General features: G+C 63.9%; 56 protein-coding genes (2 of these 56 running past the window's edge). 41 read left to right on the top strand and 15 right to left on the bottom strand.

Features of this window, described 5'->3' with window-relative positions:
• The 4 genes in view from ACIPY2_RS15725 to ACIPY2_RS15710 are tightly spaced (at most 29 nt apart) and all read right to left on the bottom strand, a layout consistent with a single transcriptional unit that may run on beyond the window.
• Positions 1–552 carry the 5' end (the start) of a Gfo/Idh/MocA family protein gene (locus ACIPY2_RS15725; protein ID WP_400267319.1) on the bottom strand. 693 nt of this gene lie to the left of the window's left edge, so the window shows 552 of its 1245 coding nt (coding positions 1–552); its start codon is at positions 550–552; the stop codon falls past the left edge of the window.
• Between the two features lie 29 nt (positions 553–581).
• Complete coding sequence (locus ACIPY2_RS15720; RefSeq protein WP_400267318.1) at positions 582–1487, bottom strand: carbohydrate ABC transporter permease; 906 nt, start codon at positions 1485–1487, stop codon at positions 582–584.
• 1 nt (position 1488) lies between these two features.
• Entirely contained in the window at positions 1489–2418 is a 930-nt protein-coding gene (locus ACIPY2_RS15715) for a carbohydrate ABC transporter permease (protein ID WP_400267317.1), read from the bottom strand.
• Positions 2415–3743, bottom strand: a complete 1329-nt coding sequence (locus ACIPY2_RS15710; protein ID WP_400267316.1) for an extracellular solute-binding protein — start codon at positions 3741–3743, stop codon at positions 2415–2417. Before ACIPY2_RS15710 ends, ACIPY2_RS15715 begins: the two co-directional genes overlap by 4 nt.
• A 233-nt stretch (positions 3744–3976) precedes the next feature.
• Between ACIPY2_RS15710 and ACIPY2_RS15705 the strand changes: the two genes are divergently transcribed.
• The 3 genes from ACIPY2_RS15705 to ACIPY2_RS15695 all read left to right on the top strand — a co-directional run bounded on the left by ACIPY2_RS15705 (position 3977) and on the right by ACIPY2_RS15695 (position 6939).
• Positions 3977–5014: a LacI family DNA-binding transcriptional regulator gene (locus ACIPY2_RS15705; RefSeq protein WP_400267315.1), complete on the top strand. Its 1038-nt coding sequence runs from the start codon at positions 3977–3979 to the stop codon at positions 5012–5014.
• A 185-nt stretch (positions 5015–5199) separates the two neighbouring features.
• The gene (locus tag ACIPY2_RS15700) at positions 5200–5535 is read left to right on the top strand and encodes a hypothetical protein (protein WP_400267314.1); all 336 of its coding nucleotides are present in this window, start codon (positions 5200–5202) and stop codon (positions 5533–5535) included.
• Between the two features lie 75 nt (positions 5536–5610).
• Positions 5611–6939 carry a hypothetical protein gene (locus tag ACIPY2_RS15695; RefSeq protein ID WP_400267313.1) on the top strand — a complete coding sequence of 443 codons (1329 nt, stop codon included), beginning with the start codon at positions 5611–5613 and terminating at the stop codon, positions 6937–6939.
• A 13-nt stretch (positions 6940–6952) separates the two neighbouring features.
• On the opposite strand, the gene ACIPY2_RS15690 is transcribed toward ACIPY2_RS15695, so the two are convergent.
• On the bottom strand, positions 6953–8404 hold the full coding sequence (locus ACIPY2_RS15690) for a lipase maturation factor family protein (protein WP_400267312.1): 1452 nt from the start codon (positions 8402–8404) through the stop codon (positions 6953–6955).
• Positions 8405–8505: 101 nt separating this feature from the next.
• On the opposite strand from ACIPY2_RS15690, the gene dxr reads away from it, so the two are divergent.
• The 6 genes from dxr (at position 8506) to ACIPY2_RS15660 (ending at position 14301) form a co-directional block, all read left to right on the top strand.
• The gene (dxr, locus tag ACIPY2_RS15685; RefSeq protein ID WP_400267311.1) at positions 8506–9690 is read left to right on the top strand and encodes a 1-deoxy-D-xylulose-5-phosphate reductoisomerase; all 1185 of its coding nucleotides are present in this window, start codon (positions 8506–8508) and stop codon (positions 9688–9690) included.
• Positions 9691–9728: 38 nt separating this feature from the next.
• Positions 9729–11060 (top strand): M50 family metallopeptidase, encoded by a 1332-nt coding sequence (locus ACIPY2_RS15680; protein WP_400267310.1) that lies wholly within the window; start codon positions 9729–9731, stop codon positions 11058–11060.
• A gap of 73 nt (positions 11061–11133) precedes the next feature.
• Positions 11134–11427, top strand: coding sequence for a YciI family protein (locus ACIPY2_RS15675; protein WP_400267309.1), 294 nt, complete (start codon positions 11134–11136; stop codon positions 11425–11427).
• Between the two features lie 44 nt (positions 11428–11471).
• Positions 11472–12638 (top strand): flavodoxin-dependent (E)-4-hydroxy-3-methylbut-2-enyl-diphosphate synthase, encoded by a 1167-nt coding sequence (gene ispG / locus ACIPY2_RS15670; protein WP_387433889.1) that lies wholly within the window; start codon positions 11472–11474, stop codon positions 12636–12638.
• Positions 12601–13479, top strand: coding sequence for a GNAT family N-acetyltransferase (locus ACIPY2_RS15665; RefSeq protein ID WP_400267441.1), 879 nt, complete (start codon positions 12601–12603; stop codon positions 13477–13479). The genes ispG and ACIPY2_RS15665 overlap by 38 nt, the downstream gene beginning before the upstream one ends.
• An 87-nt stretch (positions 13480–13566) precedes the next feature.
• A complete protein-coding gene (locus ACIPY2_RS15660) occupies positions 13567–14301 on the top strand; it encodes a hypothetical protein (RefSeq protein WP_400267308.1) in 735 nt (244 codons plus the stop codon).
• 74 nt (positions 14302–14375) lie between these two features.
• On the opposite strand, the gene ACIPY2_RS15655 is transcribed toward ACIPY2_RS15660, so the two are convergent.
• Genes ACIPY2_RS15655 through ACIPY2_RS15645 form a run of 3 tightly spaced genes read right to left on the bottom strand, consistent with a single transcriptional unit; the run spans position 14376 to position 16527 of the window.
• The gene (locus ACIPY2_RS15655) at positions 14376–14987 is read right to left on the bottom strand and encodes a TetR family transcriptional regulator (RefSeq protein WP_400267307.1); all 612 of its coding nucleotides are present in this window, start codon (positions 14985–14987) and stop codon (positions 14376–14378) included.
• Complete coding sequence (locus ACIPY2_RS15650) at positions 14984–15727, bottom strand: ABC transporter permease (RefSeq protein WP_400267440.1); 744 nt, start codon at positions 15725–15727, stop codon at positions 14984–14986. Before ACIPY2_RS15650 ends, ACIPY2_RS15655 begins: the two co-directional genes overlap by 4 nt.
• 8 nt (positions 15728–15735) lie before the next feature.
• Complete coding sequence (locus ACIPY2_RS15645; protein ID WP_400267439.1) at positions 15736–16527, bottom strand: ABC transporter ATP-binding protein; 792 nt, start codon at positions 16525–16527, stop codon at positions 15736–15738.
• A 473-nt stretch (positions 16528–17000) separates the two neighbouring features.
• Here ACIPY2_RS15645 and ACIPY2_RS15640 point away from each other — a divergent pair, with 473 nt between their 5' ends.
• Both ACIPY2_RS15640 and ACIPY2_RS15635 read left to right on the top strand, forming a co-directional pair.
• Positions 17001–18812, top strand: coding sequence for a proline--tRNA ligase (locus ACIPY2_RS15640; protein ID WP_400267306.1), 1812 nt, complete (start codon positions 17001–17003; stop codon positions 18810–18812).
• Entirely contained in the window at positions 18809–19603 is a 795-nt protein-coding gene (locus ACIPY2_RS15635; RefSeq protein WP_400267305.1) for a sulfite exporter TauE/SafE family protein, read from the top strand. Before ACIPY2_RS15640 ends, ACIPY2_RS15635 begins: the two co-directional genes overlap by 4 nt.
• 4 nt (positions 19604–19607) lie before the next feature.
• On the opposite strand, the gene ACIPY2_RS15630 is transcribed toward ACIPY2_RS15635, so the two are convergent.
• Genes ACIPY2_RS15630 through ACIPY2_RS15620 form a run of 3 tightly spaced genes read right to left on the bottom strand, consistent with a single transcriptional unit; the run spans position 19608 to position 22452 of the window.
• Positions 19608–20615 (bottom strand): aminoglycoside phosphotransferase family protein, encoded by a 1008-nt coding sequence (locus ACIPY2_RS15630; protein WP_400267304.1) that lies wholly within the window; start codon positions 20613–20615, stop codon positions 19608–19610.
• A 34-nt stretch (positions 20616–20649) separates the two neighbouring features.
• Positions 20650–21378 carry a VIT family protein gene (locus tag ACIPY2_RS15625; RefSeq protein WP_400267303.1) on the bottom strand — a complete coding sequence of 243 codons (729 nt, stop codon included), beginning with the start codon at positions 21376–21378 and terminating at the stop codon, positions 20650–20652.
• Between the two features lie 51 nt (positions 21379–21429).
• The gene (locus ACIPY2_RS15620; protein WP_400267302.1) at positions 21430–22452 is read right to left on the bottom strand and encodes a ferritin-like domain-containing protein; all 1023 of its coding nucleotides are present in this window, start codon (positions 22450–22452) and stop codon (positions 21430–21432) included.
• A gap of 156 nt (positions 22453–22608) precedes the next feature.
• Here ACIPY2_RS15620 and rimP point away from each other — a divergent pair, with 156 nt between their 5' ends.
• The 6 genes from rimP (at position 22609) to ACIPY2_RS15590 (ending at position 28782) form a co-directional block, all read left to right on the top strand.
• Entirely contained in the window at positions 22609–23220 is a 612-nt protein-coding gene (gene rimP / locus ACIPY2_RS15615) for a ribosome maturation factor RimP (RefSeq protein ID WP_400267301.1), read from the top strand.
• On the top strand, positions 23220–24200 hold the full coding sequence (nusA, locus tag ACIPY2_RS15610) for a transcription termination factor NusA (protein WP_400267300.1): 981 nt from the start codon (positions 23220–23222) through the stop codon (positions 24198–24200). The genes rimP and nusA overlap by 1 nt, the downstream gene beginning before the upstream one ends.
• Positions 24201–24331: 131 nt before the next feature.
• On the top strand, positions 24332–24685 hold the full coding sequence (locus ACIPY2_RS15605) for a YlxR family protein (protein ID WP_400267299.1): 354 nt from the start codon (positions 24332–24334) through the stop codon (positions 24683–24685).
• 152 nt (positions 24686–24837) lie between these two features.
• Positions 24838–27693 carry a translation initiation factor IF-2 gene (gene infB, locus ACIPY2_RS15600; RefSeq protein WP_400267298.1) on the top strand — a complete coding sequence of 952 codons (2856 nt, stop codon included), beginning with the start codon at positions 24838–24840 and terminating at the stop codon, positions 27691–27693.
• Positions 27694–27770: 77 nt separating this feature from the next.
• A complete protein-coding gene (rbfA, locus tag ACIPY2_RS15595; RefSeq protein WP_400267297.1) occupies positions 27771–28274 on the top strand; it encodes a 30S ribosome-binding factor RbfA in 504 nt (167 codons plus the stop codon).
• A gap of 25 nt (positions 28275–28299) precedes the next feature.
• On the top strand, positions 28300–28782 hold the full coding sequence (locus ACIPY2_RS15590; RefSeq protein ID WP_400267296.1) for a nucleoside deaminase: 483 nt from the start codon (positions 28300–28302) through the stop codon (positions 28780–28782).
• Positions 28783–28822: 40 nt separating this feature from the next.
• Here the strand turns inward: ACIPY2_RS15590 and ACIPY2_RS15585 are convergent, their stop codons facing one another.
• Positions 28823–29977: a pyridoxal phosphate-dependent aminotransferase gene (locus tag ACIPY2_RS15585; RefSeq protein WP_400267295.1), complete on the bottom strand. Its 1155-nt coding sequence runs from the start codon at positions 29975–29977 to the stop codon at positions 28823–28825.
• A 34-nt stretch (positions 29978–30011) separates the two neighbouring features.
• On the opposite strand from ACIPY2_RS15585, the gene truB reads away from it, so the two are divergent.
• From truB to ACIPY2_RS15545, 8 genes are all read left to right on the top strand, one after another.
• Entirely contained in the window at positions 30012–30971 is a 960-nt protein-coding gene (gene truB / locus ACIPY2_RS15580; protein WP_400267294.1) for a tRNA pseudouridine(55) synthase TruB, read from the top strand.
• A gap of 2 nt (positions 30972–30973) precedes the next feature.
• Positions 30974–31327 (top strand): hypothetical protein, encoded by a 354-nt coding sequence (locus ACIPY2_RS15575; RefSeq protein WP_400267293.1) that lies wholly within the window; start codon positions 30974–30976, stop codon positions 31325–31327.
• 1 nt (position 31328) lies between these two features.
• Positions 31329–31775 carry a hypothetical protein gene (locus ACIPY2_RS15570; protein WP_400267292.1) on the top strand — a complete coding sequence of 149 codons (447 nt, stop codon included), beginning with the start codon at positions 31329–31331 and terminating at the stop codon, positions 31773–31775.
• 105 nt (positions 31776–31880) lie between these two features.
• A complete protein-coding gene (locus ACIPY2_RS15565; RefSeq protein WP_400267291.1) occupies positions 31881–32864 on the top strand; it encodes a bifunctional riboflavin kinase/FAD synthetase in 984 nt (327 codons plus the stop codon).
• A 158-nt stretch (positions 32865–33022) separates the two neighbouring features.
• On the top strand, positions 33023–33292 hold the full coding sequence (gene rpsO, locus ACIPY2_RS15560) for a 30S ribosomal protein S15 (protein WP_144663024.1): 270 nt from the start codon (positions 33023–33025) through the stop codon (positions 33290–33292).
• A 240-nt stretch (positions 33293–33532) separates the two neighbouring features.
• Positions 33533–35782, top strand: coding sequence for a polyribonucleotide nucleotidyltransferase (locus tag ACIPY2_RS15555; RefSeq protein WP_400267290.1), 2250 nt, complete (start codon positions 33533–33535; stop codon positions 35780–35782).
• Positions 35783–35857: 75 nt separating this feature from the next.
• Complete coding sequence (locus ACIPY2_RS15550) at positions 35858–37207, top strand: M16 family metallopeptidase (RefSeq protein ID WP_400267289.1); 1350 nt, start codon at positions 35858–35860, stop codon at positions 37205–37207.
• Positions 37208–37295: 88 nt separating this feature from the next.
• Positions 37296–37757, top strand: a complete 462-nt coding sequence (locus tag ACIPY2_RS15545) for a DUF1579 domain-containing protein (RefSeq protein WP_400267288.1) — start codon at positions 37296–37298, stop codon at positions 37755–37757.
• 3 nt (positions 37758–37760) lie between these two features.
• Here the strand turns inward: ACIPY2_RS15545 and ACIPY2_RS15540 are convergent, their stop codons facing one another.
• Positions 37761–38027 carry a MoaD/ThiS family protein gene (locus ACIPY2_RS15540; protein WP_400267287.1) on the bottom strand — a complete coding sequence of 89 codons (267 nt, stop codon included), beginning with the start codon at positions 38025–38027 and terminating at the stop codon, positions 37761–37763.
• A gap of 4 nt (positions 38028–38031) precedes the next feature.
• Positions 38032–39159, bottom strand: coding sequence for a GTP 3',8-cyclase MoaA (gene moaA, locus ACIPY2_RS15535; protein WP_400267286.1), 1128 nt, complete (start codon positions 39157–39159; stop codon positions 38032–38034).
• 104 nt (positions 39160–39263) lie between these two features.
• Here moaA and ACIPY2_RS15530 point away from each other — a divergent pair, with 104 nt between their 5' ends.
• From ACIPY2_RS15530 to ACIPY2_RS15490, 9 genes are all read left to right on the top strand, one after another.
• Positions 39264–40061: a response regulator transcription factor gene (locus tag ACIPY2_RS15530; RefSeq protein ID WP_400267285.1), complete on the top strand. Its 798-nt coding sequence runs from the start codon at positions 39264–39266 to the stop codon at positions 40059–40061.
• On the top strand, positions 40048–41238 hold the full coding sequence (locus ACIPY2_RS15525; protein ID WP_400267284.1) for a sensor histidine kinase: 1191 nt from the start codon (positions 40048–40050) through the stop codon (positions 41236–41238). The genes ACIPY2_RS15530 and ACIPY2_RS15525 overlap by 14 nt, the downstream gene beginning before the upstream one ends.
• Entirely contained in the window at positions 41235–42797 is a 1563-nt protein-coding gene (locus tag ACIPY2_RS15520; RefSeq protein WP_400267283.1) for a molybdopterin-dependent oxidoreductase, read from the top strand. Before ACIPY2_RS15525 ends, ACIPY2_RS15520 begins: the two co-directional genes overlap by 4 nt.
• 65 nt (positions 42798–42862) lie before the next feature.
• Complete coding sequence (gene glp / locus ACIPY2_RS15515) at positions 42863–44089, top strand: gephyrin-like molybdotransferase Glp (RefSeq protein ID WP_400267282.1); 1227 nt, start codon at positions 42863–42865, stop codon at positions 44087–44089.
• Positions 44077–44613, top strand: a complete 537-nt coding sequence (gene moaC / locus ACIPY2_RS15510; protein ID WP_400267281.1) for a cyclic pyranopterin monophosphate synthase MoaC — start codon at positions 44077–44079, stop codon at positions 44611–44613. Before glp ends, moaC begins: the two co-directional genes overlap by 13 nt.
• The gene (locus ACIPY2_RS15505; RefSeq protein WP_400267280.1) at positions 44610–45110 is read left to right on the top strand and encodes a MogA/MoaB family molybdenum cofactor biosynthesis protein; all 501 of its coding nucleotides are present in this window, start codon (positions 44610–44612) and stop codon (positions 45108–45110) included. Before moaC ends, ACIPY2_RS15505 begins: the two co-directional genes overlap by 4 nt.
• Entirely contained in the window at positions 45100–45555 is a 456-nt protein-coding gene (locus tag ACIPY2_RS15500; RefSeq protein WP_400267279.1) for a molybdenum cofactor biosynthesis protein MoaE, read from the top strand. The genes ACIPY2_RS15505 and ACIPY2_RS15500 overlap by 11 nt, the downstream gene beginning before the upstream one ends.
• A 41-nt stretch (positions 45556–45596) precedes the next feature.
• Positions 45597–46355 carry a 4-hydroxy-tetrahydrodipicolinate reductase gene (dapB, locus tag ACIPY2_RS15495; RefSeq protein ID WP_400267278.1) on the top strand — a complete coding sequence of 253 codons (759 nt, stop codon included), beginning with the start codon at positions 45597–45599 and terminating at the stop codon, positions 46353–46355.
• Between the two features lie 4 nt (positions 46356–46359).
• Positions 46360–46848 (top strand): hypothetical protein, encoded by a 489-nt coding sequence (locus ACIPY2_RS15490; RefSeq protein ID WP_400267277.1) that lies wholly within the window; start codon positions 46360–46362, stop codon positions 46846–46848.
• Here ACIPY2_RS15490 and ACIPY2_RS15485 read toward each other — a convergent pair.
• Positions 46824–48059 (bottom strand): heparan-alpha-glucosaminide N-acetyltransferase domain-containing protein, encoded by a 1236-nt coding sequence (locus ACIPY2_RS15485; protein ID WP_400267276.1) that lies wholly within the window; start codon positions 48057–48059, stop codon positions 46824–46826. The two genes, ACIPY2_RS15490 and ACIPY2_RS15485, sit on opposite strands and share 25 nt — an antisense overlap.
• 99 nt (positions 48060–48158) lie before the next feature.
• Here ACIPY2_RS15485 and ACIPY2_RS15480 point away from each other — a divergent pair, with 99 nt between their 5' ends.
• The 7 genes from ACIPY2_RS15480 to ACIPY2_RS15450 all read left to right on the top strand — a co-directional run.
• Positions 48159–48503, top strand: coding sequence for a hypothetical protein (locus ACIPY2_RS15480; protein WP_400267275.1), 345 nt, complete (start codon positions 48159–48161; stop codon positions 48501–48503).
• A gap of 58 nt (positions 48504–48561) precedes the next feature.
• On the top strand, positions 48562–49473 hold the full coding sequence (gene dapA, locus ACIPY2_RS15475) for a 4-hydroxy-tetrahydrodipicolinate synthase (RefSeq protein ID WP_400267274.1): 912 nt from the start codon (positions 48562–48564) through the stop codon (positions 49471–49473).
• Between the two features lie 27 nt (positions 49474–49500).
• On the top strand, positions 49501–51192 hold the full coding sequence (locus ACIPY2_RS15470; RefSeq protein ID WP_400267273.1) for a ribonuclease J: 1692 nt from the start codon (positions 49501–49503) through the stop codon (positions 51190–51192).
• A gap of 75 nt (positions 51193–51267) precedes the next feature.
• A complete protein-coding gene (locus ACIPY2_RS15465; RefSeq protein WP_400267272.1) occupies positions 51268–54117 on the top strand; it encodes a DNA translocase FtsK in 2850 nt (949 codons plus the stop codon).
• A gap of 23 nt (positions 54118–54140) precedes the next feature.
• Entirely contained in the window at positions 54141–54743 is a 603-nt protein-coding gene (gene pgsA, locus ACIPY2_RS15460; protein ID WP_400267271.1) for a CDP-diacylglycerol--glycerol-3-phosphate 3-phosphatidyltransferase, read from the top strand.
• Positions 54740–55252, top strand: coding sequence for a CinA family protein (locus tag ACIPY2_RS15455; RefSeq protein WP_400267270.1), 513 nt, complete (start codon positions 54740–54742; stop codon positions 55250–55252). Before pgsA ends, ACIPY2_RS15455 begins: the two co-directional genes overlap by 4 nt.
• Before the next feature lie 136 nt (positions 55253–55388).
• Positions 55389–55812, top strand: the 5' portion of a protein-coding gene (locus tag ACIPY2_RS15450) for a helix-turn-helix domain-containing protein (protein WP_021472656.1). The gene runs 11 nt beyond the window's last position; the window shows 424 of its 435 coding nt (coding positions 1–424); its start codon is at positions 55389–55391; its stop codon lies off the right edge, out of view.

Raw genomic sequence — 55812 nt, 5'->3', positions numbered from 1 at the left:
TTTGTCCAGGCGCCAGGTCAGGGGTGCATCGGCGTCCGACAACCAATCCTGGAGGTACTGGGCACGGACATGCCGGATCTCGCCCAAACGCCCCTCATCAACCATCCGTTTCGCCAAGGCCAGGGCAGGGGTGCGCCGATAGCTGAAGCCGCACATCGAAAGCACTCCGCGCTCTGCGGCCGCCTGGGCCACGGCTGTCATTTTTTCGGCTTCTTCCACGGAATTGGCCAGCGGCTTCTCGCACAGGACATGCTTCCCGGCCTCAAGGGCAGCAATGGCAATTTCCGCGTGGGTGTTGCCCGGTGTGCAGATGTCGATGAGGTCGATGTCATCGCGTTCAACCAGTGCGCGCCAGTCCGTTTCCACGGACTCCCAGCCGTATTTCGCGGCGGCGGCACGGACGCCCTCTTCGTTTCGGCCAGCAACCGCCGTCAGTTCCGGCTGGAGGGGCAAATCGAAGAAGCGTGGTGCGGTCCGCCAGGCGTGGGAGTGGGCGGCGCCCATGAAGGCGTAGCCCACCATACCCACGCGGAGGGGTTTCTGCTCCGTCATGAACAGGTCCTTTCTACTGCGGTAAGCAGTTACTTGCTAAAGCCGGCCGTCAAGCCGCTGAGCAGTTGTCGGCGTCCGACGACGTACAGCACCAGGATGGGCAGGGTGCTCAGCACAACCGAGGCCAGCACTGCAGGGATGTTGACGCTAAATTCGCCTTGGAACGTCCACAGTCCCAACGGCAGAACGCGCAGGTCCGGACTTTGGGTAAGTACCAGCGGCAGCAGGAAGCCGTTCCATACGTGCAGGCCGTTGTAGATGGAAACCGTGACGATCGCGGGCCTTGTCAGCGGCAATGCCAACCGCCACATCGTTTGCCATTCGCTGCAGCCGTCCAGCCGCATCGACTCGAAGAGTTCGTTCGGCACGTCCCTGATGAAGTTGGACAGGATCAGGACGGTCAGGGGGATGGCGAAGGCGATTGAGGGCAACATGATGGCAAGCAGGCTGTCATAGAGGTTCAACCGGATGATCATCAGGTAGATCGGGATGATGGTTGCCTGCAGGGGAATGGCCAAGCCCATCAGGAACATGCCGTTGACGAACTTCAGGAACCTGCCCCGGCCACGAACAATCGCGAAAGCGGCCATGAAGGAAATCAAGACAGTCGGAATTACCGCACCGAGGGTGACCATCACGCTGTTCATGAAGTACTTGGCGAAATCGGATTGGAGGACCAGTTGGTAGTTCTCCAACGTCGGCGAGAGCGGCGGGGCCAGCGGGTTCTGGCCGAAGTATCCTTCAGAGGTCTTCAGGCTGGTGATAACGATGTAGTACACCGGAATGATGATGACGGCCAGCCACATCCAGCCTCCAAGGCCGCCCGGAATATTGAGCCTCCTGATTCGGCTCCACAGACTCTGGCGGTTCACCGGGGCCTTGGCAGGAGAACCGGCCGCGGACGATTGCTGCTGTGGTGTAAGAACTGTGCTCACGCTACATACCTTCCAATTGGCTGCCCTGTTTGTCCTTGCCGCCGAGGCGCTGGAGGAACAAGGCAAGGGCAAGGCCGATGGCAACCAGGATCACAGCGATCACACTTGCGGGGCCCATGAGGTTGGCCCGGAATCCCCGCAGGTACATGTCCAGGGCCAGGATCCTCGTGGAGTTGCCCGGACCGCCGCCTGTCAGCACGAAGATCAGGTCGAAGTAGGTCAACGATCCCACCACCATGAGTGTGGAGGAAGTGATGATCGTGTACTTGAGCTGGGGGAGCGTGATGTGGAAGAACTGCTTGATGGTTCCCGCGCCATCGATCTGCGCCGCCTCGTACAAGGACTTGGGAATTTGGCGGACGCCGCCTTGGTAGATCAGGGTGTGGAAAGGAACGAATTGCCAGGCGATGACGAAGATGACCAAGCCCAGTGCGAGTTGCGGGACGCCGAGCCAGTCCTGCGCCAGGAACGGCAGTCCCAGCCCCATGGCCAAGCCGAAGTTCGGGTCCAGCAGCGCCTTGAAGGCAATTGCGACGGCGGCTGATGAGAGCAGGAGCGGCAGGAAGTAGAGGACGGCCAAAGCCGCCCGATACTTCTGGCTTCCCGCGGTGAAGACTCCCAGCAGCAGGCTGATGGGCGTTTGGACGAGCCACGAAACAATCATGATGAGGAACGTCAGCCCGAGCGCGTTGTACAGGCCGGGATCAGTCAGGACCGACGTCCAGTTCTCCATACCCGCGGCTCCGATGGCTCCGATGCCGTCCCAGTTGGCGAAGCTCAGGAGGAGCACTCCAACAAGGGGTACCACCGCGAAGACAACGAAGAAAAGCAGCGCCGGCAGCGTCAACCACGCGAGGGCTGAGTTCCTTTGCCCCTTGGATTTATCGACAGGTCGGCGGGCCGCCGCCCTGGTTGCTGTTGAGGTGCTCATTTGCCCAGGGTTGCGTTCATGTTCTCGGCGAACTGCTGCGGGGTGATCGACTTCAGGAAGAGCTGGTCGATGTTGTTCAGGAGGGCCTCTGCGGCTGTGGGGCTGAGCGCTTGGTCCCAGGACTGCTGGAAGTTGGGTGCGTTCTTTGCGAGGTCGTACACGAAGTTAAGGAAGTCCTTGTCCGGGGAGGAGGCCAACTTGTCTTCGATGCCGTTCACAATCGGTACCGACCCGGAGTTGATGTAGGCCTCGATGACGGTGTCGGTCATGATGCCTTCCTTGAAGAACTTCTTGGCAGTTTCCTTTTCCTTGTCGGAGGCCTTGGCAGAGATGGACATGTACTGGGCCGGATTTCCGACGCCGCTCTTGGGGTCACCCTTGCCACCGGGAACAGTGGGGAAATGGACGAAGCCGAGCTTGCCGTCCTGGACGAAGTTCTGACCTTCCTTCTTCATTGCGCCATAGGTCCAGGAGCCCTGGAGCATCATGGCTGCCTTGCCGGTGTACAGCAACGCTTGGTCCGCCTTTGAATCGGCGGTGATGGAGGAGAAGCCCTTGATGAAGCCATCTGCCGAGACAAGCTCCTGGATCTTGGTGCCGGTCTCGATGACCGCAGGGTGCTTCCAAGAGTCGGGCTTGCCTTCGAAGATCGCGTTGAAGACCTCGGAACCGCCGATGCGGTCCAACAAGTACTCCAGCCACATCATGGAGGTCCAGCGCGACTGGCCGCCCAGCGAAAACGGCGCCACACCCATGTCGTTGAAGGTCTTCACCAAGGACATGACATCGTCCCAGGTCTTGGGCGGCTGCACGCCTGCCTTGTTGAAGAGTTCCTTGTTGTAGAAGAGCACGATCGGAGCGACGTACTGGTTGGGCAATGCGTAGATCTTGCCGTTGACGGTCGCTGCGCCGAAGGAGGAAGGGAAGAACTTCTTCTTGAGGTCCGGGTTGGCATCGAACCAGGCCGTCAGGTCTTCCACCTGGTTGGCTTCGGCATAGGTCTTCAAGCCGCCGCCACCCCAGCCGTAGACAATGGTGGGGGCCTGGCCTGCGCCGATGGCGGTCTTGATCTTTGTCTTGTAGGCATCGTTCTGGAAGTACGTGACCGCGATCTTGTTGTCCGGGTTGGCTGCACCGAAGGCGTCCACGGCTTTCTGCATGGTGGTCTGGTTCGGCTCACCTGTCAGGAACCACATACTGGCCCCACCGCCTCCGCCGGATCCGCCGGGACCGGATGTGCCGCAAGCAGTGGTTGCCGCGGCCGCGAAGGGAACCAGGGCAGCCAGGGCCAGGAACGAACGGCGGGAGGACTGGAATTGCTTCATTGCTTCTCCATGTGTTGTGCATGTTTGGACAGTATGTGCGGGTGCTTGGACAAGGTAAGGTTCCGAAATAACTCGAAATATTTCGCAACCATGATTTAGATCACGGTCTAAACTAAAGGGCATTCGCGAGTCCGTCAAGACCTGATTCTTGCTTCCATGTGAGGAGATATTGCTCTTTCGGGCGAAACCGATGCATGATCGAACAGGCCGAAATTATTTCGAAAGCAGGAGACATGGATAGCAGTCAGCCGTCGAAGCTGACCTTGGCCGCCGTCGCTGAGGAGGCCGGCGTATCGACGCCCACGGTTTCCAAGGTGATTAACGGGCGGGCCGATGTCGCAGAGGGAACCAGGCTTCGCGTCCTCGCCGCCTTGGAGCGCACAGGGTACAAATCGCCGCTCCAACGCAGGAGCGTTCCGGCCCGGCGAACGGTGGAGGCCGTGTTCGACTCACTCAACTCGGCCTACGCGGTGGAAGTGCTCAACGGCGTCCTGGCGCAGGCTGCGGCTTCCGATATGGAGGTGGTCCTCTCGGTAACGAGCCGCCAGGAGGCTTCCCCATTGAGCCCGGAGGAACGGGCCCAGCGCATGATCGACGAACGGCGCAGCGGCATGATCGTGGTGACTTCGGCGTTCGATTCGGCTCAGTTGCACGCCTTCCAACGGCGGAGCATACCGATCGTGGTGGTTGATCCCCTCAACCCCCCGCCTGCGGAAGTCTTCAGTGTCGGCGCCAGCAACTGGGCCGGGGGCAAGGCGGCCGCCACGCACCTGCTGGAGCTGGGACACCGGAAGATTGCCTACATCGGCGGTCCGGAGTCGGCGGAGTGCAGCCAGGCAAGGCTCCACGGATATATGGCGGCGCTGATGGCCGAGGGCATCAGCGTCCAGCATGAGTATGTTTCCGCAGGCGCGTTCCGGCCAGCCAACGGCGTGCGGGCAATGAGGTCCCTGCTCGCCCTGGAAGATCCGCCCACGGCCATCTTTGCAGCCAGCGACAGCATTGCGTTGGGGGTGTTGGCGGAGGCCAGGCGCCAGGACGTCCGTATTCCCGACGAGATGAGCCTGGTGGGCTTCGACGGAACCCATCAGGCCGAGGAGTCCGTACCGCCGCTGACATCCGTCTCACAACCCCTGCAGGACATGGGGCGCTCCGCCTTGAACTTCATCCTGAGGCAGATGCGCGGGGAGGACATCGACTCCCGTCGTGTGGAACTTGCCACCCACCTGGTGGTTCGGGAATCCACGGCACAGCCGCGAAGCGGCGGCTAGGGCAAGTGCTGCCCGTGCCGGGGCAAGGACCGGGCGCGAAAGACTGGCGAGGTCGCCGTCACGATTACCGCTTTCGAGCCACTTCCGGTTTGTAAGCGGTGCATTCCAGGCCAGGTTCCGGCCTCAGGCGGGTCCATTCCGGGCCTCCTTGCGTGCACGCGTGAACGCCAGAGAAGGAGAACCACGTGCCCGAATCCCGGAATCAGGGCCCCGCGAAGCAGCCACCACACCGGTACCGCCTCAATGTTCCCAATGCGGACGAGGCCGTTGCGGCTTGGATGGAGATGCAGGATAACCAATCCCTCTCAATCCGCATGCTGATCCGCGAGAGCATCGAGCGCCACGGCTACGTGGACATCGTCAATAGGCCCGTAGTGCAAATTCCCGATGGAGGACGGGTACCGGCACCTGCTGCCGAACCCGAAACCAGCGCTGTTCCGGCCCCGGCACGCCAACAAGCGGAGCAATCACCAAACATGCCCGTCGACGTCAACGACCTTTTTGCGCAACTGCGGCGCTGAACCGCAGACGTGGCAACGCGCCGGGCCGATAACTCCGGCATCCCACTTACCAACTTTGACTGAAGGGACTTTCCCGTGACCATTTCAACAAACCTCACCGGCGGCATCGACGTTGGCAACGGATACGTCAAAGGACTCATCAGAGGACCTCACAGTTCCGGGGCGTCGGACGCCGATGTGATCGACCTTCCCAGCGGGGTGGCCCTGATCACCCGGTCCAATGCGCTGCCTGCGCCGGACAGGGAAGCGCCGGCCAAGATGGAAGGCGACTTCTACAACGAGTTGGATGTGAGCTTTTCCTCTCCCCTCATAGGCGACCAATACCGGCGACTGTTCGGGGTGCGGGCCTTGAGCGCACAGGGTGCGTTCGAGGAGTTCGACGTAATCGGCCACCGCAGCAAGGCGCAGCAGGAACTCAGCAAGATCCTGGTCCTGGGCGCCTTTGCCGCCAAGGCCGTCCGCGACCATGTGCGCGTCAACGGCACCCTCCCGCCCGCTGAAGAAGTGTTGAGTGTGCGCGCCCGCGTTGCCCTGGCGTTGCCCATCAACGTATACCTCTCGCATCGCACCAGTTACGCGGCGGAGTTCATGAGTGGGATCCATACCGTCACGGTGCACAACTTCGAGACCCCGGTAACCGTCAAGCTGCGCTTCATGGACGTGCGAGTCATACCGGAAGGCGCTTCCGCCCAGTACGCCATTACCGCCAAGGGTGAGCCTTTGATGGAGGCCATGCTTTCGGACGTGCGTCGCCGCGGCCTTCCACTGGAGGGCATTACTCCGGCGGACGTCCTCGCAGCCCAGCACACCATCGGCATCGACATCGGAGAAGGTACGGTCAACTTCCCGGTGTTCACTGCCGGTCAGTTCAACGCTGACGCATCCATGACGTTCAAGAAAGGCTACGGATCCGTTCTCACGGACGCCATGAAGGCAATGCGGGACCGCGGCTTCCAGACCGGGTTCACTTCCCGCAAGCAACTTTCCGAGTACCTGCATGCCGGTCCCTCGCCGCTGAAACTGAACTTCTACGACCGCGTGAAGGGGTACGTCGACGAAGAAACCATGTTCTTTGCCAAGGAAGTGGCCGAGCAATTCGGCAGGGTGCTCGCCGTGGTCGGCGCCACCACCGAGGTTGCCTACGTTTACGGCGGCGGAGCCGGGGCCGGGGCCGTGAAGGAGTACCTCTACGGCGCGCTACTTGCCAAGGCTGCGGAGATGAACAGTGAGGACTCGTTTCCCACGCTCTACCTCGATTCGAGCTACTCCCGGCACCTGAACCGCGAAGGCCTGTACATTGCGGCGGAAACGGTGGAACACAAGGCGGTGGCCCAACCCGCCACCAAGCGCAGCAAGCGTGCCCTGACCGAGGAAAGCCAGGGGTTGGCCGACGCCGCTGTCTAGCCGACGCCGCTGTCTAGCCGTGGCCCGGCGGCAGGGACATCGGAGGAACAGCCTCATACAGCGGCGTCCGGACCCAGCGCTCGCCTGTCCGGCGGAACTCCTCCCGCGTGCTGAACCTGTAAAGGCAGGTGCGGACGCGCACCCAGCGCGGCCGTCCGCCGTCGAACGGGTCTTCACGCAACAGCCGAAGCGTGGGTTGGTCCGCCTCCAACAGTTTGGTGAGGAACGCGAGGAACCAGTCCTCGTAGATTGTCCTGAGCGGCAGGAACCACATCAGCCAGTCCAAGCGGAGGTGGTAGGGCGCCCACTGCCGCGGGAGCCTCCTGACGTCGCCGGGCTTTCCCTTGAACCCATACTCAAGCCAGTGCTCGTCCGCCGAGTCGGGGGCCTCCTGGCTTGTCCCTTCCACCACCACTTCGATCCGTTGCTTGGTGACCGTACCGAACGCTCCGTACGCGTTTACCAGCCGCCACCGGTTGAAACTCGCGTTCATGAGCTGCTGCCTGGAGAACAGGTTCAGGAGCGGCCGGTAGCTGAGCACCAGCAGCAGCAACGTCACGGCGAGTACGACGACGAGCCACCAGACCGGTGTCTCAGCGCCACGGTGCCACTCAAGCGGGATGAAGGGAAACACGGCATGGGCCACCGGATCGCTGACGGCGGCGAAGGCCAGGATGATCGCAGCCCAGTTGAGCCAGGCGAAATTGCCGCTGGCCACGAGCCACAACTGGGTTGCCACGATGATCCCGGCAGCGATGCCCGCCAGCGGCTGGGGAGCGAACAGGAAGAACGGAACCACCAGTTGGGCGAAGTGGTTGCCCACCACCTCCGCCTTGTGCAGCGGGCGGGGGAGAAGGTGGGCTTGCCGGCTCAGCGGCCCGGGCATCGGCTGGGTTTCGTGATGGTAGAACATCGCCGTCATGTCCCTCCACTCCCGGCCGCCGCGGATCTTGATCATGCCGGCGCCAAACTCAAGCCTGAAGACCAGCCACACGATCATCACCAGGATGGTCACAGGCGGGGGAGTCTGGTCGGAGCCAAGGAAGGCAACGGTGAATCCGGCCTCAAGCAACAGGATCTCCCAGCCGAAGCCATAAAACGTCTGCCCGATATTCACGATCGACATATAGAGGAACCAGAGGCCGAGGAAAGCCAGCATCGGCAGCCATGGCGGACCTGCCTGGGGCACCCCAAGCACCAGCAAGGCGGATACGGCCAGACCGATCCAGCAAACCCCGCGCAGGAGCTTGTCCGAGTAACGCCGGCGGAAGAGCGTGGGGCGGCGCATCCTGCGGGCCATGTCCAGGATGGCCGGGGCGGGAAGAAGCCCGCGTTCCCCCAGGAGCGCCGGGAACTGGTTGAGCGTGGAAAGGAAGGCAACCAGGTACAGCGCGGCGACTCCCCGCTGCAGGACTTGCCGCGCGAACTCGTAGTCCCACGCATCAACCCAGGAGAACCACTCCATGCGTCCTACGCTACGCGTGGGACCCTTCGGCCCAACAGCGCTTTCCCACATACGCAGCCAAGGGTTTCGCCCGTCCCCGCGGCGGCTGGGATACTAGAGTCATGCAGCCGCGCAAGATCGTCATCCTCGGGTCCACCGGTTCAATCGGCACGCAGGCAATAGAGGTGATCGACGCCGCTCCCCACCTCTTCGAGGTGGTGGCCCTGAGTGCCGGAGGCGGAAATCCGAAGCTGATTGCGCAGCAGGCAGTGCACACGCAGGCGCAGGCCGTGGGTGTCGCCAAAGGCGAGGCCGCAAAACTACGGGAACTTATCGACCACCAAGCCGCAAAGTCCGGACTCGCCGGCTACTCGCCGGAGATCTTCGTTGGCCCCAACGCCTCAACCCACATTGCTGCCATCGCCGCCGATGTCGTCCTCAATGGCATCACGGGTTCCATCGGCCTCGCGCCCACCCTTGCCGCCTTGGCCTCGGGGGCCACACTGGCGCTCGCGAACAAAGAGTCGCTCATTGTGGGGGGAGCCCTGGTCAAGGCCGCTGCCCGACCGGGCCAGATCGTACCGGTGGACTCAGAACACTCGGCCATTGCGCAGTGCCTTCGTTCGGGTTCGGCCCAGGAAGTCGAGAAGCTGATCCTTACGGCTTCCGGCGGACCTTTCCGCGGGCGTTCCAGGGAGCAGCTCCGGGACGTGACACCCCAGGAGGCGCTGGCCCACCCCACATGGGACATGGGCCTGATGGTCACCACCAACTCGGCCAGCCTTGTGAACAAGGGGCTGGAAGTGATCGAGGCGCACTTGCTCTTCGATGTACCCCTGGACAGGATCGACGTCGTAGTCCACCCCCAGTCCGTGGTGCACTCCATGGTGCAGTTCGTGGACGGCTCCATCATCGCCCAGGCCTCCCCGCCGGATATGCGGCTGCCCATCGCCCTGGGCCTCGGCTGGCCGGACAGGGTGCCCCGCGCCGCCCAGGCTTGCGATTGGACACGAGCCGCCAGTTGGACTTTTGAACCGTTGGATTCCATTGCCTTCCCTGCCGTGGAACTCGCGAAGGACGCAGCCAAGCAGGCGAGCACCTTCCCCGCCGTTTTCAATGCGGCCAATGAGGAAGCGGTGGAGGCTTTCCACGCCGGACGCATCCGTTTCACGGACATCGTGGATACTGTGGAGTCCGTCCTCAGTGAACATTCAGGATCCTCAGAGCTAACGGTTGACTCAGTGTTGGAAGCTGAAGTGTGGGCACGAGCCCGAACCCACGATCGTTTAGCTACCAGCACCTCCTAGCCACACCACCCAGCCATCATGGAAGCAGCCTTTCCCGCATGAGCCCAGTCCTTCTCTTTATCCTCGGAGTCGTCTTCGTCGCACTCGGCGTCGCGGTCTCCATTGCCCTCCACGAGGTAGGCCATCTGGTCCCGGCGAAGCTTTTCAAGGTGCGGGTGACCAAATACATGATCGGGTTCGGTCCCACTCTCTGGTCGCGGAAAAAGGGCGAGACCGAGTACGGCTTCAAGGCCCTCCCGCTGGGTGGTTATGTGGCCATGATCGGCATGTATCCGCCCAACAAAGAAGACGGCGGTGTCCGTCCTTCCAGCACCGGCATGTTCCAGACACTGGCCTCCGAGGCCAGGTCCGTTGCCCACGAGGAAGTCGGGCCCGGCGACGAGAACAGGGTCTTCTACAAACTTCCGGTCTGGAAAAAAATCATCATCATGCTGGGCGGTCCGGCGATGAACCTCCTCATCGGTTTGGTGCTCACCGCGGTCCTGCTGATGGGATTCGGCACGGCACAAGCCACCACCACCATCGCCGACGTCTCAAAATGCCAGGTGGCGGCGGGCCAGACAGTGGATCCGGATTCGGCAGACTGCAAGCTGACGCCGGCGGCGGCAGCAGGCCTCCAACCCAACGACACCGTCAAGTCCTTCGACGGCAAGACTGTGACGAGCTGGGACGAGCTGACCGGCTGGATCCGTGCTTCGGCTGGCAAGGAGGTGCCCATCACCGTTGAGCGCAACGGCTCCGTCCTCTCCACCACCGTCACGCCCGTGCTGTCCTCCAGGCCCGTCATCGGAACCGATGGACGCCAGGAACAGGATTCCGGAGGCGCCTTGAAATACCAGGACGTCGGATTCCTCGGCATTGGCGCCAAGAGCGCCCTGGTGCCGCAACCGGCGTCGAGCGTCCTGCCCATGGCGGGGGAGAACATCAAGCAGATTTCCGGTGTGATCTTCAACCTTCCCGCCAGGGTCGTGGGGGTCGCAAAGGCTGCCTTCAGCGAGGAGCCGCGCGATCCTAACGGTCCCGTCAGCGTGGTGGGCGTCGGTCGGGTGGCAGGCGAAGTTGCGGCCATGGAACAGGTTCCGCTGCAGGCCCGGGTGGGCACCTTGATCGGGTTGCTGGCAGGGCTGAACTTTGCCCTCGCAATCTTCAACCTTGTCCCCTTGCTTCCCCTCGACGGCGGCCATGTGGCCGGCGCGCTGTACGAAGGCGTTCGACGCCGGGTGGCCAGGCTCCGCGGTAAACCGGATCCGGGTGCCTTCGACATCGCCAAGCTCCTGCCGGCAACCTACGTAGTGGCCGCCTTGCTGATGGCCATGAGCGCACTCCTGATCTACGCGGACATCGTGAAACCGGTCAACATCTTTGGCTGAGTGGATGCACTGCGCTGCGTCCGGCGCAGTCCGCGATGGCGGAACTCGGAACACGGCGGGATAGGCTAACTCCATGACTGTTTTCGCTGTTGAGTATGTGTTCGCCGCCGAGTCCGGCGCAATCCGCGATGAAACCCGTCCCGCACACCGCGCCTGGCTGGGAGGCCTGGCAGATGAAGGCAAGCTGCTTGCCAGCGGTCCGTACACCGATGGAGCGGGTGCGCTGCTGATCTTCAAGTCTGAGCACGAGGGCGAACTCAATGATCTCCTCAAGCAGGATCCCTACGCGGATGCCGGGGCAATTGCCGGGATCCGCACCACGGAATGGTCGCCCGTTATCGGCGTCCTTTCCAGCCACGCCTCCTGATTCAGGCGCCAACCACCAGATACACCCCAACCCAAGGAGTCCACGTGACCTCGGTCAGCCTGGGAATGCCAGCCGCACCACCACCCGTCCTTGCCCCCCGCCGCAAGACCCGGCAGATCAAGGTCGGCTCCGTAGGCGTCGGTTCTGATTACCCCATCAGCGTGCAATCCATGACCACCACTCCAACTACGGACATTAACGCCACGCTGCAGCAGATCGCCGAACTGACGGCGTCCGGCTGCGATATTGTCCGGGTTGCCTGCCCCTCCGCCGACGACGCGGAGGCGCTGCCGATCATTGCGCGGAAGTCACAGATCCCGGTCATTGCCGATATCCACTTCCAGCCGAAGTATGTTTTCGCTGCGATCGAGGCCGGCTGTGCTGCCGTCCGAGTCAACCCCGGCAACATCCGCAAGTTCGATGACCAGGTCAAGGAAATCGCAGCTGCTGCCAAGGACCACGGCACCTCCATCCGGATCGGAGTCAACGCCGGCTCGCTGGAACCGGGCATCCTCAAGAAGTACGGCAAGGCCACGCCCGAGGCATTGGTTGAATCGGCTGTGTGGGAAGCCTCGTTGTTCGAAGAGCACGGCTTCCACGATTTCAAGATCTCCGTCAAGCACAATGACCCGGTGGTCATGGTTGCCGCCTACGAAATGCTGGCCGAAAAGGGAGACTGGCCGTTGCACCTCGGCGTGACCGAGGCCGGTCCTGCCTTCCAGGGCACCATCAAATCGGCTACCGCCTTTGGCGCCCTGCTATCCAGGGGCATCGGAGACACCATCCGTGTTTCCCTCTCTGCCCCGCCGGTAGAGGAAATCAAGGTAGGCAACCAGATCCTCCAGTCGCTGAACCTGCGGCCGCGAAAGCTGGAGATCGTTTCCTGCCCCTCCTGCGGTCGTGCCCAGGTGGACGTCTACACCCTGGCCGAGCAGGTGACCGCCGGTCTTGAAGGCATGGAAATTCCGCTGCGCGTAGCCGTCATGGGCTGCGTCGTGAATGGACCCGGTGAAGCCCGCGAAGCTGACTTGGGCGTGGCATCCGGCAATGGCAAGGGCCAGATCTTCGTGAAGGGCGAAGTCATCAAGACCGTGCCCGAAAGCCAGATTGTTGAGACACTGATCGAAGAGGCGATGCGCATCGCCGAAGAGATGGGGGAGGCCGATGGCGAAGATGCTGTCAAGGGTAGCCCCGTGGTTAGCGTCTCGTAACGGGACTGGCCTGGGCGTCAGGGTGCTCGGCAGTGCCGACACCCTGGCCCTTCGCGCGCTTGCGAACGAAGACCCCGTAGCGAACGTCTTCATCCTGTCGCACCTGGACAGCGTGGGGACGGCTGCCCCGACCAGCGGGGGAGCAAGCATTTTTGGCGTGTTCGACGACGACATTCTTCTCGGAGCCTGTTGGGCAGGGGCAAACCTTGTGCCCGTGCAACTCCACCCGGAGCTCGTGGACAGCGTTGCCGCAGCGGCACACCAGGCCGGACGCCGCTACGCCTCGATCTTTGGTCCGGCCGACACGGTGCTGGCGCTGTACGCGCGGTTTGAACAACTTGGACACTTCGCCCACGAGGTCCGTCCACGCCAACCCCTGCTCAGCATCTCCGGAGGGCCCGACATCCCAGCGAACCCCTCACTGACCTTCGGCACCATGGCAGACTTTGACCGGATACTCCCGGCGTGTGCGGCCATGTTCGAAGAAGAAGTGGGGTATTCGCCGTTCCTGGGCGGACAGGATTTCTACAGCAGGCGTGTTGCCGGCTTGATCCGGCAGGGGCACTCATTGGTGCACATCGACGCTGAGGGCACCGTTGTCTTCAAAGCTGAACTGGGCGCAGTCACGGGCGATGCCACCCAGGTTCAAGGCGTCTGGATGAATCCGGACCTGCGGGGGCGCGGCCAAAGCGCCGGGTACATGGCCGCCGTCGTCAACCTCTCCAGGACTTTCGCTCCCGTGACGAGCCTCTACGTCAACGATTACAACGCCAAAGCCCGCGCAACATACGAGCGGGTGGGCTTCAAGCAAGTCGGCACCTTTGCGACCGTCCTTTTCTAGTGCGGTTCCCGGTGCGGCCGCACCAACTTGTAGTCTTGTCTCGGCTGACGCTTGTCAGCTCATCACTCGACTTCCTTTGGGGAACAAATGTATAAAAATGCTCTGCGCGGATTTGCCGCGGCGGGTCTGTTGGTTATGGGCCTTTCGGGCTGTGGCGGCGCCGGTTCATCCACTGACGCGGCGTCCACGCCAGCCAGTGAAACGCCGACGCCGACGGCCACCGCTACGCCGGCGAAGGCTTACACGCTTGAGGAACTCACCGCCATCCTCGGCCAAATCAAGGACAAGCAGGGTGCAAAGCTGAACGTGATGTCCAGCGCCGACATGTCCGGCGCGATGGAACAGTCCAAGGCGCTCATGGCCCAGATGGACGTTCAGCCCGCGGTATGCGAAGACATGGCCATGGGTTCGTTGGCGCAGCCCCTTGATGGCGTCAAGGCAGCCTTCGGCGTCAGCCAGGACGCCGCCACCGGCAGCGTCAGCACCATATCTCTTGGCACTGGTCTGGGCGATCAGATCGCAGCCAAGGCACAGGAGGGCAAGAACCAGATCGCCCAGTGCAGCACCATGACGATGTCCGGACCCACGGGCAGCAGCACCATCACCGTTACCGATTTGGGCGAGAAAAAGCCGGCAAACGCGTTGTTCGCCTACCGCTTGGATACCGAACTTTCAAGCGGTGGCAAGGGCTCGGTCATCATGTCCCAGGCAGTCGACCAGAACGTGCTGATCTCCGTCATTGGCATGGGCGGGAAGACGGAAGAAGCGGCGTTGGCCAGCGTCACGACGTTGCTCGACCAGGCCACCGAGCTCATCAAATAGCTCCACGGCGACCGGGAGCCCGTGGTTGTTTCCAACGCAGGCTCCAACCACGGCTCCCGGTTACTGTTCAGCGCCTACTCTTCAGCGTCCAGGTTCCCTGTGAGGTATCGCTGGATAGTCGGAGCAACGATCCGGACGACGTCCTCCCTGTCGGCAGAGGCCAGTGGCTCCAGCCGGATCACGTAACGGGCCAGCATGAGCCCAACTATCTGGGACGCCACGAGGTTGCCGCGCAGGCGGATTTCCTGTTCGGCGCCGGGAAGGCCTGCGGTGATACGGGCGAGGATGGTCCTGGACACCATTTCACGGAGCAGCGCCGTCTTGGCCTTCGACCCGATGGTGCCGCGTGCGAACGCCACCAAGCCGTGGTGGGCAGGGCCTTCCCACAGCAGGAGCACCGCCCTGACAAGCGCCTCAGGCCTGGCGGCAGGTTCCAACGACTCCACGCCCGCGAGCACCTCCGCCGGATCGGCGGGCAGTTCCACAATGGCTGAGAACAACTCGTCCTTGCCCTTGAAGAAGTGGTGCACCATTGCCGGGTCCACCGCTGCTTCGCGTGCCACCTGACGCAGGCTTGTGCCGTCGAATCCCTGTTCCGAGAAGAGTCTCCGGGCGACTGCCAGGATAGCTTCCCGGGAGTGGTCCCCGGCACTGCGCCGACCCCGGCGCAGGGGCTGCAAGCTCATGAAGTTTGCCTCCGCAGCGTCAGTGAGGCGAGGACGAGCACCCCCACCACGATTCCGGCCATGACCAGAGTGTCCTGCCAGAGTACCTGCGTGGCTTCGGAATTGTTGGCGATTTCCTGCAGGGCGTCCACGGAGAACGTCAGGGGGAGGACTCCTGCCACGGCGTCAAGGACCTCGTTCATGTGATCACGGGCGACGAAAAGCCCGCACAGCAATATTTGGGGTACCACCACGACCGGCATGAACTGGACGGCCTGGAATTCGGTCCGTGCAAAGGCGGAACAAAACAGCCCCAGGGCCACCCCCAGGACGGCATTGATCACGGCGATCATCACCACGTATCCGGGGCTTCCCTTGATGTCCAGGTTGAAGATCCAGTAGGCCACTGCTGTTGCCACCAAGGACTGCAGTGCGGCCATGATCGAGAAAGCGAGTGCGTATCCGAAGAGCAGGTCCGCCTTGTGGATGGGTGTTGTCAGGAGCCGTTCCAGGGTCCCGGACGTACGCTCACGCAGCATGGTGATCGAGGTAACGAGGAACATCACCACAAAGGGGAAAATGGCCAGCATTATCAGCCCCACGCGGTCGAAGGTCCGCGGAAATCCCGGTGGGAGCGTTTCGTTCTCGAAGAGGTAGTAAACGGCCGTGAGGAGCAGGGCCGGCACCACCAGGATCAGCGCGATACTGCGGTGGTCGTGCCGCAACTGGTCCAGTACGCGGGCAGTGGTCGCCAGCGTCATCCGGGGATTCATGGCGCAACCGTCCTTTCCGTGGGAAAGCCTAGAGTGTTCCGTTGGCTTTCGCTTGCTTTGATCATGGTCAGGAAGGCCCGCTCCAGATCGTTGCTGTGACCGCGTTCGGACAACTCGTCGGGCGTCAGTTGCGCCAGGAGCAGGCCGTCCCTCAAGAGCAGCAGGGAAGCGCAGTGCGAGGCTTCCTCCATGACGTGGCTGGATACCAGGAGTGTGGTCCCGCCGTCGGCCATCGCCGCGAACCGCTCCCACAGCTCGGCGCGGAGCACCGGGTCCAGACCCACCGTGGGCTCGTCGAGGACCAGCAGCTTTGGCCTTGCCACCAAGGCACAGGCCAATGACACCCGGCTGAACTGTCCACCGGACAGGTCCGCAGCCTTCTGCCGCGCAAACGGCTGGAGTCCGACGGCGGCAATCGCTTCGGTGACGTCCGCCGCCGTCGCGCCGTGCATGGCTCCGAAGTATCTGACATTGGCTTCGACGCTGAGGTCGCCGTAGACGCTGGCGCCCTGGGTGACGTACCCGACGTCGTGCCTGAGTGACGCACTGCCAGCGGGGCGGCCGAGGACGTTGATGGAACCGCGGGTGATTCGCTGGACTCCTACGATTCCGCGCATCAGCGTGGTTTTGCCGCTGCCTGAGGGCCCCAGCAGCCCTGTGATCCGTCCTTGTTCCACCCGGAAGTCGAGACCCCGGAGGATCCGTGTGCGGCCCCGTGAGACGTGAAGGCCGGAAGCCTCGATTGCCGGCTGCGCGGCATGGTCCGGTTGGTGGGCAACATGGGACATCGTGGCCTCCGGTGATGAGTAATTCATCAAGTGATGAAATAACGGTAGGTGCGACGGCATTGCAGGTCAAGGGTGGGCGGCAGTAAAGGAATCCTTGAAAAGGTGTCCCCAATCACATACATTTTTCCCTAGCCGTGTCGTTGGGGCGCGGGTGGTGAGGGGGAATCATGACAATGACCTTTTCCGCTGTGATAAGCAGTGTCGCCATTCGTGAGCTCGGCAGTGACCAATGCTTCCCAGTCGCAGGCGATCCCGTTCCGCTGGAGGGAACGGGGGACTAGTCCCCGGACAGTGTCTGCGGCCGGCCGGCCGTTGAGCCACGCCATTGCAGGATGACCAGCCGACTTTCGGCCAGGGGCTTCCGGACGCGAAGGCGTGGCTCATCTGTGTTCCGGTTCCGGAAGCCCTCCCGCCAGCCGGTAGATTAGTAGACAGTTCTTTTTGCCTGTCTGCACAGAAACGGATACGTACCCGTGGTCCTTCGCCTTTCCCAGTTGTTCCTGCGCACCTTGCGCGAAGATCCCGTCGACGCCGAGGTCGCCAGCCACAAGCTCCTGGTCCGCGCCGGCTATATCCGCCGTGCAGCCCCCGGTATCTACACCTGGCTGCCGTTGGGATTGAGCGTTCTGCGCAAGGTTGAGGAGATCATTCGCCAGGAGATGGCCGCGATCGGCGCCCAGGAAGTCCACTTCCCGGCGCTGCTGCCCCGCGAACCCTACGAGGCCACCAACCGCTGGACCGAGTACGGCGAAGGCCTCTTCCGCCTCCAGGACCGCAAGGGCGCCGACTACCTCCTGGCACCCACGCACGAGGAAATGTTCACGCTGCTGGTCAAGGACCTGTACTCCTCGTACAAAGACCTCCCTTTGAGCCTGTACCAGATCCAGAACAAGTACCGCGACGAGGCACGCCCCCGCGCCGGCCTCCTCCGCGGGCGCGAGTTCATCATGAAGGACTCCTACTCGTTCGACGTCGATGACGCGGGCCTGGACGCCAGCTATGCCGCCCACCGCGCTGCATACCTGAAGATTTTTGAGCGGTTGGGCCTTGAAGTCGTGCCTGTTGCGGCCACCGCCGGTGCCATGGGCGGGTCCAAGAGCGAGGAATTCCTGTTCCCCACCGAGATCGGCGAGGACACCTTTGTGCGCTCGGCGGGAGGATACGCAGCCAACGTCGAAGCCGTCACCACGGTCGTCCCCGCGGAGATCGACTTCAGCAATGCTCCTGCAGCCGAGGTGCTGGATACGCCGAACACGCCGACTATCGAGACCTTGGTGGACGCCGCCAACCAGCTCGCGCCCCGCAGCGAGTCCGACGGCGGTCCCTGGACTGCCGCCGACACGCTCAAGAACGTTGTCCTTGCCGTCACGCTGCCCACCGGTGAGCGCCAGATCGTGGTCATTGGCGTGCCTGGCGACCGCGCCGTGGACCTCAAGCGTGTTGAGGCGAACCTCGGCGCCTTCCTGCCGATCGGTGGAGAAATCGGTCTCGAAGCGGCAAACGAAGAAGACCTCAAAAAACTGCCTTGGCTCGTGAAGGGCTACATCGGTCCGGGGCTCAGCCTGGACGAGCCCGTTTTGGGGCTGGAGGGTTCCTCGAAGATCCTGTTCCTCGTGGATCCCCGGGTAGTCTCCGGCACCGCGTGGGTAACCGGCGCCAACCAGGAAGGCAAGCACGTGTTCGGCCTCGTTGCAGGGCGCGACTTCGGTTGGGATGGCGTCATCGAATGCACGGAGGTCCGTGCCGGAGACCCCGCACCGGACGGCTCCGGCCCCCTGGAGACCGCACGCGGAATCGAAATGGGACATATTTTCCAGCTAGGCCGGAAGTACGCCGAAGCCCTCGACCTGAAGGTCTTGGACCAGAACGGCAAACAGGTCGTGGTGACCATGGGCTCCTACGGTGTGGGCGTGACGCGTGCCGTTGCCGCACTGGCTGAAGCGAACCACGACGACCGCGGTCTGGTGTGGCCTCGTACAGTTGCCCCTGCCGATGTCCATGTTGTGGCAGTCGGCCGAGGCGACGAAATCTTCGAAGCTGCAGAGAAACTCTCCGCAGAGCTCCAAGACGCAGGGCTCGACGTTATCTTCGATGATCGGCCCAAGGTCTCTCCCGGCGTAAAGTTCGGCGATGCGGAACTCCTCGGTGTTCCCACGATCCTGGCCGTGGGCCGTGGACTGGTTGACGGAGTAGTCGAGATCAAGGACCGCCGCAGCGGCGAAGCCGAGAACATCTCGGTGGACAAGGCCGTGGACTACGTGGTCAACGCCGTCCGCAGCCGTTGATTTCCGGCTTCGAGTCGGTCCAGCTCACCACGCTCATCCTGATCGTGGTGGCTGGATTCGCGGCCGGGTGGGTCGACGCCGTGGTGGGAGGCGGGGGACTGATCCAGCTCCCCGCCCTCCTCCTGGTGCCGGGCATTACGCCTGTCCAGGCCCTGGCAACCAACAAAATGGGTTCCATCTTTGGGACCACCACAAGTGCCGTGACCTTCTACCGGCGCGTGGGACCCGATCTGAAGACAGCCATACCCATGGCCGTGATCGCTTTGGCCGGCAGCTTTGCCGGCGCCATACTCGCAGCGTCGCTGCCGGCGAGTGTCTTCAAGCCCATCATCGTGGTGGCCCTGATCGCCGTCGCCGTTTTCACAGCACTGCGCCCCAACGCGGGCGAGTTGACAGCGCTGCGGCACGACGGGCACAAGCATTACATCGTGGCCTGCCTGATCGGGGCGGTCATCGGCTTCTACGATGGCCTGATCGGACCCGGGACGGGCTCGTTCTTGGTCATTGCGCTGGTTTCCGCCATGGGTTACGCCTTCCTCGAAGCCAGCGCCAAGGCGAAGATCGTCAACATGGCAACGAATGCCGGGGCCCTGATCTTCTTCCTCCCGCATGGCTCACTGCTCTGGGGCCTGGGCCTGGTCCTGGGATTCTCCAACATGGCCGGTGGTTACCTCGGTGCCCGGACGGCCGTGGCGCGGGGGAGCCGCTTTGTCCGCGTGGTTTTCCTGATTGTGGTGGCCGCGCTGATCATCAAGCTGGGAGTCGACGTATGGAACGACAACTTCGCGTGAACTGCTAGCTGACGGCTTCGCCGGGGCCGGGGAGGTCGTGGGCCTTCGGGAGGCCGTCGAGTACGTTTCCGGCCAGGGTGGAGGCAACCCACAGGGATCTGGCGAGGTCTCCGCCGTGGCCGGGTTTCTCCGCGTACCTTAGCGCGTTCTCCACCTCCCTGGCGATGCTCCACTGCCGGGCTGCCTCCGGATCGAGTCCGGCGGCCAGGCTGAACTGCAAGCAGCGCTCACGAAGCCCGCCCTCCGGGTCCCGTAGCGGCAGTTCCCCGATGCGGTTCCACAGGATCGGCGCGACGGCGAACTCGGCTTCGCCGATCCGGGGCTGCGGATCGATGGCGAGGTATTCGGTACCATCCGCGGAGCCGAGTACGTTCATGAAGTGCAGGTCGGTGTGCACCAGTACGTCCTTGGCTGACCGCCGACCCACGGCTCCGCGCGTCTGGCACACCTCCAAAGCGGCTTCGAGGAGCCAGCGCGGGAAGGGACGGCCCAGCCGCTCCCAGTCCTGTGGCAGTTCGTCACTCCAGCGCTCAGCCGTGGCGGCTATGTGTTCAAACGCGAGCCAGTCGGCTCTGGCGTCGGGAGTGATGCACAGGCGTTTCAAAATGCCGCCCCAAATGTCGGGCGCCTCGGCAAGCGAAACATGCTCCAGCCAGTTGCTGGCGTCCAGGCGTTCAAGGAGCAGGGAACAGCTGTCCGCGTCGGCTTCGAGGAGCCGCACGGCACCGTCGCCGTTCCAGAGCGCCAGCGCGTGCCGTTCCACGAGTGCTTCCTCGTGCGGGTAGGCGATTTTGAGTGCGGCCAGCCCGCCGTCCCGGCGTACGGGTATCACCAGCGCACCATGCCCGTTCCAAGGCTGGGCGCCGGGCTCCAGGTCGGGCTCCAAATTCCATCGCTCCATGGACTCCCGGATCAGGCCCGGGAGGCTGGCCAGCCAGTCCCTGCCCGCCGAGTCACGGTTGTACCGGGCGTGCAGGTCTGCCGGAATGGGAATCATGGCGTGCAGGGTCACGCGATCAGCCTAGCGCCGTGGGGCCGCCCCGCCGTCAGAAAACGCCGCTGGCCCCCAAGAGGCTCCCGATGGAGAAGGTTGCAGCCAGGGCCAAGGCTCCGCCGAGGACCACGCGCGCGGCCGCCCTAAGCCTGGAGGCTCCGCCGATCCATGCACCTACAGCGCCCGTGATGGCCAGTGCAATCAACACCGCGGCGAAGGTAAGTGGGACCCTGAGGCCGGCAGGCGGCAGCAGGATGGCCAACATCGGCAGCACGGCGCCCAGCGTAAAGGCCACCGCTGATGCGATAGCTGCGTTCCATGGGCTCACGATGTCGTCTTCGTGGATATTTAGCTCGGCGGACAGATGCGCGGCCAGGGCGTCGTGCTCGGTCAGCTCCTCGGCTACCTTGCGTGCGGTTTCCGGGCTAAGGCCCTTGGCCTGGTAGATGGCTGTGAGTTCCTCAAGTTCTTCCTCGGGTTCCTCGGCCAACTCCCTGCGTTCTTTTTCGATGAGGGCCTTTTGGGTGTCACTCTGGCTGCTGACTGACACGTACTCGCCGAGGGCCATCGAAATGGCACCGCCCACCAGGCCCGCTGCGCCGGCGGCGAGGATGTTGCCGGTGTTGGTGGTGGCGCCGGCAACACCAACCACGATCGCGGCGACCGAAACGATGCCGTCATTTGCGCCCAGGACTCCTGCCCGAAGCCAGTTGAGGCGGTGGGCGAGGTCGTCGCGGTGCGGTTCGTTCTCGTGCATGGTGGCGGTTTCTGCTGAGGCCATGATCCCAGCCAAGCACCGCAGGGGCGTCTTCGCCAGCATGGCTAGGCTCGCCTATCCCCGGCCGGCAGGGGAGGCAGGCAGTGGCGGCAACCCGCCGGCGTCGAGCTTCAGGCCGGGAAGGGCCGGCAGGGAAGCGCCCCAGCCCAGGCCGCGTCGGGCAGCAGCAAGCAGGCTGTCGATGGCCCACTGCCGGGTCTGTCCGTCGGACAGCGCGACCAGGTCGCCGAAAACCGGGAGCGCACCCGTCTCCAGGGCGCCGAGGTGTGCAGGGGGATCCTGCGGGAACCCGGGGGCCAGGCGATACCCGGCTTCCCTGGCGGGTACGTCTCCGCAGTTGAGGCGGGTCAGCGATTCTGCCTGTTGCAGCAGGAGCTCATGCGCTGCGAGGCCCTTGGCTGCAGTGACGGCTGCGGTCGCATCGAGTCGCTTCAAGGCCACCTGGTACGCGTATACGGCCTCCTGTTCGGAACGAACGCCCGCTGCCAGCGCCGTGTCAGTGGTGGCGTCCGTCGGCCGCGGCGTGGGGCTCGCTGAGGGGCACTGCGCGGTGCTCCGCGTCTGGTCCCCGGCCGTTTTCGTGGCGGAGGCTTTGTCCGCCGGTTCACGGGACGGCAACTGTACTTTGAAGAGGCCGGCCAGCCGTTCCGCCTCCAGTAACTGGGAAGTCCCGACGGCCGCCAGCAGGCGGGCGATGCCGCCGTCGGCCTCCCCGGCATCGCTGAGCCGCTGCCGTCCGCTGGCGGCGATGGCCTCGACGACGTCCCCGGCCGAGGTTGGTTTCCGGGTATCACGGTCGCCGATGGTCGGGGAATCCGACGTGGACGGATCGGGCCCCAGGAGGGCTTGTGCGTGCGTTGTCAGCAATGTCACAGCATCGGCAAGTTCCGTCGAGGCCGTCCCGGAATCCGGCGAGCCGCCAAGCGAAGCCGCGGAGTCGCGCAGCGCAAGGGCGTCGCCGTAAGCGGCCAAGCGGGCGTTCTCAGAGAATGGAACTGCCTCCGGTTCCGCGGAATTCCGCGGAACAAGCACGATTCCGGTGCCGGCAACCAGCAGGGCAACGATTGCAACGAGCACTGGCCGCAGCATGTCCCGCCGCGGCTTTTTTCCACTTGTTTGCCCGTTCACAACACACCATGGTGTCACGTGGGCGGCGAACTCCGTGCACCATGTTGTTCCGAAAATCGTTAGGCTAGTAGTCACAACAACATCTATCGGGAGGCGGCGGGCATCGTGAGTGACTCGGAAGCCACGACTTCAACAGACCGTACTGACATCAACTCGACGGCCACCATCCGCAACCCGGAAGAGAGCAGGCTCAGGGCACTGTTGGAGCCGGCAGTCCAGGCCAGCCGACTGTACCTGGAGGATGTTGCCATCCACGTCGCGGGTTCGCACCGGACCGTCCATGTGGTCGTGGATCTCCCGCAGGAGGAGACCGGCGGAGTCAGCCTGGACGCGATCGCCGACGTATCCCGCGGCCTGTCCGACATCCTGGACAACGATCCCCACGACGACGGCCGCCCTTACGACCTCGAAGTTTCCTCCCCGGGCGTGGGACGCCCCCTCACGGAGCCCCGGCATTGGCACCGGGCCCGCGGCCGCATGGTCAAAGTCAACGTCATTCAGGGCGAGAACGTCCTGGGCCGCATTGCCTCAGTACAGGATGACGCAGTGACGCTCATCCCCGAGCATGAGGTCAAGAAGGGCATGAAGCCCAAGCAGGGCGACCCCATCACTATTCCTTTCGACAGGATCCGCCAAGGAAAAGTCGAGATTGAATTCAGCCACCTTGACGAGGCCGGGCTGGCAGACGGACACAATGGACCTTCCGAGGAGGCCTAATGGATATTGACATGAGCGCACTGAGGCTCCTGGAGCGTGAGCGTGAAATCCCGCTGGACCTCTTGATCCCCACCATCGAGCAGGCCCTGCTGGTGGCCTACCACAAGACGCCGGGCGCCTTTGAGCGCGCCCGCGCCGAGCTTGATCGCAAGAGCGGCCATGTAACCATCTGGGCGACCGAAATCGACGACGACGGCGAGGCCGTCGGTGAGTTCGAGGACACCCCCGCCGGCTTCGGCCGAATCGCCGCGAGCACTGCGCGCCAGATCATCCTGCAGCGGCTCCGCGATGTGGAGGACGACAACGTCCTGGGCGAGTTCAAGGGCCGCGAGGGCGAGTTGGTGGCCGGCATGATCCAGCAGGGCAACAACCCGCACATGATCCAGGTAAACCTCGGCACGGTGGAGGCACTGCTGCCGCCACCCGAGCAGGTTCCGGGGGAGAAGTACCTTCACGGAAGCCGCCTGCGCGCGTTCGTGGTGGACGTCCACCGCGGCGCCAAGGGCCCCTCCATCACTTTGTCGCGTTCGCACCCCGGCCTTGTCCGCAAGCTGTTCGAAATGGAAGTTCCGGAGATCGCCGACCGTTCCGTCGAGATCGTGGCCCTTGCCCGCGAGGCGGGCCACCGCACCAAGATCGCCGTCAAGGCCAACGCGGCGGGCGTCAACGCCAAAGGTGCCTGCATTGGCGAAATGGGATCGCGTGTCCGGGCCGTCATGACCGAGCTCAACGACGAAAAGATCGACATCGTCGACTTCAGTGACGATCCCGCGACGTTTATAGCCAACTCGCTCTCGCCTTCGAGGGTGACTTCGGTCACCATCACGGATGAGTCCACGCGGTCCGCCCGGGTGGTGGTTCCGGACTACCAGCTCTCCCTGGCCATCGGCAAGGAGGGCCAGAACGCACGTCTGGCAGCCAAGCTGACCGGCTGGCGGATCGATATCGTCTCCGACGCCGCACCCGCCAAGGCGGAATAGCGGCCCCGACGGGCGGCGCGCAGGAAATCGCCCCGGTTTCGGCAGTCCGGGGCGGGGGGCTAGAATAGATGGAACCGGGCTTATGTCCGGTATCCGTTCGTTGAGGCGCGTAAGGCAGGTTGGGACACATCGTGGCTGAACTGCCTGAGCACGGTCATGACCCCCAGACTGGTCCTGTCCGCACCTGCATCGGATGCCGGAAGCAAGGCTCCCGGTACCAGCTTGTCCGGCTGGTCACCCAAGGCAAGGGTTCGCCCGTCGTCCTGGTGGATGAACGACGCCGGATGGCCGGCAGGGGTGCTTGGCTGCACCCCAGCGAAAAGTGCCTGGCATTGGCGATCAAGCGGCGCGCTTTCGGAAGGGCCCTCCCGGGCGCTGCCGAGACAACCGCCGTCGAGCGTTATTTCATGCCGGTCACGCCACCTGTGGAGGCCCCGGCCGCCACAGGAAAACCGTCCAAACCTGAAAGCGGGTCAGAAATCTGATGGAAACCCGATGAGTTCCCAGCGATGAGTGCGTAACGATGACAACTTTGTTGCGCTCTGCAATGGGCCTTTCCGCCGTGGAAGCGGCAAGGGCCCGCAGTAAGAAGTAGACGGTTCGTGCCTGGCTCGGTGCGGACCGAGACAGGAGAAATGTGGCCAAGGTCCGCGTACATGAGCTCGCAAAAGAGCTCGGTATTACTTCCAAAGATGCAGTAACCAAACTGCAGGAATTGGGCGAATTCGTTCGCTCCGCCTCTTCCACCATTGAGGCCCCCGTCGTGAAGAAACTTCGCGACGCCTACCCGGGTGCAGGAGCCGCAAAGTCGGCAGCACCCGCCGCCCCTGCTGCAAACCGCCCCGCAGCACCGGCCCCGTCCCGTCCGGCTGCCCCGGCTCCGGGCCCGGCAACCCCCAAGGCTCCGGCCGCTTCCGCTCCGGCTACGCCGGCTGCCCCTGCGGCTCCCGCTCCATCGGCGCCTGCAACTCCGGCCGCTCCGGCGGCTTCCACTCCGGTTTCGGCAAAGCCGGGAGCCCGCCCTGCCCCCAAGGCAGAGGCTCCGGCTTCCGGTCGCCAAGGTGGCCAGGGCCCGCGCCCCGGTGGTCCGCGTCCCGGCAACAACCCCTTCGCTACCTCCCAGGGCATGCCCCGGGGCCGTGGTGGCGACGGCGAACGTCCGCCGCGTCCGGGCAACAACCCGTTTGCTACTTCGCAGGGCATGCCGCGTCCCGGCGGCCGCAGTGAAGGTGAGCGCCCCGGCGGTCCGCGTCCCGCGGCCGGCGCAGGCGGTCCCCGTCCGGCAGCCGGTTCGGGCGGTCCCCGTCCGGGCGCTCCGCGTCCCGGTGCTCCCCGTCCGGGAGCCCCGCGTCCCGGTGGAGGTCCCGGTGGCAACCGTCCCACCCCGGGCATGATGCCCAACCGCACTGAGCGTCCGGCTCCCACCGGGGGTCGTCCCGGCGGTCCGGGTCGTCCGGGTGGTCCGGGTCGTCCGGGTGGCGCACCAGGCAGTGGCACCGGCGGCGGAGCACCCGCCGGCGGTGGCTTCGGCAAGGGTGGCCGCGGTCGCGGTGGTACCCAGGGTGCGTTTGGCAAGGGCGGCGCAGGCCGCGGCAAGCAGCGCAAGTCGAAGCGTGCAAAGCGCCAGGAACTCGAGCAGATGAGCGCTCCGTCGCTGGGTGGCGTAACCGTACCCCGCGGCGACGGCGAGACGATCATCCGTTTGCGCCGTGGTTCTTCCATCACGGACTTCGCCGAGAAGATCGATGCAAACCCGGCTTCGTTGGTCACCGTGCTGTTCCACCTTGGTGAAATGGCGACGGCAACGCAGTCCCTGGACGAGGACACCTTCGCACTGCTTGGCGCCGAGCTCGGCTACAAGCTGCAGGTTGTTTCGCCCGAGGACGAAGAGCGCGAGCTGCTTGACTCGTTCGACATCGACCTCCAGGGTGAACTGGATGCCGAAGGCGACGACGTCCTGGAAGCCCGTCCGCCGGTAGTGACCGTCATGGGCCACGTCGACCACGGTAAGACCCGCTTGCTGGACGCCATCCGCAACTCGAACGTTGTGGCCGGCGAGCACGGTGGCATCACCCAGCACATCGGTGCCTACCAGATCAGCCACATCCACGAGGGCACCCCGCGCGACATCACCTTCATTGACACCCCGGGCCACGAGGCGTTCACCGCCATGCGTGCCCGTGGTGCCAAGGTCACCGACATCGCGATCCTGGTTGTCGCAGCCGACGACGGCGTCATGCCGCAGACGGTTGAAGCGCTCAACCACGCCCAGGCGGCTAACGTGCCGATCGTCGTCGCGGTCAACAAGATCGACAAGGAAGGCGCCAACCCTGACAAGGTCAAGGGCCAGCTGACCGAGTACGGCCTGGTTCCCGAGGAATACGGTGGCGACACCATGTTCGTCGAGGTTTCCGCACGACAGAACCTGAACATCGACGAATTGATCGAAGCTGTCCTGCTGACCGCAGACGCAGCCCTGGACCTGCGCGCCAACCCGGACAAGGACGCTCGAGGCATTGCCATCGAAGCCAACCTGGACAAGGGCCGCGGTTCCGTGGCCACCGTCCTGGTGCAGTCCGGTACCCTGGCCGTCGGTGACACGATCGTGGCAGGTACTGCCCACGGCCGTGTGCGTGCCATGTTCGACGAGAACGGCGAAGCACTCGATGTGGCGCTTCCGTCCCGTCCGGTCCAGGTCCTCGGCCTGTCCAACGTCCCGCGTGCGGGTGACACCTTCCTGGTGACCCCGGACGAGCGTACGGCCCGCCAGATCGCCGAGAAGCGTGAAGCTGCCGACCGCAACGCCGCCCTGGCGAAGCGCCGCAAGCGCATCAGCCTGGAAGACTTCGACCAGGCCGTTGCTGAAGGCAAGATCGACACCCTCAACCTCATCCTCAAGGGTGACGTCTCCGGTGCCGTTGAAGCCCTCGAAGATGCCTTGCTCAAGATCGACGTCGGAGACGACGACGTTCAGCTCCGGGTCATCCACCGCGGTGTGGGTGCCATCACGCAGAACGACGTCAACCTGGCAACGGTGGACAACGCCATCATCATCGGCTTCAACGTCAAGCCCGCCGAGCGCGTGGCCGAACTGGCCGACCGCGAAGGCGTGGACATGCGCTTCTACTCCGTCATCTACGCAGCAATCGATGACATTGAGATGGCCCTCAAGGGCATGCTCAAGCCGGAGTACGAGGAAGTCCAGCTTGGTACCGCCGAGGTCCGCGAAGTCTTCCGCTCTTCCAAGTTCGGAAACATCGCAGGTTCGATCGTCCGTTCCGGCATCATCCGCCGTAACACCAAGGCACGTGTCAGCCGCGACGGCAAGGTCATCGGTGACAACCTCACCGTCGAAACCCTCAAGCGGTTCAAGGACGACGCCACCGAAGTCCGTACCGACTTCGAGTGTGGTATCGGCCTGGGCTCGTACAACGACATCGCCGAAGGCGACATCATCGAGACCTTCGAAATGCGCGAAAAGCCGCGCGTCTAGGTTCCGCAGGGAGCGGGTCCGCCGGGTGATCCCGGCGGGCCCGTTCCGTTCCCGTTTCTACTTTCCAGGAGGAAGTCATGGCTGATCCGGCACGCGCTGCCAAATTGGCTCAGCGGATCAAAGTGGTGGTTGCCGAGGCCCTCGGACGCCGCGTCAAGGACCCGCGCGTCGAGTCCATCACCGTTACCGATGCCCGCGTCACCAACGATCTCCAGCACGCCACCGTCTACTACACGGTGTTCGGCGACGACGTTGCCCACGCGGATGCGGCTAAGGCTTTGGAAAAGGCCAAGGGCGTGCTGCGGCAGGAGGTCGGCCGCAACATTACCGTGCGGCTGACCCCCACCCTTGAGTTCGTGGCGGACCAGATCCCGGTCAACGCCTCGAACCTCGAAGAGCTGCTCCGCGAAGCGAAGCGGCGCGATGCCGAGGTGGCCGCGTTGGCTGCCGGAGCAAAGCACGCAGGGGAAGCCGATCCGTACAAGAGTGATTCGGCCCACGACATCGACGAAGACGACTTCGACGAAGAGGACATCGACCTCTCCGACGACGACGATCTCGACGAGGACGCGAACCGCTGAACTTCAGAACCGCTAGGATCGTTGCATGTCCGCGCACAGTGACCAGCAGCGAGATGAATACCTTGAGCGTGCCATAGGGCTCGCCGTCCGGAATGTATCCCAGGGCGGCGGGCCTTTTGGCGCCGTAGTGGTCACTCCCGACGGTTCAGTGCATGAAGGAGTCAACCGCGTCACGCGGGACAATGACCCCACAGCGCACGCCGAAGTGGTGGCCATCCGGCGCGCGGCAGCGGATATCGGCCACTTCGACCTCAGTGGTTCAGTGCTGTACTCCAGTTGCGAGCCGTGCCCGCTGTGCTTGTCCGCCACGCTCTGGGCCAGGATCGGCTACGTCCATTTCGCCGCCGACCGGCATGGGGCGGCACGTGCCGGCTTCGACGACGCCCTGTTCTACGAGTATTTCGCCGGTCAACGGCCTGAGTTGCTTCCGGTGGAACATTCGCCATTGGCCACCTCGGACTCGCCTTTCGAGGCTTGGCGCACCCATAAGACGCGCACCAAATACTGAAACCACGACGACGGTCGCCGGACCCGCCTGTCCGCTTCCGTCAGACCCGGGCAGGCAGGCGACTGACGCCGTCGAGCAGTTCCTCCTTGGCCCCGCAGAGGGCAATCCTGATCCAACCCTCGCCGATTGAACCGAAGGCTGTGCCCGGCGCGAATGCGACCTTGGAAGCCGCGAGGAAACGCCGCGTCCAGGCCCGTACGTCCCCCTCGCTGGCATGGGAGACGTCGGCCCAGAGGTAGAAGGCCCCCTGCGCTCCAAGATAGGGAATGCCTTTTTCCGCGAGGATGGTGGAAGCGGCGTCCCGGTTGACGCGATAGTGCTCCCTCGCGGACTTTACGTAGTCCTGCGGGCCGGTAAGAGCGGCCAACGCCGCGTACTGGGAGGGGGATGCCACGCAGGAGACGATCGATTCCATCACGTTGTTCATGGTCTTTTCGAGGCCGGGCGGGCAGATCAGAGCGCCGATGCGAAGACCTGTCAGGCCGTAGGTCTTGGACAGGGTCAGGGACGTAAAGACCCGTGCCTTGCCTGGTACATCACTGTCGAAGCGTGCGGGGCTTACGTGGGACACATCGAAGGTGAACGCCTCGTAGCATTCGTCCGAGATGATCCACAGATCATGCTCGACGGCGAGGTCCACAAGACGGCGTGTCGCCTCCTCGCTGATCACGGCGCCCAGGGGATTGGACGGCGAATTCAGCATCAGGACCTTGGTCCGCGGCGTGATCAGCGCCTCTATGTCCTCGATGTGCGGTTGGAAATCATTGTGCGGATACAAGGGGTACTCCACCGGGCTTGCGTGGAGCAGGCGGCTGGTCATGGCAAACGTGGGGTAACCCGGATTGGGGATGAGGATTTCGTCGCCGGGGGACAGCAGCATGCTCATCACAAAGTGCAGCCCCTGCTGGGCGCCGTCCACAACGTACACCCGTTCCGCCCCGACCTCCACGTGCTGCTGGGCCCGGAAGCGGGCGGCGAACGCTTCGCGCAGGGCGGGGATACCGGCGTTCGGAGTGTAATTTGTCTCGTCTCGGTCCAGGCAAGCGATGCCGGCATCCAGCACGTGGCGGGACAGGGGAAAGCCGGGTTCTCCGATGCTCAGGACAATCGCGCCGGGCGTGGACCAGGCGGCCTCGGTTATTTCGCGGATCTGGTTTACGGGGACGTCGCGGACGTGCTGGGCAAGCTCAGGCATGGGAGCCATCCTAGCCACCGATATACTGGTCAGCGTGCTTTCTGGACTGGTAATCGTTGACAAACCGCAGGGATGGACCAGCCATGATGTGGTTGGACGGATGCGGCGGCTGGCTGGTACCCGGAAAGTGGGCCACGCAGGCACGCTCGATCCCATGGCCACGGGTGTCCTGGTCATCGGCATCAACAAGGCAACCCGCCTTTTGACCTACATCGTGGGCACCTCCAAGACCTATACCGCCACCATCCGGCTTGGCGAAGCCACCATCACCGATGACGCCGAGGGCGAGGTGACCGGGGCCCACAGCGCAGCCGGGATCACCGATGAGGCGATCCACGCCGGGGTAGCGGCTTTAACCGGCCCCATCCAGCAGGTCCCCAGCAGCGTCAGCGCCATCAAGGTCAACGGCGAACGTTCCTACGCCCGCGTCCGCTCCGGCGAGGAAGTCAAGCTCGCCGCCCGTCCCGTGACCATCCACCGTTTTGAGGTCCACGGTATTGAAAGGGTCGACGCCGGCAGGGTGGTTGACGTCGACGTCACCGTGGAATGCTCCTCGGGCACCTACATCCGCGCCCTTGCCCGCGACCTCGGGAACGCACTGGGCGTGGGCGGGCATCTCACCGCGCTTCGCCGCACGCAGGTAGGTCCGTACGGCATCGAGCAGGCGCGGACCCTCGATCAACTCGCCGAGCAACTCGATGTGCTGGAGATGTCCCTTGCTGCCCGGGCCTTGATGCCCAACCGGGACCTGACCGAGGAGGAGACCACCGAGATCTCCTTCGGACGCCGAATCGCCCCGGGACCGGGAGCCGGAACACCGGAAGCTGCCACGGCGGAGAATCCCGCTGCAGCCTTCGCGCCGTCGGGCGAGCTCGTAGCGCTTCTGGCCGATGCCGGCAGTTTCGCCAAACCCGTCCTGGTCTTTGCACCGGGCACAGGACCGGGTTCGGGGACAGGTCCGGGTTCGGGCGCGGGAACGGAGTCGGGCAACTAAGCATGGACGGCTACTTCTACTCCATCCTGATCGTCGGGCTGGTCTCCACCATCACCTGCGCCGTGGCAGGCCTGATGAAGAAGGCACCCAACGACGTCACCATCTTTTCCGTGCTGGCCGTCGAGGTGGCCCTGCTGGTGTACCTCGTCGGCTCGATCGTCCGGGTAGCCCTGGGGGAGCAGATGGCGGGCGAACCCTGGGAGTTCTGGGGGTACATCGTCACCGCACTCATGATTCCGCTGGGCGCCGTGTATTGGTCCATCCTTGAACGCACCCGGTGGAGCAACTTTGTCCTCGCCGCCGTGGGCGTCACCGCTTTGGTCATGGCGGCACGCATGAACCAGATTTGGTACTGATGTGAAAGAAGAACACAACGTGACTGGAACCGAGACCAACTCAACCGGGGCCAAGCAAAAGGACACCCGCAATACGGGTCCCGGACGCCTCCTGATTGCGGTCTATGCCGTTTTTGCGCTCTCCGCCACGGCCCGGGCCGGGTACCAGATCGCCACCAAGTTTTCCGAAGCTCCGCTGGCGCACATACTGTCTGCCTTTGCGGCAGTCGTCTACATCGTGGCGACGATTTCACTGGCCAAGCCGGGCAGGACGTGGTTCAAGGTTTCCTTGGCTGCGGTGCTCGTGGAACTGATCGGTGTCCTTGTGGTGGGAGCGGTCAGCCTCTTCGATCCCGTGGCTTTCCCGCATGACACAGTCTGGTCCCTGTTCGGCCGCGGCTATGGTTTTGTCCCGTTGGTATTGCCTGTGCTGGGGCTGCTGTGGCTAAACCGCCGCAGGCCGTCCTGAACCTCTTCCATCCCGAACCAGCCGGGCAATGCGGGTAACCTTAGAATGTTCCGGCGCCGGATGGTTGCCGGATGCAACGTGAATCAGCAGTAAAAGGCGAGGTTGATGGTCCACACTTGGAACGATCCCACCGAAGTCCCCGGGGACTTCGGCCCAACAGTCGTTACCATCGGGAACTTTGACGGCGTCCATCGGGGCCACCAGCATGTTCTTGCGCAGTTGACGCAGACCGCCAGGCGGCACGGTATCCCCGCTGTGGCGGTCACCTTTGATCCGCACCCCGCCCAGGTGCACCGGCCCGGATCCGCGCCCGAACTCATCATGGGCCTCCAGGACAAGCTTGATGCCCTTGGCTCGGCAGGCGTCGACGCGGTGCTGGTCATGAAGTACACCCTGGACCTTGCCGCCATGACGCCGTACGAGTTCGTCAACGGCATTCTCGTGGAGAGTCTCCACGCCGCCCACGTAGTGGTAGGGCACGATCTCCGTTTCGGGGCCGGCAACGTGGGAGACGTCGACACCATGCGGGAACTGGGGGAGCAGCTGGGCTTCAGCGTCCAGGTGGTCAACGAATACGGGGCCGGAGGATTCCCGGTTCACGACGACGGCGATACCGACCGCCGCTGTTCCTCGACCTGGGTGCGCGAAGCCTTGTCTGAAGGTGACGTGGCCACGGCTGCCGCTATCCTGGGGCGTCCCCACCGCATGCGCGGCGAAGTGGTTCACGGTGCAGCACGTGGCCGCGACCTCGGTTTCCCCACCGCGAACCTCGCCCACGATTCCACCGGATATGTTCCCGCCGACGGCATCTACGCAGGCTGGTTGATCGACCAGAACGGCACACGATGGCCGGCTGCCATCTCCGTCGGTTCCAACCCGACCTTCGACGGTGTCAGCAGGCAGGTGGAAGCCCACGTCATTGACCGTCCCCGGGAAAAGGTGGAGGACTTCGACCTCTACGGGCAGACTGTTGCGGTGGAATTTACCCAGCGGCTGCGGGGCATGGTGGCCTATCGGGGCCCCGAAGCCCTGGTAGAGCAGATGAACCTAGACGTCGCCCAAGCCCACGAGCTTCTAGCCCGGGACTAGCGCTTTTCGACAACACTGCCGGCCTCCCGGTAAACTGATGAATGGTTCCGGCCGCAGTCCGTGGCAGCTGGACCTGTTTTTGTGTGCGGCGACGCACCAAAGGCAACCCGGCAGCGAAGCGCTGCATCGGGAAGCACGGCACAACTCTAGGAGTTCACGTGGCACTTGACGCCGCTGTAAAGCAGTCCATCATCAAGGAATACGCAACCTCTGAAGGCGACACCGGTTCGCCCGAGGTCCAGGTTGCAGTCCTGACCCAGCGGATCAAGGATCTGACTGAGCACATGAAGGAGCACAAGCACGACTTCCACACCCAGCGCGGTCTCCTCGCACTGGTTGGTCGCCGCAAGCGCATGCTTTCCTACCTGAAGGACACCGACATCGCCCGCTACCGTTCGCTCATCGAGCGCCTCGGCCTGCGCCGCTAGTCTGCCTTTTGGGGCGGCCCGGTCCCTCGCGGAACGGGCCGCCTTCTTCACCAACAACTAAACACAGGAATCAACCGCATCGCGCATTCGCGGTCCTCGGTAGTGATTCCCGGGATGGGCATCGGAATTGATGCAGCCCGTGGATCTCGATCGATGACCGGGTGTCGTACAGGCCAGTAATAAAGAAGGGGCCTGGGTTGATGCGGCGGACTTCCGCCAACAGAAACGGAGGTGACTCTCATGGAGGGTCCCGAAATCCAGTTCTCCGAAGCCATCATCGATAACGGCCGCTTCGGCAAGCGCGTTATCCGCTTCGAAACCGGCCGCCTCGCCAAGCAGGCCGCCGGCGCGTCGATGGTTTACATCGACGACGACACCGCCTTGCTTTCGGCAACCACCGCGGGCAAGCAGCCGCGCGAAGGTTTCGACTTCTTCCCGCTGACGGTCGACGTCGAAGAGCGCATGTACGCTGCCGGCCGCATCCCGGGTTCGTTCTTCCGCCGTGAAGGCCGTCCTTCCACCGAAGCCATCCTGGCTTGCCGCCTCATGGACCGCCCGCTGCGTCCGGCCTTCGTCAAGGGCCTGCGCAACGAAGTCCAGATCGTGGTTACCGTACTGGCCATCAACCCGGATGAGCTGTACGACGTCGTTGCCATCAACGCTTCTTCCATGTCCACCCAGCTTTCCGGTTTGCCTTTCTCGGGCCCGATCGGTGGCGTCCGCGTCGCACTCATCGCCGACGAGCAGGGCTCCCAGTGGGTGGCTTTCCCGAAGCACTCCCAGCTTGAAAACGCCGTCTTCAACATGGTGGTGGCGGGCCGCATCGCAGGCGACGACGTCGCCATCATGATGGTTGAGGCAGAAGCAACCGACAACTCCTGGAACCTCATCAAGGAACAGGGCGCAACAGCCCCCACCGAAGAGGTTGTCTCCGAGGGCCTCGAGGCTGCAAAGCCGTTCATCAAGGCACTGTGCGAAGCCCAGGCCGACCTCGCCGCCCGCGCCGCCAAGCCGACGGTCGAATTCCCCGTGTTCCTGGATTACCAGGATGACGCCTACGCCGCAGTGGAGGCAGCCGCAGCCGACAAGCTCGCCGCCGTCTTCCAGATCGCTGACAAGCAGGAACGCGACAACGCGTCCGACGCACTCAAGGACGAGGTCCTTGGTGCCCTCGCAGGTGACTTCGAAGGCCGCGAGAAGGAACTCTCCGCCGCCTTCCGTTCGGTCACCAAGCACGTGGTCCGCCAGCGCATTCTCAAGGACCAGATCCGCATCGACGGCCGTGGCCTGACGGACATTCGCCAGCTCACCGCAGAGGTCGAGGTTCTTCCCCGCGTTCACGGTTCCGCCATCTTCGAGCGCGGCGAGACCCAGATCATGGGTGTCACCACGCTGAACATGCTCAAGATGGAACAGCAGATCGATTCCCTCTCGCCTGTTACGCGCAAGCGCTACATGCACAACTACAACTTCCCGCCGTACTCCACCGGTGAGACGGGACGCGTCGGTTCCCCGAAGCGCCGTGAAATCGGCCACGGTGCCCTCGCCGAGCGTGCACTCGTGCCGGTTCTGCCCAGCCGCGAGGAATTCCCGTACGCCATCCGCCAGGTGTCCGAAGCACTGGGCTCCAACGGCTCCACCTCCATGGGCTCCGTGTGCGCTTCGACGCTCTCCATGCTCAACGCAGGTGTGCCGCTGAAGGCACCTGTTGCGGGTATCGCCATGGGCCTCGTCTCCGACCAGGTTGACGGTCAGACCCGCTACGCGGCCCTGACGGACATCCTCGGTGCCGAAGACGCATTCGGCGACATGGACTTCAAGGTTGCCGGTACGTCCGAGTTCGTCACAGCCATCCAGTTGGACACCAAGCTCGACGGTATCCCCGCGTCTGTCCTGGCGGCAGCACTGAAGCAGGCCCGCGAAGCACGCCTGCACATCCTCGAGGTCATCAACGCGGCGATCGACACTCCGGACGAGCTCTCCGAGTTCGCCCCGCGCGTTATCGCCGTCAAGATCCCCGTGGACAAGATCGGCGAGGTAATTGGCCCCAAGGGCAAGATGATCAACCAGATCCAGGAAGACACCGGCGCCGATATCTCCATCGAGGACGACGGCACGGTCTACATCGGCGCCACCAACGGTCCGTCGGCCGACGCCGCACGTTCCGCGATCAATGCCATCGCCAACCCGCAGGTTCCCGAAGTTGGCGAGCGCTACCTGGGCACCGTGGTCAAGACCACCACGTTCGGTGCGTTCGTCTCCCTTACCCCGGGCAAGGACGGCCTCCTGCACATCTCCGAGCTCCGCAAGCTGGCCAACGGCAAGCGCGTGGACAACGTGGACGATGTTGTTTCGGTCGGCCAGAAGGTCCAGGTGGAGATCACCAAGATCGACGACCGCGGCAAGCTCTCCCTCTCCCCGGTTGTTGCCGAGGAAGAAGGCGCTTCCGAGGACGCTTCCGCCGAAGTTGCCGAGGCATCCGCAGAGTAGTCTGCAAGCAGTACCCTGAAGGGGCCGGTGGGCTGTATGGTCCGCCGGCCCTTCCGGCTTATCTGAAAGGTTTGAATGACTGTCGTACCCTTGCCGTTGCAGCAGACGCTCCCCGGTGGCGAATTGATCCATGGTGCCGAGGGAGGCTCCGTTGTGCGGCGTTCGGTGCTGCCCGGTGGCGTGCGTGTCCTCACTGAGGCGATGCCCGGTCAGCGTTCGGCCACGATCGGCTTCTGGGTGGCAGTTGGTTCACGGGATGAGGCCGAGGGCCAGCACGGCTCCACGCATTTCCTTGAGCACCTCCTTTTCAAAGGAACCAAGCGCCGGACCGCTCTTGAGATCGCCTCCGCCTTTGACGAGGTGGGCGGGGAATCGAACGCAGCCACGGCCAAGGAGAGCACCTGCTACTTTGCCCGTGTCCTGGACACTGACCTCCCCATGGCCATCGACGTCATAGCTGACATGATCACGGGCGCCGTGCTGGATCCGGCAGAGCTGGAGCAGGAGCGTGACGTGATCCTGGAGGAAATCGCCATGGACAGCGATGACCCCACCGATGTGGCCCACGAGAAGTTCGTCCAGGCGGTGCTTGGCAGCCACCCGCTGGCGCGTCCCATCGGCGGTACCCCGGACGCCATTAAGGCTGTTGCCCGTGATTCCGTGTGGGAGCACTACCAGCGCTACTACCGTCCCGAGGAATTGGTCATCACCGCCGCCGGCGGGCTGGACCACGACGTCGTCTGCGAGCTCGTGCAGAACGCACTGGAAGCAGCCGGCTGGAAGCTCCACCCGGATGCAGCCCCTGTGGACCGGCGACCATCCGAAAGGGCCATCATCACCGGCACCGCCGGACTGCATGTGGTCAAGCGCCCCGTGGAGCAGGCGAACATCATCATGGGATGCCCCACCATCGTTGCCACGGACGACCGCCGCTTCGTGATGAGCGTCTTGAACGCGGTCCTGGGTGGTGGAATGTCTTCCAGGCTCTTCCAGGAGATCCGGGAGAAGCGTGGTCTGGTCTACTCCACCTACTCGTTCACCGCGGCCTACGCCGATGCCGGATACTTCGGCATGTATGCCGGCTGCACCCCGTCCAAGGTCCGCCAGGTCTTGGAACTGCTGGGCGTGGAGTTGGACAAGCTGGCTGCGGAAGGCATCACCGCTGAGGAGCTGCGGAAGGCCGTTGGCCAGCTGAGCGGCGGAATAGTCCTTGCCCTTGAAGACACGGGTTCCCGCATGTCCCGACTGGGCCGGGCCGAGCTGGTCTCCGGCGAATTCCAGGACATTGACGAGACCCTGGCAAGGATCAAGGCTGTCACAGTGGAAGACGTGCAGGAGCTGGCGCGGGAGTTGGCGGCAGCGCCGCGAACCATCACTGTTGTTGGGCCGTTCGAAGAGGACGAAACCTTCGGGCTCAAGGCGTAGCTGTCCAAACCTCTGGACTGGAAGCTGTCAGCAGGGCAGCATGATTTCACGATCATGCTGCCCTGTCCTTTACCCTCCGGAGGCGCTCATGGACCAGCCTGCCGCGGGGCCGGCGGCCGAGGTGTTGCGGCCGTTCCTTGGGCGCTGGCGCGGATTCACTGAAATCGCTTCTTCGCCGTGGGGTCCTGCCCGCACGGCCGAGGCGGAGGTGACATTCACCGTGGTTGCCGGCGGCCACGCCGTCGTCCAGAGCTATCACCATCGGGAATCCGACGGAGCGCACCTTGAAGGCCACGGCATGTTTACGGTGGACGCCGCCCACGGCGGCACGTTTTGGTATTACGTGGACAGCATCGGACAGACGCCACCGGCACCTGTGCGCGGGCACTGGAGCGAAGGGACACTAAGTTTCGAACGGCGGACCCACGATGGCACGGTCCGCCACAGCTTCACGTTGGAAGGCGGTGTCCTGGTGCACACGGCGGAACTACGGCTCGAGGGGAAGCCCGCATTCAGTCCGCTGCTGAGGAGCGTGTTCAGGAAAAACTGAGCATCAGCCGCCTGCAAAGGGCGGAAGGACGTCGATGACGTCATTGGCGCCAAGGGGAATCGAATGGTCGCGCACGGCGACCTCGTTCCGCAGGAAACTGCTCCGGGCCACAATCCTGGCCAGCGCCGGCGTGCCCTCCGGCGGCTGCGGACGCTCGACGGCGAGGGCAGCTTCCAGCAAAGCCTCCAGGCTGGTGCCTTCCGCCAGGGTGTGGTGTTCTTCTTCCACTCCCGCGGCGGCGCGCGCGGCAGCGAAGTAACGGATAAGCAAGGTTTCAGCCTCCGATAGCGCTCATGCTGCGGTCCGGCTGCACAAAGTCGGGTGCACCCAGACCGGTGTGGTCCATGCCGTGGGCCTTGGGCTTGACCCACATGGCGTCCTGCCATCGTTCTGCAAGCTGTTCATCCGTGGCACCCTCGCGAAGCAGGCCCAGGAGATCGAATTCCTCGTGCGAGAAGAGGCAGCTCATGATCTTGCCTTCGGCAGTGATGCGGGTACGCCTGCAGTCCGAGCAGAAGGGTTCGGTGACGGACGCGATAATCCCCACCGTGCCCAGCACGGGGCCCGAGCCACCACCGGAAGCTGCCTCCCGGCGTCGTACTTCAAAACGTTCGGCGGGCGCGCCGTCACGTTCGCGCGGATCGGGGGTCAGGGCGAACCTTTCGGACAGGAGTTCGCGGATCTCGGCCGCAGTAATCATGTTGCGCCGGGTCCAGCCGTGGTCGGCATCGAGGGGCATCTGTTCGATAAAGCGCAGTTCATAGCCACGGTCCAAGGCCCAGGCCAGGAGGTCGGGGGACTCGGAGTCGTTGATTCCACGCATCAGCACGGCATTGAGCTTGACCGGGCCCAGTCCGGCGGCCCAAGCGGCGTCCACTCCGGCGAGGACACGGTCCAGGAAAGGCCGGCGGGTGAGCTTGGTGAAGGTTTCCTCGTGCAGGGAGTCCAGGGACACATTGATGCGACTCAACCCCGCCGCCTTCAGCGCTGTGGCCTTCTTGTCCAGTCCAACAGCATTGGTGGTCATGGAGATGGGCAGGTCGGGGTGGGCGCTGCGAAGGGCGGCGATGATGTCGACCAGATCGGCACGGACCAAGGGCTCGCCGCCGGTGAGCCGGAGTTCCCGGACTCCAAGGGCGTCCACTCCGATGCGCACAATGCGGACTATCTCGTCCTTGGTCATGACGGCCTGCTTGGCCAGCCACTCGAGTCCTTCGGCCGGCATGCAGTAAGTGCACCGGAGGTTGCACTTGTCGGTCAGCGAGAGGCGCATGTCCGTGGCGCGTCGGCCGTACCGGTCCAGGAGCCCGGCGGGCGTGCCGGCCGGACGCGGTGGCGGAACTGCGCCCGTCCCGGTTTCGCTTCCGGAAGGAAGCGCCGGCATGCCTAGCTGAACACTCATATATTAAGGCTACGTCACACCGGCGTGATCTGTGACACCGGCGCTTTCCCGTCCCACGGTTCGGACCTTGCCCCCGGATATGACCCCGGCAGAGTTCTTACGGAATGGAGACGCTTGGGGCCACAGGACCCTTGGCGGGTGCCGCGTCTCCAGTGCCAACCTATGCTGAAAATGTGAGCACACAAGCGGCAACATCGGAGCCCGGCAACCGGAGGATCCTCCTGGTGGAGGATGAACAGACGATCGCCGGAGTGGTGCGGGATTATCTCCTCAAAGCCGGGTTCCAGGTGGACATCGCCGGAGACGGTTTCAGCGCACTCAAACTGGCCGCATCACGGCAGCCGGACCTCGTGCTGTTGGACCGCATGCTCCCGGGCCTGGACGGCGTGGAAGTTTGCCGCAGGCTGCGGCAAAGCATGACCGTTCCAGTGATCATGCTCACGGCCCTGGGGACAGAGGACGACCGCATTCTGGGCCTGGAAGTCGGGGCGGACGACTATGTCACCAAGCCTTTCTCCCCGCGCGAACTGGTGCTGAGGGTGAAGTCGGTCCTGCGGCGCAGCGTCAAGGAGTTCACGCCGGAGCCCACCGTGGAGGTCTCCGGGTTCGTGCTGGACCCGGCTTCAAGGACCGTCACCCACCACGGATCACCGCTGTCGCTGACGGTGCGTGAGTTCGACCTCCTGGCGTTCCTCTTGCGCAGGCCGAACCAGGTCTTCAGCCGGGAGGAACTCATCAAGGCTGTGTGGGGCTGGGACTTTGGCGACCTCTCCACCGTGACGGTCCATGTGCGCCGGCTCCGGGAAAAGATCGAGGACAATCCCACCAGGCCCGAACTGCTGAAAACGGTCTGGGGCGTGGGATACAGGTTCGATTCGGGGGATGCCCATGCAAGGCAATGAACTGGCAACCATCCTTGCCTGGGTACTCCTGTGGGCCGTCCTCATCGGCACCTGCACCCTGGTGCTGCTCCGAGCGCTCCGCCGCGCGTCCGTCCTGGCGCAGATTTGCTTGGTGGTAGTGGCCACCGTTGCAGTCCTGGTGGCGGGAATGGTCAGTGCCTTCAACGCCATGTTCATCTCAGCAAGGGACCTTGAGGTCATGTGGTACATCCTCGCCGTGGCCTCGGCGGTCGCTGTCGCGTTGTCCCTGATGCTCGGTGCCGGTGTGTCGAAAAACGCTGCACAGCTGGTGGACGCAGCCAAGCGGATCGGCCGGGGCGAAACACTGGAACGCCGCAATGAGGGCCTGAAACCGGCTCCGGCGATGACGTCGGAACTGGCCGCGCTGGCCCAGGAACTGGAAGCCAGCAGTTGGAACCTTGCCAGATCCCGGGAACGGGAAGCAGCCATCGAAACGGCCCGTCGGGAGCTTGTTTCGTGGATCTCGCACGACCTTCGTACGCCCCTTGCCAGCATGCGGGCCATGGCGGAGGCCCTGGAAGACGGCATGGCGTCGGACGTGCCGGGGTACTACCGCAAGATCATTGGACAGACCGAGCAGATGACAGCCATGGTCAACGACCTTTTGGAACTCTCCAAAATCCAGGCTGGCTCGCTGCAACTCCGCGCGGAGCCCCTGGACCTTTATGACCTCGTCAGTGATGCGTTGTCCGACCTCGCGCCCCTTGCTGGCCAACGCGGCATCACCCTCGACGGCGGCGGCGACCGCGAAAGCATGGCCGTCGCCGACGGGCCCAGCGTTGCGCGGGCTGTCCGCAATGTACTGCTCAACGCCATTTTGTACAGCAAACCGGACACTGATGTGCGCGTCACCGTGGGACGCAACGATGGCCACGCCGTGGTGGCGGTCCAGGACCGTTGCGGCGGAATTCCCGACGTCGACCTTCCGCATCTGTTCGAGACGGGCTGGCAGAAGGACCAGTCGCGGGGGAGCGCGGATGACTTCCAAGGCAAGTACAGCGGGGCCGGAATCGGGCTCAGCATGGTTGCCGGCATCGTCAAGGCGCACGGGGGAGCGGTGAACGTGGAAAACGTCGACGGCGGCTGCAAGTTCACGCTCTCGCTCCCGGCAGGCAGGGGTGCTTCAGGGGGCCACCCCATGGGAGGGACGTCATGAACAGGGTCCGATGGTGGGCAGCGCTCGCCGGCGTCGTCGCAGGCGGTACGGGAATCGCCGCCGGGGAACTGACGGCAGGCTTCTTGAGCCCGCTCGTCTCGCCCGTGACGGCCTTGGGAGGAGCGGTCATTGACGCTGTCCCGCCCGGAGTCAAGGAAGTGGTGATCCAACTCTTCGGCACCTCGGACAAAATCGTGCTGGTGGCCTCGATCATTCTGGTCGCCGCCATCCTTGCGGCCATCGCAGGGGTAGTGGAACACCGGCGAAAAGGGTGGGGGCTGGTACTTGCGGGCCTGGCAGGCGTTGCGGGGCTGACCGCGGTGCTGACGCGCGCCCAGTCGACACCGCAGGCAGGCTTTGCGCCGATCGTCGCCGTGGTGGTAACCATGCTGCTGCTGCGTGCATTGGTGCGCCGCCTGCAGGCCTGGGGTCCGTCCGATCCAGCGCAGCCAACTCCACCAGATGCAGTGGGTCCGGCTGAACCGGCGCCGCTCGCACGGCGAAGCTTCATGAACGCCTTGGCGGTGTCCTCCATTGCGGCGGCGGTGGCAGGAACCGTCACCGCCGTACTGACACGCGCCACCGCCGTCGCCTCAGGTTTTCGCGGTTCCCTGACCCTGCCCGCCCCGGCAGCCCCTGCCCAGGCCATCCCGTCCGGCGCGTCCCTGCCGATTGACGGGATCAGTCCCTTGGTGACTCCAAACGCAGACTTCTACCGCATCGATACAGCGTTGACCGTACCTGCCATCGATCCGCCGTCGTGGAAGCTCCGCGTAACGGGACTGGTTGAGCGGGAAGTCGAACTGGACTTCGCCACGCTCCTGGCCAAACCCATGACGGCGCGGCACATCACCATCGCCTGCGTGTCCAACGAAGTCGGGGGAGACCTGATCGGAAACGCCCTCTGGCTCGGCTGGCCGGTCAGGGAACTCCTCGCCATGGCAGGTCCGAAAGCCGGGGCGGACATGGTGCTGTCCACGAGCAACGACGGCTGGACGGCGAGTACGCCGCTTGAAACCTTGACCGATGACCGGGATGCCTTGCTCGCGGTCGGCATGAACGGGGAACCGTTGCCCCTGGAACATGGATTCCCGGTCCGCATGATTGTTCCCGGTCTCTACGGATTCGTCTCCGCAACCAAGTGGCTCACGGAACTGAAAGTGACCCGCTTCGCCGACCAGAAAGCCTACTGGTCAACCCGGGGCTGGAGCGACCACGGACCCATCAAGACGCAGTCCAGGATCGATGTGCCCCGCAACGGCCGGACGGTCAAAGCAGGCAAGGTACAGTTTGGCGGCGTTGCCTGGGCCCAACACCGGGGCGTCTCCCGGGTGGAGCTCCGCGTTGACAGGGGCAGCTGGCAGGAGGCCACCTTGGCGGCAGGCATATCCAACGACACTTGGTACCAGTGGCAACACACGGTTGACCTCGCAGCCGGCGACCATGAGGTGCAGGTGCGGGCTACTGATTCCAGCGGCCGCCCCCAGACCGAGGACAGGGCACCGGTGGCGCCGGACGGTGCCACCGGTTACCACACCATCAGCGTCAAAGTGTCGTAAAGCCCTACTCTGGGTAGGTCCGCAATTTCGGCGGACGCCATGCCCGACTACATAGGAGGACCAGCATGCCCAGATCTGTTGCCGCCCACCGTGGCGCCGTGGTGGAGCTGTTGACCCGCCAAGTGGCCGCCAAAGGCACCGAGGACGTGCCGCTGATGGCGGCCCTTGGCAGGGCGCTCGCAATGGACCTGCACGCTCCGCTGTCCCTGCCTCCGTTCGCCAATTCCCAAATGGACGGTTTCGCCGTCAACTCGGCGGACATTCCCGACGGCGGTGCGCAACTGAGCGTGGCGCCGCCGGTGCCGGCAGGAGCGCAGCCGCAACCCCTCGAACGGGGTTTTGCGGTTCCCATCATGACCGGGGCCATGATTCCCGACGGCGCCGACGCCGTGGTGCCCATCGAAAAGGCGCTCCCTTCCACCTTTCCGGCTCCGGATGCCCCGGACACCACTGTCCGGCTGCCGGCGGTGAGCCCGGGAACGTTCGTCCGGGACGCGGGAAGCGACATCGCCGAGGGCCACCCGGCACTCACGGCAGGTACGTACCTGGGGCCGGCCCAGCTCGGCTTGCTCGCGGCATTCGGCTTGTCCTCGGTGAAGGTTCGCAAACCGCTGCGGGTCCTCCTGGTGACCACCGGCGATGAAGTGGTGGAGCCCGGGGCGGAGCTGGCTGCGGGCAAGATCTATGACTCCAACGGGACCCTATTGGAGGCCTCGATGCGGCAAGCGGGACTGGACGTTGTCCGGACAGGCATCTCCGACGACGATCCCGCAGCCCTCCGCCGTACCCTGCAGGAGTACGTCCCCCACGCCGGTTCCACAGCCGAGGCGGTGGACCTGATCGTCACCACGGGCGGGGTAAGCAAAGGCGCCTACGAAGTGGTCCGGCAGGCCATGGAGGGCGAGGAAGCCGACTTCATCCCGGTGGCCATGCAGCCCGGGGGACCGCAAGGGATCGGCCGTTTCCAGGGCGTCCCCTTCCTTGGCTTCCCCGGCAACCCGGTCAGTTGCCTGGTGTCCTTCGAAATGTTCCTTCGTCCGGCATTGTCCGCAGTCCTTGGGACGCCCCTGCCCAGGCCGGCGACGCGCGCCCGCCTTGCCGCGCCTTTGACATCCCCCGAGGGCAAGCACCAGGTACGGCGGGGCAGTCTTTCCGGCGAGGTCTTGCGAATGGAAGGCGGTCCCGGCTCACACCTGGTCCATGCGCTCGCGCGCTCGAATGCCTTGGTCCAGATCCCCGCCCACGTCACGGAACTCCCCGAGGGCGCCGAAGTGGAAGTATGGGTACTGTGAACCAACCTTCCAACGAACCGGGCGTCCTAACCCACCTGCGCCAGGACGGGACCGCCCAGATGGTGGACGTGTCCGGCAAGGCAGTGACCACCCGCGAAGCCACTGCTGCCGCCACCGTCCGCAGTACCGCCCACGTATTGGCGCTCCTCGGCGCGGGCGAGCTGCCCAAAGGCGACGCGCTCGCAGTGGCCCGGGTAGCCGGCATCATGGCGGCCAAGAAGACTCCCGAGCTGGTGCCGCTCTGCCATCCGCTCCCGATTTCCAAGGTCACAGTGGACTTCGAACTCGGAACGGACTTCGTCGACATCCGGGCCACGGTCAAGACCCGCGGAGTGACCGGCGTTGAGATGGAAGCCCTGACCGCCGCCTCAGTGGCAGCCCTCAGCGTTTACGACATGATCAAGGCAGTGGACAAACACGCGGTCATCACGGACATCCACGTCCTGGCCAAAAGCGGCGGAAAAAGCGGTGACTGGAGCATCAACGGCCCGTCTGCTGAAACGCCGGACGGTGCACCCGCATGAGTGCCTGCGAGCCAAACACACACTCCCGGAAGGCCGGAGTCGTCATCGCATCCACCAGGGCGGCCGCAGGAGCCTACCCCGATGAGACGGGACCGGTGATCCTGGACTGGCTGACGGAACACGGCTTCGAACCCTTCCCCACGATGGTGGTTCCGGACGGCGAACCCGTGGGAGCGGCTTTGCGGGCGCTCCTGACGCAGCAGCCCGCCGTCGTCATCACCAGCGGCGGAACCGGACTGAGTCCGGACGACCGCACCCCCGAGATGACGCTGCCCCTGCTCGACCGCGAGATACCGGGCATCATGGAGGGGATCCGCAGGGCCGGTGCCGCCAAAACGCCCATGGCCATGTTGAGCCGTGGCCACGCGGGTGCGGCCGGAAAGACATTCATCATCAACCTGCCCGGTTCACCCAAGGGAGTCATGGATGGCCTGGCCGTCCTGGACCCGGTGATCGGGCACCTTTGCGAACAATTGGAAGGAAACCATGGTCACTGAAACAGACTTCGAAGTTGTCAGCGCCGTGCTCAGCGCAGAGCCCATTTCCGTTGACCAGGCCATCGCGGCTGTCGACTCGGATACCTCCGGCGCGGTGGTCAGCTTCAGCGGCGTCGTGCGGAACCACGACGGCGGCAAGGCAGTGGACCGCTTGAGCTACAGTGCCCACCCCACCGCGCACGGTGTCATGTCCGACGTCGTGGCCAAGCTGGTGGCCGAGCACTCCGGTGAGGCCACGCAGCCGGTGCGGATTTGGGCCGCCCACAGGGTCGGGATGCTTGAAGTCGGCGACCCGGCCCTCGTCTGTGCCGTGGCTGCCGCGCATCGCGGCCAGGCCTTCGCGGTCTGTTCGGAACTCGTGGACCGGATCAAAGCCGAGGTGCCCATCTGGAAGGAGCAGTTCTTCAGCGACGGCACCGTTGAGTGGGTCGGGGCCGGGGAGTAACGGTTCCTGTTGCCGGCCGCCCCGACGGTAGGCTTAACGGCATGACCGAACAACTTGCCGTAGCAGTGCTGGGCGCCCACGGGCGCATGGGAATTGAAGCCGTAAAGGCTGTTGAAGCAGCCGAAGACATGAAGCTCGTTGCCGCCCTCGGTCGCGGCGATTCCCTCGAGACACTGCTGGATGCAGGCGCACGGTACATTGTGGACCTGACGGTTCCCGACACCACGGAAACCAATGTCCGGTTCGCTGTGGAGCACGGAATTCATGCAGTTGTGGGAACAACCGGTTGGGACGCCCAGCGGCTCGATTCGCTGAGGGAACTGCTGGCGCAAAAGCCGGACACCGGCGTCCTGATTGCGCCGAATTTTGCCCTTGGCTCCGTGCTGGCTTCGGCGTTCGCTGCCAAGGCCTCCCAGTACTTCGAATCCGTGGAGATTATCGAATTACACCACCCAAACAAGGTGGACGCACCCTCCGGCACCGCTGTACGCACCGCGCAGTTGATTGCCGAGGCACGGGCAGCAGCCGGTGTGCCCGCCAGCCCTGACGCAACCGAGACGGCCTTGGAGGGCGCCCGTGGCTGCGATGTGGAGGGCGTCCGCGTCCACAGCGTGCGCCTCCGCGGCCTGGTGGCCCACCAGGAGGTACTGTTCGGTGGTCCCGGCGAGCAATTGACGCTGCGCCACGACTCCTTTGACCGTGCTTCCTTTATGCCCGGCGTCCTTCTGGGCCTGCGCAAGGTTGCTGCCCACCCGGGGCTCACCGTGGGCCTGGACGGCTACCTGGATTTGGGGCTTTAGCATCATGGGAAATCTCTGGCAGGCCTTCAAGAAGAACCGGACCAAGATCTGGGTTGCCGCCATCACGCTGCTGCTGGTGCTGTACCTGGTTGTTTCGCTGCAGCGCTCGGTGCTTCTGTTGGGCGACCCCAACCTGGTGGCAAAGGGCATTGGCGCCGCATATCTGGTGTTGCCCGTGGTTGGTGCCTGGGCGTTGATCCGTGAGCTGCTTTTTGGTGCGCGCACCGAGCAGATGGCAAAAGTCCTCGAAGCCGAGGGCGGCCTGCCCGTAGACAATCTTCCCCGCACACCCGGTGGCAGGATTGTCCGCGCTGCAGCGGACGCCGAGTTCGAGAAGTACAGGGCTGAGGCGGAGGCTGCGCCCGGGGACTGGCGCTCATGGTTCCGGTTGAGCTGCGCCTACGACGCATCCGGAGACCGGAAGCGCGCCCGTGCCTCCATGCGCGATGCCGTGAAGTTGTTCCGCGGTCAGCCAACTGCTGCCGGGCGGTAGCTACCCAGTCGGGCTGCCTGGTGTGCAAACCACTCCAGTGGCCCCCGGCGTCGCAGCAGCGCAAAACAGACCCCTATGGCCACGGCTGCCAGGGCTTGGGCCCAGAACATTCCTTCCGCTGTCCATCCTTGGGGGAGTGGCTGCCCTTGGAGGCTTGCAACGATCCACACATGGACTGAATACAGTGTCAGCGTCATGGCTCCCGGGCCGCTGAGAAACACCAGAAAGTTGAACCTGGCACGCGCCGCCGCTTTTCCCAGCAGGAGGAACAATCCCGTGGCGGCTGCCGCTGTCCCGCTGGTGTGCAGCAGGTCCAGGGTTGTTCCGGCATGTGGGGACGCGGTGGCGAGCCACCACCATGATCCCGTTTGCCGGAGGCCGGTCAGGTTGACCTGGAGCATGCTTTCCAAGGGATAACCGCGTGTTTGCGGTAGGGCTTCCAGCGCCATCCTTCCGCCCAACCACTCCATGGCCAGGGACCCTGCCGCTTTTGATGCGAGGGCGACCACACTCCCGATACCTGCCAGCAGAAGTTGGGTCCGTGTCTTTGCCAGGGACAAGCGACCTATGGCCAGCCCGATCAGCAGGTACCCGATCCACTGAAAAACGGGGTAGTAGCCCGTGAAGAAAAGGTCCGCCATGAGGCGCCCCGGAGCGGAGAGGTCCTCTGTTTTGGGGTTGTGGCCCAGTTGCAGGGCAGGGGTTGCATCGAGGAGTGCGGACCGCACCGGATAGGCCAGTTGCGGCGCCAGGGGCACCCACGCCGAGGCCCAGACAAAAAGCGCCCTTGCCCTTAGACCCAGGAAGGGCAGGATGCAAAGGAACAACACCCCGTAGTGGACCAGGATGATGGCGATATTGACTTCCAGCCCGCCCAGTAAGAGTCCGACGGCGGCAATCACCAGCGCGCGCATCGCAACTGAACGCCGGGCGGCCCATAGATCCGCTCCCTGCAGGGGTTCCTGTTTGCCAGTGGCCAGGGCCAGGCCGACGCCGGCCAGGACCGCGAACAGGGCGGAGGACCTGCCGGAGAAAGTCAGGCCGATCCAGGTGGGAGCCCACTGAGGGGCCGGCCCGAACGTCGGCAGGAGGTGCGTTGCCATCATGCCGATGAGGGCAGCACCCCGTGCCGCGTCGATACCGGTCAGCCGGACAGGGACTTTGCTTCCCCGGGGACGGTCCCTGGTTGGCACGGTCTCTGACGAAGTCATATTGTGATCGTCTCATGGCGGGCTGTGGGGGCCTTGTGCACGGAGTATTTCATGGGCAGGGGCCTTGTGTTCGAATATATGTTCGAATAGCATGACTGCATGAACGATGCTCCCAAAGCCTTGGACGGCCTCGGCCCCATGAAGGCCATGAGCCCCGGTGTGGTCGATTTCCTTTTCAGCAGGCTCGTGACGGGTGAGTCGCCCGAGGACCATCAGTGGCGCAGCGAGGGAGTGGTTCTCGGTGAGCAGGTCCCCGGTGCCGAATTGGCGAGGCGGCTTTCAGAGACGGATCTGGAGGCGCTGACGCCGCTCGAGTTGTTCGAGTATGTCCGCGCCTCACAACGGTTGGTCGCATGGGCGGAGCATCTTAAGGAACAGGCTGTGGCGCACTATTGCTCCGGCGAGCCTGCCAGGGCCGAGGTACGGCCCGGGCGCAGGGGATGACGACCGTCACGCGGCCCGCATTCCCGTAACGGGCGCCGGACAGGGTAACGTTTTTCCTATGTCTGACTCGCGCGCCCACATTCCCTCACTTGGTACCCTGCTGACCGCCATGGTCACTCCGTTCACTGAGGATGGCAAGGTCGATTACGATCAGGCCGCGGCGCTGGCAGAGAAGCTTGTGGCGGACGGCTGTGACGGCCTCGTGGTCACAGGCACCACGGGCGAGACTTCCACCCTCACTGACGAGGAAAACCTCGGCATGTTCCGCGCCGTGAAGGAAGCCGTCGGTGGCAAGGCCGTGATCATCGCGGGCACCGGCACCAATGACACCGCCCACTCCGTGCACCTTTCCCAGCGCGCCGCAGAGGTTGGCGTTGACGGTCTCCTGATCGTCACCCCCTACTACAACAAGCCCAGCCAGGCGGGCGTTCGGGCCCACTTTGAGACGATCGCCTCCGCCACCGACCTGCCGGTCATGCTCTATGACATTCCCGGCCGCTCATCCATCGCCATCGCGCCGGAAACCATGATTGCGCTGGCCAAGCACCAGAACATCGTGGCAGTGAAGGACGCCAAGGCCGATTTCGCTGCCGCCACACGCGTCATGGCCGAAACCGATCTGGTGTTCTATTCCGGCGACGACGGCCTCACCCTCCAGTGGATGGCCTTGGGCGCCGCCGGCCTCGTGGGCGTCACGACGCATGTGGCCACCAGGCGTTTCCGCGAACTCATTGACGCAGTCAACGCCAGCGACCTCGCCACGGCGCGGCGCATCAACTTTGAATTGGAGCCCGTGGTGCGTGCAACCATGACCCGGGTCCAGGGCGCAGTAGCCGCCAAGCAGATTCTCAAGTGGCAGGGAGTCCTGCCCAACTCGGTTGTCCGTTTGCCCCTCGTGGAGCCGGACCAGGCCGAGATCGACACCATCCGCGGGGACTTGGCGGAAGCCGGAATGGACTTCAACGTCTAAGCCGGATCCGCCGGAAAGAAGCAAAATATGACCCAAACCGCCCTTCCTGGTCTGGTTACGCCGCCAAAACTGCCCCAGGGCACGCTGCGGATCGTTCCGCTTGGTGGGTTGGGGGAGATTGGCCGCAACATGGCGGTCTTCGAGATCGACGGCAAACTGCTGGTTGTTGACTGCGGCGTGCTTTTTCCGGAGGAGACCCAGCCTGGCGTCGACCTGATCCTGCCCGATTTCTCGTACATCGAGGACCGTCTGGATGACGTCGTTGGCGTCGTGTTGACGCACGGACACGAAGACCATATCGGTGCTGTTCCCTACCTGCTCCGCCTCAAGGCGGATATTCCGCTGATCGGTTCGCAGCTCACGCTTGCCCTGGTGGAAGCCAAGCTGCAGGAACACCGCATCAAGCCCTATACCCTCACCGTGGCCGAGGGGCAGGTTGAGCAGTTCGGGCCGTTCGAGTGCGAGTTCGTGGCGGTCAACCATTCAATCCCGGATGCCCTTGCGGTTTTCATCCGTACCGACGGCGGTACGGTCCTGCACACCGGTGACTTCAAGATGGACCAGTTGCCCCTCGACGGCAGGATTACCGACCTCAGGCACTTTGCCCGACTTGGCGAAGAGGGCGTGGACCTCTTCATGGCCGACTCCACCAACGCCGACGTTCCAGGTTTCACCACAGCGGAAAAGGAGATCGGCCCCACCCTGGATCTCCTGTTCGCGCAGGCCAAAAAGCGCATCATCGTGGCATCGTTCTCCTCGCATGTCCACCGTGTCCAGCAGGTGCTTGATGCCGCTGCCAAGCATGGCCGCAATGTCGCATTCGTCGGTCGTTCCATGGTGCGGAACATGGCCATCGCCGCCAAGCTTGGGTATCTCGACGTTCCGCCGGGAATCCTCGTGGACATCAAGAACATCGATGACCTCCCGGACCATCGGGTGGTCCTCATGTCCACGGGTTCCCAAGGTGAACCCATGGCCGCCCTCTCCCGCATGGCGAACGGGGACCACCGGGTAGTGGTGGGCGACGGCGATACGGTGATCCTCGCCTCCAGCCTCATCCCGGGCAATGAAAACGCGGTGTTCCGCATTATCAACGGCCTCCTTAAGCTCGGCGCGGCCGTGATCCACAAGGGCACCGCGAAGGTCCACGTATCCGGCCACGCAGCCGCGGGGGAGCTGCTGTACTGCTACAACATCCTGAAGCCGCTCAATGCGATGCCGGTCCATGGCGAAACCCGGCACCTCATTGCCAACGGAAACATCGCAGAGGCGTCCGGGGTGCCCTCGTCCGGCATCATCCTCAGTGACAACGGCAGTGTCATTGACCTCAAGGACCACAAGGCCAGGATTGTGGGCCAAGTGGAAGTGGGTTTCGTCTACGTCGACGGTTCCAGCGTGGGCGAAATTACCGATGCGGACCTCAAGGATCGCCGGATCCTGGGTGATGAGGGCTTCATCTCCGTCATCACGGTCATCAACCGCACCACGGGCAAGATCGTCTCGGGTCCTGAGATCCACGCCCGTGGCGTTGCCGAAGACGACTCCGTTTTCGATGAGATCATTCCGAAGATCAACGCTGCTTTGGAAGAGGCCGTGCTGAGCCACTCCGACCACACCAACCACCAGTTGCAGCAGGTGGTCAGAAGGGTCATCGGCACCTGGGTCAACCGCAAACTGAGGCGCCGCCCGATGATCATTCCCGTGGTCCTCGAGGCCTAGCCCCAAGCGCAACATGCAACCGAAGGGCGCCTGAAATCCGCGGATTTCAGGCGCCCTTGGGGTAGCGTGGCAATTATGGCGACCCGTACTTCCTCCACGCCACGAGGCAGCTCCAGCAGCAAATCCGGCACCACAGGCCGAGGCGGAGCTGCAAGCAAAAGCTCCCAAGCCAAGACCGGCAGGAGCAGTTCTCCACGGACCAAGCAGATCACCGTCGACCCCCAAGCACCATTGCCCGTACGCATGCTTTCCAGCGTTTGGCAGGGCATCGGGCATGTAGTGGGCGCAGGCGTCCGCCGCATCGGTTCGGATGTCAGCGATCTCGATCCGGGCGACCGGCGCGACGGCGCTGCACTGTTCAACCTGGTCCTGGGTATCGCCATCGCCACCTTCGCCTGGTGGGGCTGGACGGGTTGGCTCCCTGACGTCGTGTACAGCGTGGTCAACGGCACGTTCGGCTGGATGTCGCTGCTGCTGCCGTTCATGCTCTTCGTCTGCGCTTTCCGACTTTTCCGGAAACCGCAGGACGGTCGCGGCAATAACCGCGTTGGCATAGGTTTCCTGGTCATGACCCTTGCCGGCTCTTCCCTTGCACACCTCATTGGCGGTCAGCCCTCGGTGGCCGACGGTTTTGACGGGTTGCGCCGGGCCGGGGGCATGTTGGGCTTCCTGGCCGCGGCGCCCCTCGCCGCGATCCATGTGGTGGTACCCATCCTGATCTACGGCCTCCTGGCGTTCGTGTCCGTGCTGATCGTGACGGCCACCCCCTTCGGTGCCATACCCTCGCGCATCCGCTCCGCCTATGAACACCTCATGGGCGTGGATCTGGAGGAATCCCGCACTGCGCAGGACGCGCACGATCGCAGCTACCTGTACGGCGAAGAGGCTGAGGCCAAACCCAAGCGGAAGAAGCGCACGCGGCTCTTTGGCAAGGACGAGGAGCCGGAGGCCGGACTTGAAGGCTACGTGGGGGACGAAGCCTTCGAGCACGCGATAGTCGACGACGACGAAACTCCCGCGGCGTCCGCTCCCCGCGTACCGCCGGGGGTGCGTCGCCCCACGCAGGCGGAAATCGCCGTCGGAAAGATCAAGGCCGCGCAGGGCCTGGGCGAGGCGCCTGTCGCCGACAACCCGACCGAGGCGATTCCGGTTCTGACACCAGGCATGACCACGCCCGTGGCGCAGGTCCCCGCCAAGCCTGCCGGCGCGCCTTTGCCGCAGACGCCGATCCCGCAACGCACCGAGCAGTTGTCACTCGCCGGGGACGTGACGTACACGCTGCCTGCCTCGGACTTCCTGACGCCGGGCTCAATCCCCAAGGAGCGTACGGAAGCCAATGACGCCGTCGTCGCCGCGCTGACCGACACGCTGACGCAGTTCAACGTCGACGCGCAAGTCACCGGCTTCAGCCGTGGTCCCACCGTGACCCGGTACGAGATCGAATTGTCTCCCGGGACCAAAGTCGAGCGCGTTACCGCGTTGTCCAAGAACATTTCCTATGCCGTCGCATCCAGTGACGTACGCATCCTGAGCCCCATCCCCGGTAAGTCGGCGATCGGTATCGAGATCCCCAACACGGACCGCGAGACGGTCTCCCTCGGAGACGTCCTCCGGAGCCAGAACGCCCGCCGGACCGACCATCCCATGGTCATGGGCGTGGGTAAGGATGTGGAGGGCGGATACGTCGTTGCCAACCTCGCAAAGATGCCCCACCTCCTGGTGGCGGGTGCCACCGGTGCCGGTAAGTCGAGTTTCGTGAACTCCATGATTACGTCCATCCTCATGCGCGCCACGCCGGACGAAGTGCGAATGGTCATGGTGGACCCCAAACGCGTGGAGCTCACTGCCTATGAAGGCGTGCCGCACCTCATCACGCCCATCATTACGAATCCGAAGAAAGCCGCCGAGGCGCTGCAATGGGTGGTACGCGAGATGGATGCCCGGTATGACGACCTCGCCAACTACGGTTACAAGCACATCGACGACTTCAACAAAGCCGTTCGGGCGGGCAAGGTAACTCCTCCCGTCGACTCCAAGCGGGTCATCAAGCCGTACCCGTACCTGCTGGTGATCGTGGACGAACTCGCCGACCTCATGATGGTTGCGCCCCGGGACGTTGAAGACTCGATCGTCCGTATCACCCAACTGGCCCGTGCCGCCGGTATCCACTTGGTGCTCGCTACCCAGCGCCCGTCAGTGGACGTCGTCACCGGCCTCATCAAGGCGAACGTGCCTTCCCGCATGGCCTTCGCAACGTCCTCTGTCACTGACTCCCGCGTGGTCCTGGACCAGCCGGGTGCGGAGAAGCTGATCGGCCAGGGTGACGCCCTGTTCCTTCCGATGGGTGCGTCCAAGGCAATGCGTGTACAGGGCGCATGGGTTTCGGAATCCGAGATCCACAAGGTGGTGGAGCACGTCAAGGGTCAGCTGCAGGCTGTGTACCGTGACGATGTAGCCGCGGAAGCGCCCAAAAAGCAGATCGATGACGACATCGGCGACGATCTCGAAGTCCTCCTGCAAGCCACCGAACTTGTGGTCACCACGCAGTTTGGTTCGACCTCGATGCTCCAGCGCAAGCTCCGCGTTGGTTTCGCCAAGGCAGGACGCCTGATGGACCTCCTCGAATCGAGGGGCGTGGTGGGTCCCTCGGAAGGTTCCAAGGCGCGCGATGTCCTGGTGAAGCCGGACGACCTCGCCGCTGTGCTCGCCGCCATGAAGGGCCAGGAAGCACCCGCCTCCCCGGATGCCCAGACCGCTGCCTTGAGCGACAACGCGAATGCCAACATCGCGGCCGGTGGATACGCGGAGGACCTCGTGGCCGCCGACCTCGACAACCGCACGCAGGCCATCGAATATTACGACGGCGCCGACGGCACGGATGACGACGAAGGCGGCGAGGACGCCTGGTCGCTCACCGGCCGCTGAGGACCAGACGGTAGCCTAGAGGGGTGACTACAGCCGAGGGCGACAACGCCACGTCGGGTACTTCCGACGTTTGGAACCTGCCCAATATCCTCACGATGCTCCGCATCGTCCTGGTTCCCTTTTTCGTTTGGTTCCTGTTGGCGGACAACAGCCAGCACGGGCCATGGCGCTGGGCCGCCGTGGTTGCGTTCGCAGTGGCCATCTACACTGACAAGCTCGACGGCGATATCGCCAGGGCGCGCGGCCTCATTACCAATTTCGGAAAGATTGCCGATCCCATCGCAGATAAGTTGCTGATCGGCTCGGCGTTGGTCCTCCTGTCGGTGCTGGGCGAACTGCCTTGGTGGGTGACAATCCTCATCCTCGTGCGTGAATGGGGGATCACGGCGCTGCGGTTCTTCGTGATCCGCTACGGCGTCATGCCGGCCTCCCGCGGAGGCAAGCTCAAGACGGTCATACAGACGGTCGCAATTTTCCTTTACACGCTTCCCCTCAAGGCCATCGCTCCCTGGCTAGTGGACGTCGCCTTCTGGGTAATGATGGTCGCCCTGGCCGTTACCTTGTGGACCGGCGTCGAGTACGTCATCCAGGCACTCAGGCTGCGGGCGGGAGGGCGCCGGGCATGAGCGGGTCTCCCGGGTTTTCCAGTGCGGCAGAAACGGCGACGGCAGCGGTCGGCCTCGCCATTGAAAAGCACCTGACCGTTGCCACCGCGGAATCGTTGACGGCGGGCATGGTGGCGGCGGCGTTGGCCAATACTCCTGGCGCATCCGGCATGCTTCAAGGCGGAGTGGTGGCTTACCAGAACTCCGTTAAGGCATCGGTCCTTGGCGTTTCCCGGGACCTCCTTGACTCTGTCGGTTCGGTTGACGGCCAAGTGGCCGCCGCCATGGCTGCCGGGGCGCGGCTGGCATGCGGCGCCGACGTCGGCGTTTCCACCACCGGCGTGGCCGGACCTGAACCCCACGACGGCAAGGAAGTGGGGACAGTCTTCATCGGAATCGCCACGGAGTCGGGAAGCGAATCGTTTGAATACGCGTTTTCGGGGGACAGGCAGTACATAAGGGACCAAGCCTGCAGTGGCGCGCTGGTGCGGTTGCTTGCCGTCCTCGGTGACCTTGGTTACCGTTCGTAAAGTAGTCGGGAACAAAAACTCATTGCCGATAGTTGTGTCATTGTGTCGCTTCGGAATGGCCGGGGCGCCTAGGATGTAGAAACCACCCGGTCCGCCAGCCAGCGGACCGGATCAACGAGGGAGCAAGGCGATACAGATGGTAAAGCAGCCCGTATCCGTGAACGGCGTTGTCCGCTGGAAGGATGTGGGCTTGGCTGATCAGGCACAGAGCGAACAGAAGGAGCGCAAAATGGTCGTACTACGCCACGAGATCGGTGATGTACTGCGCGATGTCCGCCAGCGTCAGGGCCGTACGCTTCGTGAGGTTTCGCACAGTGCCCGTGTTTCATTGGGTTACCTGAGCGAGGTTGAACGCGGCCAAAAGGAGGCTTCTTCCGAGCTCCTGTCCTCGATCTGCACCGCGCTGGACGTTCCGTTGTCCAGCATGCTCCGCGAAGTAAGCGACCGCGTTGCAGTTGCCGAGGGCGTCGCTGTTCCCGACACCGTGCCGCAGGAATTCTCCCAGCGTTACGGACGCGATCTGGACCTCACCGACGACTTCGGTCAGGGAATGCTTTCCG

Source organism: Paenarthrobacter sp. NPDC089675 (genome assembly GCF_044749185.1).
GTDB lineage: Bacteria > Actinomycetota > Actinomycetes > Actinomycetales > Micrococcaceae > Arthrobacter.
Note: the sequence above shows the minus strand (reverse complement) of the source record. Positions and strands in the feature narration are given on the sequence as shown.

What these genes read in the sequence shown, in the direction of transcription:
- ACIPY2_RS15675 (WP_400267309.1), top strand. Translation starts at nt 11,134, where the DNA reads ATGACTGTTTTCGCTGTTGAGTATGTGTTCGCCGCCGAGTCCGGCGCA.
- nusA (WP_400267300.1), top strand. Translation starts at nt 23,220, where the DNA reads ATGGATATTGACATGAGCGCACTGAGGCTCCTGGAGCGTGAGCGTGAA.
- ACIPY2_RS15660 (WP_400267308.1), top strand. Translation starts at nt 13,567, where the DNA reads ATGTATAAAAATGCTCTGCGCGGATTTGCCGCGGCGGGTCTGTTGGTT.
- glp (WP_400267282.1), top strand. Translation starts at nt 42,863, where the DNA reads ATGCCCAGATCTGTTGCCGCCCACCGTGGCGCCGTGGTGGAGCTGTTG.
- dapA (WP_400267274.1), top strand. Translation starts at nt 48,562, where the DNA reads ATGTCTGACTCGCGCGCCCACATTCCCTCACTTGGTACCCTGCTGACC.
- ACIPY2_RS15665 (WP_400267441.1), top strand. Translation starts at nt 12,601, where the DNA reads ATGCTGTCAAGGGTAGCCCCGTGGTTAGCGTCTCGTAACGGGACTGGC.
- ACIPY2_RS15585 (WP_400267295.1), bottom strand. Translation starts at nt 29,977, where the DNA reads ATGCCTGAGCTTGCCCAGCACGTCCGCGACGTCCCCGTAAACCAGATC.
- ACIPY2_RS15645 (WP_400267439.1), bottom strand. Translation starts at nt 16,527, where the DNA reads ATGTCCCATGTTGCCCACCAACCGGACCATGCCGCGCAGCCGGCAATC.
- ACIPY2_RS15705 (WP_400267315.1), top strand. Translation starts at nt 3,977, where the DNA reads ATGGATAGCAGTCAGCCGTCGAAGCTGACCTTGGCCGCCGTCGCTGAG.
- ACIPY2_RS15655 (WP_400267307.1), bottom strand. Translation starts at nt 14,987, where the DNA reads ATGAGCTTGCAGCCCCTGCGCCGGGGTCGGCGCAGTGCCGGGGACCAC.
- ACIPY2_RS15715 (WP_400267317.1), bottom strand. Translation starts at nt 2,418, where the DNA reads ATGAGCACCTCAACAGCAACCAGGGCGGCGGCCCGCCGACCTGTCGAT.
- ACIPY2_RS15575 (WP_400267293.1), top strand. Translation starts at nt 30,974, where the DNA reads ATGGACGGCTACTTCTACTCCATCCTGATCGTCGGGCTGGTCTCCACC.
- ACIPY2_RS15690 (WP_400267312.1), bottom strand. Translation starts at nt 8,404, where the DNA reads ATGGAGTGGTTCTCCTGGGTTGATGCGTGGGACTACGAGTTCGCGCGG.
- ACIPY2_RS15490 (WP_400267277.1), top strand. Translation starts at nt 46,360, where the DNA reads ATGGGAAATCTCTGGCAGGCCTTCAAGAAGAACCGGACCAAGATCTGG.
- ACIPY2_RS15710 (WP_400267316.1), bottom strand. Translation starts at nt 3,743, where the DNA reads ATGAAGCAATTCCAGTCCTCCCGCCGTTCGTTCCTGGCCCTGGCTGCC.
- rbfA (WP_400267297.1), top strand. Translation starts at nt 27,771, where the DNA reads ATGGCTGATCCGGCACGCGCTGCCAAATTGGCTCAGCGGATCAAAGTG.
- ACIPY2_RS15590 (WP_400267296.1), top strand. Translation starts at nt 28,300, where the DNA reads ATGTCCGCGCACAGTGACCAGCAGCGAGATGAATACCTTGAGCGTGCC.
- ACIPY2_RS15465 (WP_400267272.1), top strand. Translation starts at nt 51,268, where the DNA reads ATGGCGACCCGTACTTCCTCCACGCCACGAGGCAGCTCCAGCAGCAAA.
- ACIPY2_RS15525 (WP_400267284.1), top strand. Translation starts at nt 40,048, where the DNA reads ATGCAAGGCAATGAACTGGCAACCATCCTTGCCTGGGTACTCCTGTGG.
- ACIPY2_RS15485 (WP_400267276.1), bottom strand. Translation starts at nt 48,059, where the DNA reads ATGACTTCGTCAGAGACCGTGCCAACCAGGGACCGTCCCCGGGGAAGC.
- ACIPY2_RS15555 (WP_400267290.1), top strand. Translation starts at nt 33,533, where the DNA reads ATGGAGGGTCCCGAAATCCAGTTCTCCGAAGCCATCATCGATAACGGC.
- moaC (WP_400267281.1), top strand. Translation starts at nt 44,077, where the DNA reads ATGGGTACTGTGAACCAACCTTCCAACGAACCGGGCGTCCTAACCCAC.
- ACIPY2_RS15680 (WP_400267310.1), top strand. Translation starts at nt 9,729, where the DNA reads ATGAGCCCAGTCCTTCTCTTTATCCTCGGAGTCGTCTTCGTCGCACTC.
- ACIPY2_RS15550 (WP_400267289.1), top strand. Translation starts at nt 35,858, where the DNA reads ATGACTGTCGTACCCTTGCCGTTGCAGCAGACGCTCCCCGGTGGCGAA.
- ACIPY2_RS15500 (WP_400267279.1), top strand. Translation starts at nt 45,100, where the DNA reads ATGGTCACTGAAACAGACTTCGAAGTTGTCAGCGCCGTGCTCAGCGCA.
- ACIPY2_RS15520 (WP_400267283.1), top strand. Translation starts at nt 41,235, where the DNA reads ATGAACAGGGTCCGATGGTGGGCAGCGCTCGCCGGCGTCGTCGCAGGC.
- ACIPY2_RS15625 (WP_400267303.1), bottom strand. Translation starts at nt 21,378, where the DNA reads ATGGCCTCAGCAGAAACCGCCACCATGCACGAGAACGAACCGCACCGC.
- ACIPY2_RS15505 (WP_400267280.1), top strand. Translation starts at nt 44,610, where the DNA reads ATGAGTGCCTGCGAGCCAAACACACACTCCCGGAAGGCCGGAGTCGTC.
- ACIPY2_RS15545 (WP_400267288.1), top strand. Translation starts at nt 37,296, where the DNA reads ATGGACCAGCCTGCCGCGGGGCCGGCGGCCGAGGTGTTGCGGCCGTTC.
- ACIPY2_RS15455 (WP_400267270.1), top strand. Translation starts at nt 54,740, where the DNA reads ATGAGCGGGTCTCCCGGGTTTTCCAGTGCGGCAGAAACGGCGACGGCA.
- dapB (WP_400267278.1), top strand. Translation starts at nt 45,597, where the DNA reads ATGACCGAACAACTTGCCGTAGCAGTGCTGGGCGCCCACGGGCGCATG.
- ACIPY2_RS15565 (WP_400267291.1), top strand. Translation starts at nt 31,881, where the DNA reads ATGGTCCACACTTGGAACGATCCCACCGAAGTCCCCGGGGACTTCGGC.
- moaA (WP_400267286.1), bottom strand. Translation starts at nt 39,159, where the DNA reads ATGAGTGTTCAGCTAGGCATGCCGGCGCTTCCTTCCGGAAGCGAAACC.
- ACIPY2_RS15650 (WP_400267440.1), bottom strand. Translation starts at nt 15,727, where the DNA reads ATGACGCTGGCGACCACTGCCCGCGTACTGGACCAGTTGCGGCACGAC.
- ACIPY2_RS15530 (WP_400267285.1), top strand. Translation starts at nt 39,264, where the DNA reads ATGGAGACGCTTGGGGCCACAGGACCCTTGGCGGGTGCCGCGTCTCCA.
- dxr (WP_400267311.1), top strand. Translation starts at nt 8,506, where the DNA reads ATGCAGCCGCGCAAGATCGTCATCCTCGGGTCCACCGGTTCAATCGGC.
- ACIPY2_RS15470 (WP_400267273.1), top strand. Translation starts at nt 49,501, where the DNA reads ATGACCCAAACCGCCCTTCCTGGTCTGGTTACGCCGCCAAAACTGCCC.
- ACIPY2_RS15480 (WP_400267275.1), top strand. Translation starts at nt 48,159, where the DNA reads ATGAACGATGCTCCCAAAGCCTTGGACGGCCTCGGCCCCATGAAGGCC.